Source organism: Cupriavidus sp. YAF13 (genome assembly GCF_052113425.1).
Taxonomy (GTDB): Bacteria; Pseudomonadota; Gammaproteobacteria; order Burkholderiales; family Burkholderiaceae; genus Cupriavidus.
The window spans coordinates 1-56742 of the sequence record NZ_JBFRDD010000050.1; the positions used below are offsets into that span (position 1 = coordinate 1).

The following is a 56742-nucleotide window of genomic DNA, read 5'->3' on the forward strand; positions in this document are numbered from 1 at the left end:
GCCGTACGAAGAAACCAGTATCCCCAGCACCCGCGATTGCTCTGCACCCGGCAGGGTCGGCTTTCTTCTCGTTAGTCTTCTTTGCCGACGCAAAGAAGAGTGACCGGCAGCCCCCGCAGGGGGATGTCGTATGGCTCTTGGGTCCAAAAACCAACGCCGTACAAAGAAACAACGACCAACCCAGTAGGGGTATGTCGTATGGCCCTTGGGTCCAAAAACCAACGCCGTACAAAGAAACAGCGAAAGCCCCAAAACAGCCCCCCCCTTACCCCCCCTTACCCCCTCCCCCCCTCATCTTCCACCGATACGCCAACTGCGGCCGCGTAATCCCCAGCAACCGCGCCGCCTGGCTCATATTGCCATTGGCGCGCTGCATGGCCGCCTCCATCAGCACCGTCTCCACATCGCCCAGGGCAAGTTGCTGCTCAGCCATATGATCGAGCAAGCCATGCACCGCAGCCTCCCGCAGTTCGGGCAAGGTGCCCTTGACGCCAAGGCGCGGCGCGGTGTCCATGGCGGGCGGCGCGCTAGTCGGCAGGAACAGGTGGTCCGCGGAGATCTGGCCGCCGTTGCTGGCCAGGATCACGCCGCGCTCGATCACGTTCTCCAGTTCACGCACATTGCCCGGCCAGTCATAGCGGCGCAGCTCGGCCAGCGCGCGGTCGGTGATGCCGACGATCTTCTTGCCGTGGCGCGCGCCGTAGCGGGCCACGAAGCGTTCGACCAGCAGGCGGATATCGTCGAGCCGCTCGCGCAGCGGCGGAATGGTGACGGGATAGACGTTGAGCCGGTAATACAAGTCCTTGCGGAAGGTACCCTGCTTCACGGCCTCGGCCAGGTCCACGTTGGTGGCGGCCACCAGCCGCACGTCCACCTTGCGCGGCTCGGCGCCGCCCACGCGCTCTACCTCGCCCTCCTGCAGCACGCGCAGCAGCTTGGACTGCGCCGACGCCGACAGCTCGCCCAGCTCATCCAGGAACAGGGTGCCGCCGTGCGCCCGCTCGAAGCGGCCCGGGCGCGACTGGTGCGCGCCCGTGAAGGCGCCCTTGTCCACGCCGAACAGCTCGGCCTCGATCAGCTCATCGGGAATCGCGGCGCAATTGACCGCGATGAAGGGCTTGTCGGCCCGGGCGCTCACGCCGTGCAACGCTTGCGCAAAGCGCTCCTTGCCAACACCGGTCTCGCCCAGCAGCAGCACCGTGACACTGCTCCCGGCGGCGCGCTGCAGCAGGCCCCAGGCAGCGCGGAACTCGGGCGAGCAGCCCACCAGGTCGGCTGGCTTGTCGGTGCTGCGCTGCAGGGCGCGCAGGTGCTCGACCTCGCTTTGCAATTCCAGGATGGTCTCGATCACCGGGTCGGGCTGGTAAAGCGCTAGCACTTCGGCGCCGTCCTCCCACGCCTCCAGCGGCTTGCCGACGATGCGGCAGTGATCAGAGCCGCAGGCAATGCACTCGACCTCGCGGTAGAGGATGGTGCGGCCCATCAGGGCCGAGGTGTAGCCGGTGGCGTAGCCGATCTGCATCCAGCAGGCAGGCGCGTCGACGATGCCGAACAGCTGCCGGTGCACGTCGCCTTCGAAGGAGTCTTCCCACAGGAATTCGCCATCGTAGATGCCTGCCGCGATGTCGATGTCCACCTTGACCGGCGTCACCCGCACCACGCCTTCGATGGTGTGCAGGCAGGGCCCGATCTCGAGCAGGCCAAAGTCGCTGTCGCCCGGGCGCAGCTTCTTGGCCAGCTCCGCGTCGCGCATGCCGGAATGAAAGCCCATGCGCATGAACAAGCCGCGCGCGCGCTCCATGCCTAGGGTATCCACCAATTCCTTGCGCAAGGCGCCCAGCGCCGCGGTATGAATCAGGATCATGCGCTGCTCGTCCAGCCAGATGGAGCCCTCCTCCATGGCAAAGCGCAGGCGCCGCGCGAGATGGGCCAGGCCATCGCGCATGGTGGCCGAAAACTTGTCGGTTGAACTGCTCATTGTCTCCTCTCTTGGCGGCCAGGACACCCTCGGCGCGCGTGCTTTTCCTAGCACTGCATGCACATTATGTGCCATCCGCGCCCGCTGGCCCCACGCGCGCCTGTCATGCCGGCGCAATGTCGCCTATCCTTTCCTTGACAGCGATCTCCGCTTTAATGCACTGCACCAGAGCCCATGGAAAAAACCGCATTTGTCTTTGCAGGCGGCGGCAGCCTCGGCGCCATCGAGGCCGGCATGCTGCGCGAGCTGGTGGCGTGGGGCGTCAAGCCTGATCTGGTGATCGGCGCCTCGGCCGGCGCCATCAACGGCGCCTATTACGCCTGCAACCCGCATGTGGCCGGCACCAACCAGCTCGAGACGCTCTGGCGCGGCTTGCGCCGGGCCGAGGTGATGCCGTGGTCGTGGCGCAGCCTGTTCGGCATGCTGCGCGGGCAGCGCGCCCACCTCGTTGACTCCGCCGCCCTGCAGCGCCTGCTGTCGCGCCACTTTGGCGATATGGCGATGGAGCGCGCCGAGCTGCCGCTGTACGTGGTGGCCACCGACATGGCCACCGGCGCGGAGGTGGTGCTGTCCTCCGGCAGCCTGGTCCAGTCGGTGCTGGCAAGCGCCGCCATCCCCGGCGTGTTTCCGCCGGTGTCGCTGGGCGGGCGGCAACTGATCGATGGCGGCGTGGCCAACAACACGCCGGTGTCCACCGCCATCCGCCTGGGCGCCACGCGCGTGGTAGTGCTGCCGGCAGGTTTTGCCTGCGCGCGGCGGCGCGAGCCGCGCGGCCCCATCGACCATGCCTTCAACGCGCTGTCGCTGCTGGTGGCGCGCCAGCTGGTGCAGGACCTGGAGCGCTGGGCCGATCACGCGCATATCTCGGTCGTCCCGCCACYGTGCCCGCTCGACGTCTCCCCCTACGACTACACCCAGTGCGGCACGCTGATCGACCGCGCCGCCGCGGCCACGCGGGCCTGGCTCAACGCCGACGGGCTCAACAGCCGGCACATCCCCGGCGCGCTGTCGCCGCATTCGCATGACGAAGCCAATCCGAGCTGCGACTTCGATCCGCACCAGGCGCACCCGGCACAAGGGTCCGCCGACCATACGCATCAACCCCACGCTGGCCACACGCACGCTTGCGCCCCGCAGTAAGCCGGCTTTGGCATTGGCGAATTGCGTGGCCGGCCGATCCGGCAAATGATGCGGGATCTCAATCCTCCAGGTGGCAAGCACATGAGCGCAATTCTCGACGGCATCAAGGTACTCGACCTGACGCGGGTGGTAGCCGGCCCATGGGCCACGCAGAACCTGGCCGACATGGGTGCCACCGTCTACAAGATCGAGAAGCCCGGCGACGGTGACGACACCCGCAAGATGGGCCCGTTCCTGACCGATGCGCAGGGCGCGGTCACCAACGACTCCGCCTTCTATCTGGCCTGCAACCGCGGCAAGCAGTCGGTCACGATCGATATCTCCCGGCCCGAGGGCGCCGAGCTGGTACGCCAGCTGGCCGCCCGCTGCGACGTGGTGGTGGAGAACTACAAGGCTGGCAGCCTGAAGAAATACGGCCTCGACTACGAATCCATCCGCGCGGTGCGCCCCGATGTGATCTATTGTTCGGTCACCGGCTTCGGCCCCGATGGCCCCTACGCGGCCCGCCCGGCCTACGACTTCATCCTGCAAGGCATGGCCGGCCTGATGAGCACCTGCGGCCAGCCGGACGGCAGCCCCGGCGGCGAGCCGATGCGCACCGCCATTCCCATCACCGACATCCTCACCGGCCTGTACGCCACCGTCTCCCTGCTGGGCGCGCTCTACCACCGCCAGGCCACAGGCGAAGGCCAGTACATCGACGCCGCCATGCTCGATGCCTCGGTCGCCGTCAATGGCCACCTGGCGCTGGGCTACCAGATGACCGGCAAGCTGCCCCGGCGCGCCGGCAACAGCAACCCCGTGGCCGCGCCCTCCGAAGTCTTTGCCTGCCGCGACGGCCACCTGATCATTGCCTCCGGCAACAACGGCCAGTTCGCCGCGCTGTGCAAGCTGCTCGGCATGCCCGAGCTCGCGGCCGATCCGCGTTACATGCAGAACGCCGACCGGGTTGCCAACCGCGACATGCTGCGCGAGACGATTGCCCAGCGAGTGGCCACCTGGAACGCGGCGGACCTGCTGGCGTCGCTGGAACGCGCCGGCGTGCCAGGCGGCCCGATCAACGAGCTCGACGAAGTGTTCGAGGATGCGCAGGTCAAGCATCGGGGCTTGCTGGTGCAACTGCCGCACGGGCGCGGCGTGGATGCGCCGAGCCTGCGCAGCCCGATGCGGTTCTCGGCCACGCCCGTGGCGATGCGCTGCCCGCCGATGCTGGGCGAGCACACGGATGCGGCCCTGCGGGCGGAACTGGGCTTGAGCGACGGGGATGTCGCGGGCTTGAGGGAGCGGGGAATCCTGTAGTTGGCCGCTCGGCTGGCTGCTCGGCCGGCTGCCTTGCGTGCGGCGCGCAACGCTCGGAATTGACGCGCCCCGGGAACGGGTACATCCTCTGGACATACTCTTCCCATCAGCGGAGCAAGCCATGACCTCAAACGAATTCGCATCGTTCAAGGCACACTTGTCCATGTTGCTGCGCGACCTCCCGGTCGGGACCACGGCGGACCTCGCCGACGTGGCCGTGGCGGCGTACTGGGATGGCACGCGGATCGTCGGCACCTACCTGCGCGACGGCGGGCGGCTGGACGAGGCCTTCGACTTCGACGAAAACGCCTGGGAGAACTGGCACGACGACTTCGTCGGCTGGCTGGCCACGCCGAGTTTCACGCAGCGCGATGAACTGAGGGCTTCACTGGCAGGCGCGCGCTGACGACCGCAGCTTACGACTTCGGCTTACAACCGCGCTGACAACAATGCGCGCCGTCCTCCAGCCGGAGGATCGGCGCCACCATCTCACTGCGAACCCATCCGCCGCCTGCCCCTTACTTCGGCTGCGACACCACCCGCAAATACGGCTTGAGCGTCTTGAAGCCCTGTGGGTATTTCTTCTTGGCGTCGTCGTCGGAGACCGAGGTGGGGATGATCACGTCTTCGCCCGGCTTCCAGTTCACCGGCGTGGCTACCGTGTGCTTTGCATTCAGCTGCAGCGAATCCAGCAGCCGCAGCACTTCGTCAAAATTGCGGCCGGCACTCATCGGATAGACCAGCATCGCCTTGACTTTCTTGTCCGGCCCGATCAGGAACACCGAGCGCACGGTGGCATTGTCCACGGCAGTGCGCGGCCCGCCACTCGCGTTCGGATGGATCATGTCATAGAGCTTTGCGATCGTGAGGTCGACGTCGCCGATCATCGGATAGTTGACGGCGTGGCCCTGCGTTTCCTCGATGTCCTTGACCCACTTCTGGTGGTCCGCCACGGGGTCCACGCTCAGGCCGATGATCTTGGTGTTGCGCCGGTCGAATTCCGGCTTGAGCCGGGCCATATAGCCCAGTTCCGTGGTACAGACCGGGGTGAAGTCCTTCGGATGGGAGAACAGGATGGCCCATTTGTCCCCAATCCATTCGTGGAAACTGATTTTCCCCTCCGTAGTATCGGCAGTAAAATCGGGCGCTTCATCACCGATGCGAATCGACATATTCAACCTCCATGTTGGTGAGTGTGGATGCGAGGCAAGGACCGGCACAGTAGCGGCTGTCGTCCCGACGCGGCCCTGAGCTTCGGCGCGTCTACGTCAGTATAGTGGGCTGTCACGAAGCGCAAAGGTGGATGCGAAAACGCAAACGCTACGTCTCGGTAGCGCATCTCGATAGCGCGCCTTCACGCCCGCAGTACCGTATGGGGCACTTGCAAATGATCGATGAAGGCATCTCCTCTGCCCCCGTCGACGCGGGCGGCCATGCATTGCGCTAACGATCCAGCGCGCCGCGCACAGCTGCCTCGAACCTGGGATCCAGCACCGCGCCCACATTGAAGCGCGACCACGGCGATGTCGCCTCGGAGTCCACGCGAAAGACGCGGCCCGGGGCGATCACGACCTTCTGCGGCAGCAGTTTCTGCGCCAGCACCAGCGAGTCGTCCACGTTCGGCAGCGCGCCCCACAGGTACAAGCTCTGCCCGGTCCGCGCAAAGATGCGCGCATCCAGCCGGTCGAACAGCGCCAGCGCCTTGTCGGTGGCCTCCGCCAGTCGGGAGCGCAGCTTGGTGATGTAGCGCTGGTAGTGCCCCTCGCTCAGGATCACATCGACGGTGCGCTCGCAATACTCCGAGCTGCTCACGTGGATCAGCGCCTTGAGATCGGCGAGATCGCTTGCCAGATCCGCGCCGCAGGCAATGAATCCCACCCGCAACGCGGCGGAGACGGACTTGGAGAAGCTGCCGATGTAGATGGTCCGCTCCAACTGATCCAGCGCCGCGAGCCGGGGCAGCGTGGTGGGCTTGAAATCCGCCAGCGCGTCGTTTTCCACCAGCAGCAGGTCGAACTTCTGCGCCAGCTGCAGCACGCGGTAGGCCTTGGCGGCGGAGAGGTCCGAGCCGGTGGGGTTGTGCGCGACGGACTGGGTGAAGAACAAGCGCGGCCGTTCCTGGATCAGCAGCTGCTCCAGCGCCTCCAGGTCAGGCCCATCGGCAAGGCGCGGCACGCCGACAATCCTGACGCCAGCCAGCTTGAGCTTGCCGAACAGCGGGTAATAGCCGGGATCGTCGACCAGCACCGTCGCGCCGGCCGGCAGGAAATACCGAATCACCAGGTCGATGGCATCGTTGGCGCCGTGCGTCAGCACGATCTGCCGGGGATCGGCGCCGATGCCAAGGTCGCCCAGCTTGCGCACCAGGTGATCGCGCAGAGGCCCGTAGCCGAAGCGGTTGCCGTAGCGAAACAAGGCGCCCAGGCCGGTGCGCACCACCTTGTGGTGGTACTTGTCCAGGCGCGCCTCGGCTAGCCACGCCACCGGCGGAAACCCATCGCCCACCGCCAGCACGTCCGGGCTGCTCTTCAACTGCTCGCGCATCAGCCAGACGATGTCCATCGCGCGCCGCAGCGAGCCGGCATCTTCGTCCCGCGGCGCTTTGGCCGGCCGCTCGAGCACGAAGTAGCCCGCGCCGCGCCGGGGTTCCACCAGCGCGCGCCCCACCAGGATCTCGAACGCGGCGACAACCGTGTTCTTGCTGTACCCGTGCAACTGCGCCAGCTCCCTGAGCGAGGGCAGCTTGTCGCCGGTGCGGTAAGCGCCTTCGACAATCTGCCGCTCGATGGCATCGGCCAGCACGGTGGCAATCGAGGGGGATCTGGGGTTCGTCATCGGCTTGTGCTCCGGAAGGCTGGATCAAACTGTCCTGCCTAACTGTACCTTTTTATGCTGGTACAGTGTACCTAAACTGTCTCCATTCCAAACCCACTCACGGAGACACCGATGGTGACCGATTCCCGCCTGCCCAATTTCCGCGCCATGACGCCGGCCCAGCGCCTGGCCTATGTGGGCGATGCCGCCGCCTTGTCGGCGCAGGACATCCGGCTCCTGGCCGAGCCTGGGGCGCTAGGCGTGGAGCTCGCCAACGGCATGATCGAGAATGTGATCGGCACGTTTGAGCTGCCGTTTGGCGTCGCGGGCAATTTCCAGGTCAATGGCCGGGACGTGCTGGTGCCGATGGTGGTGGAAGAGCCGTCGGTGGTGGCCGCGGCCTCGTTCATGGCCAAGCTGGCGCGCGAATGCGGCGGCTTCGAGGCATCCAGCACAGGCCCGCTGATGCGGGCGCAGGTGCAGGTCCTGGGTGTCACGGACCCTTACGGCGCCCGGCAGGCCTTGCTGAAGCAACGAGCGGCGATCCTGGACGTGGCAAACAGCCGCGACAAGGTGCTGATTGGCCTTGACGGCGGCTGCAAGGACATCGAGGTCCACGTCTTCCCCGATACGCCACGCGGGGCCATGGTTGTGATCCACCTGATCGTGGATGTGCGCGATGCCATGGGCGCCAACACGGTAAACACCATGGCCGAAGCGGTCTCGCCGCTTGTCGAAAACATCACCGGCGGCTCCGTGCGGCTGCGCATCCTCTCCAACCTGGCCGACCTGCGGCTGGCACGTGCCCGCGTGCGGCTCACGCCGGCGGTGCTCGCCACCAAGGAGCGCAGCGGCGCCGAGATCATCGAGGGCGTGATCGACGCGTATACCTTTGCCGCCATCGACCCCTACCGGGCCGCCACGCACAACAAGGGGATCATGAACGGCATCGACCCCGTGATCGTGGCGACCGGCAATGACTGGCGCGCGGTCGAGGCCGGCGCCCATGCCTATGCCTGCCGCGGCGGCCGCTATACGTCGCTGACGCACTGGGAGAAAGACGCCAGCGGCGCCCTGGTCGGCACCATCGAAATGCCGATGCCGGTGGGTCTCGTCGGGGGCGCCACCAAGACGCATCCGCTGGCGCGCCTGGCATTGAAGATCCTCGACGTCAAATCCGCCCAGGAACTCGGCGAGACTGCGGTCGCGGTGGGCCTGGCACAGAATCTTGGCGCGCTGCGGGCGCTGGCTACCGAGGGCATCCAGCGCGGCCACATGGCGCTGCATGCGCGCAACATCGCGCTGGTGGCCGGCGCCACCGGCGACGAGGTCGACAGCATTGCAAAGCGCATGGCCGAGGAGAAAGACGTGCGCACCGACCGGGCGGTGGCATTGCTGGCGGCACTCAGGAGCAGGTGGGCTGGCAAGTAGCTAGGCAGGTAAGCAGGTAAGCAAGAAAACGCGGCACAGCCGCGGCGAAAGACAAGAACCAGAGCTGGCATCGACGCGCGCAAGCACGCAAGCACGCAAGCGCCTGGATGCCAGCCACATCCGGAGACATGTAAATGAACACACAGCAAGCGCCATCGGCGCGGCGTCTCGTCGAGGTTTGGGGCGACACCGCGGATACCCGGCACCTGGCGTGGTCCATCGCCATCGGGGCCGTGGTCAGCCTGACGGGATTCCTGCTCGCCAGCCGCGTGCTCAACGGGCTGGTCAAGACACCGGAGCTGGCGCGTGCCTACGCCATGCTGGCCGGCCTGGCGGGCTGCCTGCTTGCGGGCGTTATCTGCGCCTGCCTGTTCCGGCCTAAACGTGAAGTGATCGAAGGCGAGGCCGCCGATCCGACCTGGCGCGAGGAAGTGCTGGACAAGCTCGCGGAGGAAGCCGGTGGGCTCGGCGCCATCGCAGACCTTCCCGCGTCCGTGGTGCAGGAGCTCAAGGAGCTGCAACTCTTCGCGCTCTTCGCAGCGCGCGAGCGCCGCAATGGCGTGCCGCAGCCGGCAGAGGACGCGGCGCTCTCCACGTCCGTCACGCCCACCGCGCCCGCCAGCCCCCGGTCCAACCTGGCTTGAACGCCTGCCCACGGATATCCAGGATATCGAAGGCTCATCATGATCGAATCTGCACTGCTTACCCACATCCTCATTGCCGCCGGCATGGGGCTGGCCGGCGCCGTCGTCTTTGCGGCGATCGGCCTGATCTCCGGCACCGATGAAACCACCACGCTGGCGCCGCTGACGCTGCTGGTGGTGTTGCTGGGCGTGCCGCCCGAGGGGGTGTTCACGTTCTTCCTCGCCGGCGCCGTCGCCAAGCACATGACCCACGCCATCCCCACCGCGCTGCTCGGCATCCCCGGCGACACGATGGCCACGCCGCTGCTCCAGGATGCCAACCACCTGCGCAACCTGGGCGTGCCGCATATCGCGCTGCGCAAGATGATCTCGGGCGCGCTCATCGCGGCGTTTATCGCCGTGCCGCTGGCGGTGCTCTTCGCCGTCCTGCTCGCGCCGTTCGGCTCGGCGATCACCAAGGCCGCGCCGTGGATCTTCGTGGTGGCCGCCGTGATCATCGCCTACAGCTCCGTCGGCAGGTGGGCTTCGGTGGCCACGCTGGTGCCCTTTGTCGTAGTCATCGTGGCGTTGCAGACGCTGACGGCGAAGTTCGGCGTCAAGCTGAGCATCAGCTACTTCCTGGGCATCGCCATCGGCCCGCTCATTGCGGATCTCTTCTCCTCCATCTCCCCGGTGGATCGCCCGCGCATGCAGCGGGACCGCGTGCGCAAGTTCGCGCTAGCGCCTGACGTCAAAGGCTGGTCGGGGTACTTCCCCAATCCGTTCAAGGTGCTCGATCGCAGCCAGGTGAAATGGACCGTGGCCACCGCCACCGTGTCGAGCGCGACGTTCGTGTTCAGCCCGGTCGCCATGACCGTGGTCCTCGGCGAGATCGTGGGGGCACGGGTCAAGCACGCTTATCACCGCCTCACCACCGTGCTCAGCGCACGCAACGGCATCACGGAAGCCACCTATATTGCCGAGGCCCTGATCCCGCTCATCGCCTTCGGCTTGCCGCTCAGCCCGGTTGCCGCCGGCCCCGCCGCGCCGCTGTTCAATGCGCCGCCCGTCTACACCGTGGATGCCGGCGCCGGCCAGACCCACAACCTGCACAACCTGCTGAACCACTGGGAGTTCCTGGGCTACGGGCTGCTGGCCGTGCTGCTAGCCGCGCTGGTGYCCTACCCGTTTGCCATGAACTACGCGCGCAGCGCCGCCCTGTTCGTGTCGCGCAAGGTCTCTCATGAAGCCATCATCGCCACCTTCGTCGGCCTGATCCTGGTCATCAGCGTCTGGGAGGGCCAGTTCCTTGGCCTGCTGGTGATCCTGACCATGGGCTTGCTGGGCGGGCTGCTTTCCAGGGCGATCGGCTTCAATACCGGCGTGCAGTTCATGGGCTACTACACCGCCGTGCTGACGGTGCCCGCGCTGCTCAAGCTGATTGGCTAGCCCTGAATTCTTCCTTGATGAATGCCTGGAACTGGTCGGGCGTCCCGCCTACCGGATCGATCCCGTACTCGATCAGGCGCGCCTTCACCTCCGGCTGGTGCAGCACCGCATCCATCTCGGCCGGTGGCTTGGCGGCATGAGATTTGGGGGGATGATCCGGGAGGTGTTTTGGTAGTTTTTGGGGTTTTGCGTGGGGCGTCGCTGTTTATTTCGTCGGCGTTGGTTTTTGCACCCAAAAGCCATACGACATCGCTCTGCGGGGTTGGTCGTTGTTTCTTTGTACGGCGTTGGCCTTTGGGTACAAAAGCCAACGCCGTACAAAGAAACAGCGACCAACCCAGCAAACCAATATCCCCTTTCCCTGCCGCAAATAAAAAAAACGCTAAAATCACCAACCCCCGGAATATCGGGCAATTGCACTGCATGCGCGGCCACTGGAAGCCCCCCTTCCCCCGGCCATCATGGGCAGTGCCCCAAAAAAAACAAACAAATAATCAAGCGAAGGGAGAAGTCATTGTGGGAATGATGGGTCATGAGTTGCGTGGCATGCTGGCCAGCCTGGCATGCGGGATGAGCCTCCTTGCTTCCGGCAGCCTGCTGGCGCAAGGCAGCGAGAGCAAGGAAAAGGAGATGGAGGCAGCCTGGCAGGCAGCGCAGTCCAGCGCCCAGGCGGGTCCGGCCACGGTAAAACTGGGGGAACAGGCCACACTGAAGCTGCCGGCCAAGGAAATCTTCATTCCCCAACCGGCCGCCGGCAAGCTCATGCACGCCATGGGCAACCTCACCGACGAGCGGCTGCTCGGCCTGGTGCTGCCCACCGGCGACGACGACTGGATGGTGGTGGCCAAGTACGAGCCCTCGGGCTACATCCGTGACGACGACGCCAAGGACTGGAATGTCGACGATCTCTTCAAATCGCTCAAGGAAGGCACGGAAGCCGCCAACGAGGAGCGGGAGAAGCGCGGCATCCGCGGGCTTGAGATCGTCGGCTGGGTGGAGCGGCCCCACTATGAGGCGGCCAGCCATCGGCTGATCTGGTCGATGTCGGCTCGCGAGAAAGGCCAGCCGGCCGATGCCCCGCAATCCGTCAACTACAACACCTATGCGCTCGGGCGGGAAGGCTACGTCAGCCTGAACCTGATCACCGCGCGCGACCAGGTCGACGCCAACAAACCCGTGGTGCGCACGTTGCTGTCCAACCTCGACTTCTCCGAGGGCAAGGCCTATGCGGATTTCAATTCCAGCACCGACAAGGTGGCGGAATACGGGCTGGCCGCGCTGATCGGCGGGGTGGCGGCGAAGAAGCTGGGCTTGCTGGCCATCCTGGCGGCGTTCTTCGCCAAGTTCGCCAAGGTGATCATGCTGGCAGTGGCGGGCATCGGCTATTCCGCCACCAAGTGGTTCAAGCGCAAGCCGTCCGGTCCCGCAGAGCCGAAGTGAAGGCGCATTCCTCCCTCCCGGCTACGGATTTGCACGAATGACCAAACTGCTGCTCCTGCTCATGGGCGGCCTGAAGATGGGCAAGCTGCTGACCACGGGCGGCACCATGCTGCTGTCGATCGGCGCCTATGCGCTGATCTTCGGCTGGCGCTATGCCGTCGGCTTCGTGCTGCTGATCTTTGTCCACGAGATGGGCCATTTCCTGGCCGCGCGCCGCCGCGGGCTGGCCGTGGGCGCGCCCACCTTCATTCCGTTCGTCGGGGCCTGGGTCGAACTCAAGGACCAGCCGGTCGACGTCGAGACCGAGGCCTATATCGGGCTGGCGGGGCCGGTGGTTGGCACCCTGGGCGCGCTGGCCTGCTATTACATCGGCCGCGGCACCGGCAGCGGCCTGATGCTGGCGCTGGCCTATGCGGGCTTCTTTATCAACCTGTTCAACCTGATCCCGCTCTCGCCGTTCGATGGCGGCCGCGTCACCGCGGTGCTGTCGCCGCGCATCTGGTTCATTGGCGTGCCGGTGCTGGTGGCGATGTTCCTGTGGCGCCCCAGCCCGATCCTGATCCTGGTGGCGCTGCTGGCGGCCCCGCAGTTGCTCAAGGCCTGGCGCTACGATCCGCAGGCCCCGGAGAACCGCGCGTATTACACCATCAGCGCGGAAATGCGCCTGACCTATACGCTGTACTACCTCGGGCTGGTGGCGTTCCTGGCGGTCATGAGCCATGACCTGCACGGCATGCTGGGCAGCCTGCGCGCCAGCGGCATGGGCGCCTGACCGCCCGAATCCAATTCAACCTGAATACCAAGACAATGAGAAGCAAAACGCTTTACCTGAAGGGCGCAGTGCTGTTGGCTGTGGCAACCATTCCCGCCATGACCCAGGCGCGCGACTACCGCCAGCCGGGCACGCTCGGCGAAGGCGCGCAGGTGCACCGGTTCGTGCTGCGCGATCCGGCCACCAACCGGCCCCTGCCCGAGGCCCGTTACCGCTTGTTCCTGCCGGGCCAGCGGATCGCTGGCGTCACGCCGAAGCCGAACGAGCAGGACAGTGTGATCTTTGGCGTCACCGACAAGCAGGGCAATACCGTGTCGGTGCGGCTGCCTAAGCGCTATCCCAAGGGCAAGTGGATCCTCAACCCGATCATCGGCGATGGGGATTTCGGAGAGTCGTTTTTGCTGCGTGGCGAGACCAGCAACCATCCCATGGGCGGCCTGCCCTATGTGCTCGACCTCAAGGACGGTTTCCTGTTCTGCAACAGGACGGATAGCCGCGGCTATACCTACTACGCGCAAAGCCACAAGGCCCAGACGATCAGCCTGGACTATGAGTTTGGCAGTATGGAACCGGCCCAATATGCCTGGTGCAAGCGCCAGTCCGAGACCATCGCCGCCCTGCCCACCAGCGCCGGGCCGGCGGCCGTGTTCCGGCAGATGCTGGCCAGCTACGAGGCCGGCAAGGACGAAATCAGTGCGGATTTCCAGGCACGCGTGCGGCGCAAGCTGATCGACCTGGCGATTGCCGGACGGGACGACAGGCAGCTGGATATCGCGCTTGGCCTGGCACCGCTCGCCAAGGAGAACCTGAACGAGGTTGGCTATTCGCTGGTCGATGCGAACTGGATGGTCGGGCGCGGCATGGCGATGATCGACGAGGCGCTGGCTCACTCGCCCGATGACCCATTTATCCTCGACAGCAAAGGCTGGGCACTGTTCCGCCTGGGCCAGCCGGAGCAGGCGCTCGGCTACATGGAGCAATCGCTGGCCGCCTTTGGCGAGGGCACCGAGAGCAACCTGGGCGCACGCGTGGAAGGCCTGGTGCACAAGGGAGAAGCGCTGTGGCAGCTGAATCGCAAGGACGAGGCGCGCGCCGCGTTTGCGATGGCGACTCACCTGTCGCCCGACGACGAAACGCTGCTGCGCACGCTGGCGCGGCTGGAGGTGGAACTGCCATAGGCACACCGCCCCGCGCTGAGGTCGCGGGGCGCTGCGACAAGGCCTTCAAGCCCATGCCAGCCCGGGCACTCAGCCTTGCTGGTGTTCCTTGAACTTGGCCAGCGCAATGGCCAGCGCGGCGCTCCCGATGGTCTTGACCAGCGTGGGGTGCTGCGCGTAGAAGCCGGCGATCTGGTCGACGATGCCCGGATGGACCTGCTCGGCGTGGGTGGCGATCTCCTGCACCTGCGCCGGGCTCAGCCGGCTGGCCTGCTCGGGCGTGACCTGGGTCGCGCCGGGCTGCAGCAGATTGCCCAGTGCGCCGCCTGCCGCGCCGGACAGCACCGCCGGCCCAAGCGTTGCCAGCAGCTGGTTAAGCATGCCCGCCTGCTGCGCACCGTTGGACTGGCCGAACAACTCCCCTACCATATTGCCGAAGGCCGGCGTCTGATCCGAGTGGAAAGCACCGGCCAGCAACTGGCCAAGCGCGCCCTCCGGGGCGTTCTGCGCGATGTGGTCCACCTGCTGCTCGGGATTGCCGCCAAGGGCGGAGGCTGCGTTCTGCAAAAAATCCATCAGGCTCATGATCGGGTTCCGTGATCTGTGTTGCGGGTGCTGCTGCTTGGTGCTTGGTGCTCGGCTCTTGCTGTTGGCGTATGGCCATCAGCGGCTCGGGGCCTAGCTCTTTTTGCTGATCAGGTGATAGGCCAGCAGCAGGATCACCGCGCCCACCACGGCGCCGATAAAGCCTGCCGACTGCCCCGGGCGATACCAGTGCAGGGCTTGCCCGAGAAAGGTGGCCGCCAACGCGCCGCCAATGCCAAGCGCGGCCGTGAGGAAGAACCCGCTAGGGCCGTTGCCCGGGGTAATGGCGCGCGCGACGAGCCCGGCGACGAAGCCGATAAGTATGGTCCAGATCAGGTGCATGGCGTCAGGAGAAAAGAAAAAGGGGTGCGCCCCCAGCGGAGCGCACCCTGAACCCGCGCATTACTGCGCGGCGGATTTGGCCGGCGTTGCCGCCTTGGTATGCTTGGTGCTGCTGTGTGTCTTGGTCTTGTGCGCGCTCTTTTCGACCTTGGCAGGCGCCTTGGGGGCGTCGGCTGCCGGTGCCTGGGCGAAAGCACCGGCAGCAAAGAGTCCGAGGGTCAGGATGGCGAGTACCTTCTTCATGTCTATCTCCAGGTGAGGCGCGCAACTTGCGCGTTGCCTGTAAAAACGGCCCGGTGGCAGCGCGTGTTGACAGCGGGAACACAGCGCTATGTAACAGTTCGTATCCGGATGATGGGAAGACTAGCGCAACGCATCCGCCAGCAACACGCCAGTCACAATCGTTTGCAATTCACGCCTGCGGCATAATGCCGGCGGAAAACAAGACAAACAAAACAACAAGAATACGAACAGGACGACAACCCTCCGATGACCACTTCCGCCGCCGGCCGCGCCCGGCTCGACTGGGGCACGCTTGGCCTGCTGACCTTCCCGCCGCTGAGCTGGGCCGGCAACGCCATCGTCGGCCACTACGCCGCCGGCGCCATCCCGCCGATCACGCTGAACTTTGCCCGGTGGGCGCTGGCCGGGCTGCTGCTCGCGCCCTATGTCTGGCGGGGCGTGCGCGAGCATGCCGCCACGCTGCGCCAGCATGCCGGGGTGATCGCCGCCATGGGCATGCTCTCCGTCTCGGTGTACAACGCCATGCAGTACCTGGCGCTGACCACGTCGTCGCCGATCAACGTGACGCTGATCGGCGCTTCCGCCCCGATCTTCCTGCTGATCATCGGCGCGCTGTTCTTCCGCGAGCGGGTGCGCGGCTGGCATGTGGTGGGCGCCCTGCTCTGCCTGGCCGGCGTGGGCGTGGTGATGCTGCGCGGGGATCCCGGGCGGCTGGCCCAGCTGGATTTTGTGGCGGGTGATTTGTTCATGCTGGCGGGCACCATCACCTGGAGCGCTTACACCTGGCTGCTGCGCAAGAAGCGCCCGGACTTGCCGCTGGCCGTGCTGCTGTTTGCGCAGATCGTGGCGGGCGTGGCGGCCTGCGTGCCGTTCGTTGCGTGGGAGCTGCTATCGGGGAGCGTGCCGATTCACTGGAACGGCAAGACGCTCGGCATCCTGGTGTATGTGGCCACGATCCCTTCGCTGCTGGCCTACTTTGCCTGGGACCGTGCGATTGCCCGCGCCGGGGCGCAGCTGCCGGTGTTCTTCTTCACGCTCACGCCCGTCTTTGCCGCACTGATGTCTTCCGCGCTGCTGGGCGACTGGCCGCGCTGGTATCACGCGGCCGGGCTGGGCGCCATCGTGGCCGGCATCTGGATCGCCAACCGGCGCTGAGCGCGCCGCCGTACTCCGCCTGAGAGGCTGTTTCAACATGAAGCGAAGCGGTTCTGGCTAGGCGCGCGGCCGCGGACAGTCAAGTGGTACGGCCAAGGCCGCGCAACGACGCCAGCATCTTTTTGAAATAGCCGCTAAGCGGCGACCGCCGGATCCAGCCGGAAGACCGCCACCGAACGCTCCATGCGCTGCGCTTGCTCCTTGAGCGCATCGGCCGCTGCGGCGGCCTGCTCGACCAGCGCCGCGTTCTGCTGCGTGACCTGATCCATCTGCGTCACGGCCTGGTTGACCTGGGCAATGCCGCTGCTCTGCTCCTGCGACGCGCGGCTGATCTCGTCCATCATGACAGTCACGCGCTTGACCGCGGCAACGATGCTGTCCATGGTGGCGGTGGCATCCCCCGCCAGCGCCGAGCCGGCCTCGACCCGCTGCACCGACTGCGAGATCAGCGTGCGGATCTCCTTGGCGGAGCTGCCGGCGCGCTGCGCCAGGCTGCGCACCTCGGTGGCCACCACGGCGAAGCCGCGCCCGTACTCGCCGGCGCGCGCCGCTTCCACCGCGGCATTGAGCGCCAGGATGTTGGTCTGGAACGCGATGCCGTCGATCACCGCGATGATGTCGACGATGCGTCTGGAATCGGCTTCGATCTCGCCCATGGTCCGCAGCACGCGGCCCACCGAGGTCCCGCCGGCCACGGCGATGTCGCAGGCCTCGCCCGCCAGCGCGCTGGCCTGGTCCGCGCTGCTGGCGTTCTGCCGCACGATCGCGGTGAGCTGCTCCATGCTGGCGGCCGTCTGCTGCAGCGACGAGGCCTGCTCCTCCGTGCGCTGCGACAGGTCCAGGTTGCCTTGCGCGATCTCGCCGGCGGCCGCCAGCACGTTCTGCGCGCCGACCTTGGTATCGCCGATCAGCGCGCGCCAGGTATCCACCAGCGACAGCAGGTGCCGCTTGACGTGGCTCAGCTCGTCGCTGCCGCGCACCTCCAGCGTGATGGCCAGGTCGCCGGCGTTGATCCGTCCCACCATGCTGGCCACTTGCTGCACGTCGGCGCGCATGCCGTGGCTGAAGCCGGCAAACAGGTAGAGCGCCGCGCCCACGGCCAGCAGGGCGACGCCGGCCAGCACCTCGAGCTGCAGCATCTCGGCAGCGATGCGCTGCTCCAGCATGTCGCGGGCAATCCCTGAAAACGCCTTGTTGACCGAGGAGACCGCGTTGATGGCCGCCGTCGCCTCGTCAAAATAGGGCTTGGCCTCGATGGCGATGCCGCCGCTGCCGAGCATCTTTTCCTGCAGCGTGCGGTAGAAGGTATCCATCACTGCCAGTTGCGCGAGCGCACCTTGCACCCGCGGGCGATACGCCGGGGCGCCGCGCATCACGCGATCGATGTCGCGCCGCACGGATTCCAGCCCGTCCTGGATCTGCTCGCCCAGCGCGGCCAGCTCGGCTTGCTGCGCCGCATCAGCGTATCCGCCCTGGCTGATGATGGCCGCGCCCCTGCCGCGCGCCAGCGCGCTCAGCTCGGCCAGTTTGGGCATCTGCCCCACCATCAGCGTCACCACGTAGTACGAGCCGCTGTCGGGATCGAGCGCGAGCGAAGAGCGGTCCGCCACATCGCCGATAAACAGCCGCGTCTGCTTGACCAGCGCGCTGTGCATGCCGAACAGCGCGCCGGCGGTGGCGTTCAGGCCCGTTTCATGCATGCGTTGCCACGACTGCTCCAGCTTGCGTGCGTCAGGCATGACATCGAAGCGCGCGGCCTCGCCGGCTTGCTTCTCCAGCTCGCCAAGGTGTGCGGCTGCCTTCGCATCGGCACCGTCAAACGTCGCGCGAAACGCAGCGTTGCCAGCGAGCACGGCATTGGCCGCGCCGCGACGGACCTGCGTCTCGCGCATGAAATCGAGAGCACGGTCGACGATGGCGAGGCCGCTCAGTTCGTCCTGCGAAGCGCGGATCGTCTGCACCGACAGGCTCAGCACCGCGTAGAGCGCGCCGCCAAGCGGGATCAGGAACAGGATGGCCAGCAACAGCAGCTTGCGGGTGATGGTGAGGCGCGCCATCAGGCGCACGGCGGGGGAGAGAAAAGTGGCCACGAAGATCCCAGAGAATCGCTTGCATGCGTCTTGTATCGGCTGGCTAAACGTTGACTGAAGCGCGTTTTCACGGCTTTTTTCGCATGCACAAGGGCGGGGCCGAAAAGGCACAATGCGGGTGCAGAATGCCCGCTAAACGGGCGTAGAACCAGCGCGTGCAGCAAGGAACGGAGATCAGGCTGACACAAAACAGACGCAAAACCGACGTACAACGAAGGGATCGCGAACGCAGCGCGGCGGGCAGGCAAAGCGCAGAAGAAACACCTGAACCAATGCCACCTGGCGCTGTCTTTCCGTAGGCGGTTCTGCCCCTGCCGGGCCGCGCGATCAGGATGTTCAACCCCAGGAGATGGCGATGTTAAGCCCCCACGAATTTGCCACCTTGCTGCTGGTCCACGATGTACAGGATCGACTGGAACTCGATCCCGTGGACCTGGAAGCACTGCTCGAACGCGGCCTCGTGTCGCTGCAAGAATGCGCGGCCGACCGCTGGTGCCCGCGCATTACCGAGCACGGCTATGCGCTGCTGCGCGCGGTCGGCTGGCAGGGGGAGATGAACCGGGCACGGCGTGGCGAAGCGCTCGGGCACGAGGCGCCCGCGCAGTAGCGCGGTCACGCAGTCACGCCCCGACTGCACCCCAATCGCGCCCTAGTGAAAATCGCGGCTGGACACCGTCAGGCGGCCCAGCAGCGGGCTCAGGTCCACCAATTCCTGCGCCACGAGGTGCCTGACCTCTCCCTGGCGCTGCCACGTGCCGATCACCCCCAGCAGCTTCGCGCCCAGCACTTCCTTGCGCTGGCGCTCGATCAGATCCGGCCACAGGATCACGTTGATGGCGCCGGTCTCGTCCTCGATCGACGTAAAGATGGTGCCGCCGGCCGTGGACGGCCGCTGCCGCACCGTGACGATGCCGCAGGCACGCACCTGCCGGTTGTTGCCGCAGCGGGACAAATCCTGCGCCGTGGCGTAGTGCATCGCGGCCAGCCGCGGCCGCAGCAGCGCCAGCGGATGCGACTTGAGCGACAGGCCCGTGCTGGCGTAATCGGCCGCCACCTCCTCGCCCAGGCGCGGCGCGGGCAGYGATAGCTCGCCCTCGGGCGGCGGCGCCTGGGCGAGCAGGTCGTGATGCGCGGCCTGTAGCGCAGCGGCGCGGGCCTGCCAGCGCGCCTGGCGGCGATGCCCGGCGAGGCTGGCCAGCGCGTCGGCCGCGGCCAGCGCATCGATGTCGTGCCGGTCCAGCCGCGCGCGCAGCACCAGGTCTTCCACGCTGGCGAACGGCGCCTCGGCGCGGGCCAGCGCGATCCGCCCGGCCGCCGCCTCGCGCATGCCGTTCACGCGGTTCAGGCCAAGCCGCACCGCCGGCTGGGCGCGCTGGCGCGCGCGCGCTGGCACACCGCTGGCCGCATGCTCCAGCGTGCTTTCCCAGCCGCTCACCGTCACATCCACCGGATGCGTGCGCACGTGGTGCCGGCGCGCATCCTGCACCAGTTGCGACGCCGAGTAGAACCCCATCGGCTGGCTGTTGAGCAGCGCGCACAGGAAGACCGCCGGATGGTGGCACTTGATCCACGCGCTGATATAGACCAGCTTGGCGAAGCTGGCGGCATGGCTTTCCGGGAAGCCGTATTCGCCAAAGCCCTCGATCTGCTTGCAGATGGCTAGCGCAAAAGCCTCCGGGTACTTATTGCGGGTGAGCGCCTTGACCAGCGCATCCTGGTGCTGTTTCAGGTCGCCCTTGCGCCGCCACGCCGCCATGGAGCGGCGTAGCTGGTCGGCCTGCCCCGGCGTAAAACCGGCGGCGTCGATGGCCAGTTGCATCACCTGCTCCTGGAAGATCGGCACGCCCAGCGTGCGGCCCAGCACCTTCTCGATGACGTCGTTGTGGTACGCCGGCGGCTTGCCGGTGCGCCGCTCCTGCTCGCGCCGCTTCAGGTAGGGATGCACCATGCCGCCCTGGATSGGGCCGGGCCGCACGATSGCCACTTCCACCACCAGGTCGTAATACTTGCGTGGCAAGAGGCGCGGCAGCATCGACTGCTGCGCACGCGACTCCACCTGGAACACGCCGATGGTGTCTGCCGCGCAGATCATGTCGTAGGTTTTCGGATCTTCCTTGGGCACGTCTTCCATCCGGTACGGCGCGCCCGAGCGCGTGGGGATCATCGCCAGCGCGCGGCGGATGGCCGAGAGCATGCCGAGCGCCAGCACGTCCACCTTCAGCAGGCCCAGCGATTCAAGATCGTCCTTGTCCCACTGGATCACGCTGCGGTTTTCCATGGCCGCGTTCTCTATCGGCACCAGCCGCGACAGCTTGTGCCGCGCAATCACAAAGCCGCCCACGTGCTGCGACAAATGGCGCGGAAAGCCGCGCAGTTGCGCGGTCAGGCTGGCCCACTGCCGCACCGCCGGCGCGTCCGGGTCCAGCCCGTACTGCGAAATGCGCTCCAGAAAGGTCTTGCCGCCATCCCACCATGCCTGCCCCTTGACCACCTGCTCGATCACGCTGGCATCGATGCCCAGCGCCCGGCCCACGTCGCGCAGCGCGCTGCGCGAGCGATAGGTGATCAGCGACGCCGCCAGCGCGGCGCGATGGCGGCCGTATTTCTCGTAGATGTACTGGATGACTTCTTCGCGCCGCTGGTGCTCGAAGTCCACATCGATGTCCGGCGGCTCGTCGCGCTCGCGCGAGAGAAAACGGCCGAACAGCAGGTTGGCATCAGCGGGATCGACCTCGGTGATGAACAGGCAATAGCAGACCAGCGAATTGGCTGCCGAGCCGCGGCCCTGGCACAGGATGCCGCGGCCGCGGGCAAAGCGCACGATGTCGTGCAYGGTGAGAAAGAACGGCTCGTACTGCTTCTCGCGGATCAGCGCGAGCTCCTCCGCCAGTTGCTTGCGCCATTCGGGCTTGAGCCCTTTGGGGAAGCGCCGCAGCACGCCTTTCATGGCCTCGCGGCGCAGGTAGCTGAATGGCGTCTCGCCCGGGGGCACCAGCTCCTCCGGATACTCGTAGCGCAGCGACGCCAGCGAGAAGTCGCACATGGCGGCAACCCGCAACGTCTGCGCCAGCGCCTCGCGCGGGTACAGGCGCGACAAGCGCTGGCGCATGCGCAGGTGCTGCTCGGCATTGGGCGCCAGCGCCATGCCGCATTCGGCCAGGGGCTGGCCCACGCGGATCGCGCTCAGCACGTCCGACAGCGGCTTGCGCGAGCGCACATGCATGGTCACCGCGCCGGATGCCGCCAGGGGCACGCCGGTCAGCGCCGCGGCTTGCTCCAGCCGCAGCCGGTGCGTGGCATCGGCATAGCCCTGCAATTGCTCGAGCGCGATCCAGCCGCGCTCGCCAAACGTCTGCCGCATCCATTGGGCCTGCCGCAGCAGCTCGGCGGGGTCCGGGCAATACGAAGGCAGCAGCAGCGCCAGGCAATCGGGCATGCCGCGCAGGTGGGCCTGGTCCGGCTGCGGCGCGGCGATGTCGTCGGGATGCAGCGCGTAGGTGCCCTTTTGCACGCGCGTGCGGCCCAGCGTGATCAACTCGCTCAGGTTGCCGAAGCCTTCGCGGTCCTGCGCCAGCAGCACCAGCCGCAGCACGGGCCGGCCCGCGTGGTCGGTGAGCGTAAAGCGGCTGCCGATCAGCAGGCGGAAATCCTGCGCGGCACGGGCCAGGTCAAGCAGGCGATCATGCCGGCGCAGGCGGGCCTGCAAGGCTTCATCGGCGCTCCCGGTGGCGGTGGCGTCCGGCGCGGCGGGGAATTCGCCATCCCCTTGATGCTCGCCGTCTTCGTGGTCGCCCTCCTCCGGCGCCTCCGCTGCCTCGTCCTCATCCTCCCCCAGCCCGGCGGCCAACCGCGCCGCGCTGCGCTCGGCCGCATCGCGGGTGCGTTCGCGCAGGTCCTTCAGCGCATGGTGCGCTCGGGCCGTGCCCGCCACCGAGCATTCGTCGGTCAGCGCCAGGCCGCGGTAGCCAAGCGCAAACGCGCGCTCGATCAGCTCGACCGGATGCGACGCCCCGTCCAGGAAGGTGAAATTGGAGATGCAATGCAGCTCCACATAGTCGGGCAACGCCGGCAGCAGCGCGGAAAGCGCCGGCGGCAAAGCGGAGAATGAAGGGTTGGCGGGCTGGCTCGACATGGCAAAGATTCAGGCAAACGCTCAGGCAAACAAGCCATGCAGGAACCAGCGGTACTCGCCGCTTTCCTCACGCCCGGGGCGCTGGCGATAGACCCAGCAGCGCAGCCCGTCCGCCCGTTGCGCAACGAAGTAATCGCGCGTGGCCAGCGCGCCGTCCCACCAGCCGGATTCGATGCGCTCCGGCCGCGAGAGCAGCGTCAATGGCCCGCCGTAGCAAGGCCGATGGCGCTGCACAGTCAGCGCCACGGGTTGCGCCATCAGCCACAGCGGACGCTCCGGCATGCCCGCTGGAGCACGCTCCGGCTCGCGCGGCGCGCGCGCAGGCATCTCGTCCACCGGGCACCAGCGGTTGGCGCGCTCGGGCCGGTGGTCGGCCAGCGGCTGCGGTTGCAGCACGTTCTCCCGGCCCAGGCGCGCCATCAGCGTATCGAGCACGCGGCCCAGCTCCGCCGGCGTGCCGCCTGGCTCGGGAAACAGCGCATCGCTCTGCGGCACGCAGGCCTGGACCGATTCCACCACCAGCAGCAGGCTCACCGCCGGCACGTGGAACTGCACCTTGTCCAGCCGCTCCTGCAACAGCTTGGACAAATGCATCGGATCGCGGCTGGGCTGCGCCAGGCTGATCGTCACCGGCGTTGCCTGCGTCTGGGCACCCAGCCGGTAGCGCTCATGCTCCAGCCGCAGCACAAGATGCGTCACGCCCGCCTGCTGCACGGCCAGCCAGCCGGCCAGYGCCAGCAGCAAGCGCTGCGCGCCCGCCATCACGCCCTGCACGGATTCGGTCCGGCCTGGCAGCTCCATGCGCTGCGAGAAGGTGGCAGGCGCGCTGAACCACGTAAAGCGCACCGGCACCTCGCCATAGGCCTGGTCCAGCCGCGCCAGCAGGTCCGGCCCCAGCCGGCGCCGCAGGCCGGCACGCGGCAGGCCCCGCACCTCGCCCACGGTCCGGCAGCCGATGCCATCGAGCCAGCCATCGTCCGCCAGCCCTTGCAACATGCCCACCGGCAGCCGGTCCAGCAGCCGCGCCATGCGCTGCGGCCCCACCGCGCGCCGCGCCGGACGCACCAGCCCGCCCCGGCGATCCCGCCGCAGCGGCTGCGCCGCCAGCCACGCCGCCCCGAAGGCCGTCGGCCCGCAGCCCAGCTGCAGGAACACCCCCAGCCGCCGCACCCGCGCATACACCGCCCGGCACAACGCTAGATGGCCGCCAAACAACCGCAGGCTGGCCCCTGCATCGATCATCACGGTAGCCACCCCGGCATCGGGATGCACCGTGACATGCGGCGTGAAATGCAGCAGCGCCAGCGCCAGCGCCGTCATCACCTGCGCCTCGGCCGCCGGCTCGCGCTGCAGTTGCACCACCTGCGCCGACAACGCCTGCACGCCGCCCCGCCGCATCCCCGCCTGCACGCCCAGCGCCACCGCCGGGCCGTTGGCCAGCACCACCCGCTCGCGCTCCATCACGGCCACCGGCACGCTGTGGTGCAGCAGTCCGGCGCAGGCGTGGAGCGCGGCGGGCTCAGGCCAGTTCGGCTGCAGCGCGTCCAGCGACAGGCGCGGCAGATGCACCGCGATCCAGTACGACATGGGCTTGCTCTCCCGCAACGGCTTGGAAAACCGGGGCATTCAGGGGGACCGGCATCGACGGGGCCTGCAGCGCCGCAGGCGGCGTGGCCATGGCGGGGACCGCCATCATCTCGCCCAGCGACAGCACCAGCGGTGTATCGCGCACCGGGCCGCGCCGCTTGTGGAACGTGACCGACACGGCATTGCCCGGCGCCGGCGACAACAGCAGCCGCAGCACCGCCGGCGACGACTCGCGCAGCACGCTGGCCGGCCGGCACGCCCACACCACGGCGTCTCCCGCCTGCGCCAGCACCTGCAAGCGCCGCAGCGCCTCGGGACGCGCCGTGGGCAGCCACACCATCACCCCGCCAAAGGCCTGGCTGCGCAGCACCTGCTCCGCCGCCCACAGCACATCCGCCTGCGCCGCGGCCCGGCTCGCGCCAGCGGGCGGGCGCACCCAGTACAACTGGCGCGCCGGCAAACCCCATTCGGCCAGGCACGTTGCATTGGGCAGGTGCGGCGGCCCGATCAGCGCCACCCGGCGCTGCGCCGCGGCCAGCGCCAGCAACGCCGGGCGCAGCAGCCGCAACTCGCCCGCGCCGGGGTCGGCCAGCAGCTCTGTGAGCGCGCCCACCGGCCAGCCACCGCCCGGCAACTCGGCCGAGAGCGCGTCATGGCCGGTCGGCAAGGCCGGCACGCTGCCCGCCCGGCCCAGATGGCCAAGCTGCCCCGCCCGCCACAGGCCGGGATAGCGTTGCTCCAGCGCGTCCAGCGCCCCCTGCCGGTCGGCCACGGGCGGCTGCGCCAAAGGCGAATCGCCCGACGTATCGGGCGATATGGGGAAGAGTTCGGCGGTCATGTGATGCGTGCGGCTCAGCCGGGGGGACTGACACGAAATTTCCTGATACTGTATGTTTATACAGTACCACGGATGCGCGCAAGGGTGAAGCGGTGGGGACGCCGAGCTATGGAACCTGACAAGAGTTAGCGGCGCCGTGCTGCATCGGTGGCATGAGAATATGCTGCCATCGCAATGACTTCCTGCCATGATGACGATCGCTCGCCTGCCCTTCTTTCTCTGCTTCCCTCTGATTGCATTGCTCGCCGTCAACGCAAACGCTACCGCCCCCGACGAAGCATCCCTGGGCAAGGCCGAGGGCTATCCACCGGCTCGCAGCCTGAAGCAAGCCTACACGGAGCCCTATCTCGTCGGTTCGTTCAGCGCAATGGACAGCTTCAATCCGTCCTGTGCGCTCGCTCCGGCAAACGATCCGCTTGCGCTGAAGAAGGCCGCCATCGAGACACCGTTTCATTACCGCTTTCATGGCCGCGAGCTGACACTGGACGACTACATGCAGCGACAGCGCGCGACCGGACTTCTGGTTGTGAAGGACGGCGAGATTGTCGCGGAACGCTACAACTACATGCGCAGCGCCGACATGCGGATGCTCTCCAACTCGATGGCCAAGACGATTACCGCGCTGGCGATCGTCAAGGCGCAGGAAGAGGGCTTTATCCGCTCGCTCGATGACACCGCCGAGACCTACGCGCCCCAACTCAAGGACACGCTGTACGGACAGACCCGAATCGTGAATCTGATGCGCATGTCCTCGGGCGCCCGGTTTGTCGAGGACTACTCGGAGCACGACGACCGGGCCAGGTTCAACAATGCCGTGCGCCGGGCTGGCGTTGCCCAGGCCGCCCGGCTGATCACGGCGCGCAGCGATCCCGAAGGACAGCGCTTCAACTATGCCGGGGCCCAGACTCAAATCCTGGGGCTGGTGTTGCGCGGCGCCACGCGCCGCACGCTCTGTGATTACGTCGATGAGAAGCTGTGGAAGCCGATCGGCGCCCAAGCGCAGGCGACCTGGCTGGTGAATCCGGCCGACCAGGACGTGTTCGCGCAAGGTGCCTTCAATGCCACGCTGCACGACTACGCCCGCCTGGGCCTGATGATGGCAGCCGACGGACTGGTGAGGGGCACCGCCGTGGTATCACGCGACCACCTGCTCGCGATGACGGATGCAACACGGCAACCCGAAGCATTTCGGCCGGGCCACATGCAGTACCACGGCAGCACCTACTACGGTTATGGCCTGCAGACCTGGATCCTGCCCGGCAGCCACCGCCGCTTTGCCCTTCTGGGCGTCTACGGGCAGGCCATCTTCGTAGATCCCGCATTGAACCTGGTGGTGGTGCATACCGCTGTCGGCAAGGATGCCGCGGGCGACGCGAGCGGCGCCCACCTTGGCGCAGAACGCGACGCGCTGCTGCGTGGCATCGTATCGGCCTATGGAGACTGGTAGAAACGTGGATTGCCCCGGGTGTGCGCCTTGGGTCGACCGTCGTCGCGGACCCGGTCGATTCGGAGGGCGCCCCGGATCGTTGGCGAGGCCGGCCTCAGGAGGCAGACGGCCTGGCGGGCATATCAACCCAACCAACCCAGTCAACCCGCTATTGCCAGTCTCCAGTCAATGCAGCAGGGCATCCTCGAAAGCCATCTGCTCCGCCACATCAAACAGCGCCCTCAGGCTCGCCGCCCCCGCTGCCGCCGTCCCGTCATCGCTGCCCGCCCCGCGCACGGCATCCAGGCTGCGCCGCATCCCGGCTACCGCCGCGCCCGGCAACAACGTGGTCAGGCTAACCCGGCGAACCCCCAGTTCGCGCAGCCGCTCCAGCGGCACATTCGCGGCCGACGGGCTTGGCGCCAGCCCGGTCCCGGCGCTCAGCGTCACCGGGATATCCAGCGCGCGCACCAGCCGGGCGATATCGTCCTCGGTGCGCGGCGCAATGGGCAGCAGCATATCGGCGCCCGCCGCCTGATACGCCCTTGCCCGGAGGATGACCTGCTCGGTGGTTTCGCAGGCAAATGCGTCCGTGCGGGCAATGATCATGAAGTTGCTGTCGCGCCTGGCGCGCTGCGCGGCGTCGATCTTGGCGAGCATCTCGCCAAGCGGCACCACGTCCTTGGCCGCCGCCGAGCCCCAGCGCCTTGGTACCACCTGGTCCTCGATGTTCAGGCCGGCAGCGCCGGCTTCCTCGAACAGTTCCACGGCGTAGTGGACGCCGCGCGGGTTGCCATAGCCGGCGTCCGCATCGGCGGTGATGGGAATGGATGAGGCGCGGGTCAGCCGCCGGCAGTGCTCCACGCATTCCGTCAGCGTGAGCAGGCCGATGTCCGGCACACCCAGCAGGCTGTACGACAGCATGGCGCCGCTGATGCAGGCGCTCTGGTAGCCCGCCTGCTCCACCAGGCGCAGGCTGAAGATATCGTGGACGGCAGGCGCCACGACGAACGATTCCCGTTGCAGCAGGGTGCGCAGGGATGCGGTCTTTTGAGGCGGGGCAATGCGTGGCATGGACTTAGGATCGCGAGGATGGGTGGGAAGTCATGGGGCTGGTCACTCCTTGGGCATGCTGTCGGCCAGCTTGCGCATCATGGGCTTGCGCGCGGCGATTTCCCGGGCCCAGTCGTCTCCCGGCAGGTAGGCCAGCACCGGCGCATCGTTGCCGGCCTTTTTCAGGTATTCCGGATCCTTGAGGGTCGCTCGGATGGCCGCGCGCAGCTTCTCCACGATGGCTGGCGGCACGCCCGCGGGCACCGCAATCCCCCGCTCGGCCGGCATCACGTCGTCAAAGCCTTGCTCCCGGGCCGTGGGCACATCGGGCAGCGAAGCGGCTCGCTTCTCCCCCATCTGCGCGATGATCTTCAGCGGCACGGCCTCCTTGCTCGCATCCTGCAGTTCGCCCGTGGTGACCGCCGCAAAATCGATATGCCCGCCAAACAGAGCCGTCTTGGATTGCGCCGTCCCGTTATAGGGGACGTCGGTGACCTTGACGCCCGCCACGTTCTGCAATTGCAGTAGCGCCAGGTGCCCGTTCGTCCCGACCCCGTTGTGGCCGAACGACAGCGACGCCGGCGTCTTCTTCAACGCCGCCACCACGTCCTTCAGGTTGTTGTACGGGCTATCCTTGCGCGTCACCAGGATGGTCGGGTCGCTCAGCACCCGGGCGACCAGCCGCAGCGCGGCCGGATCGAAGCTGGTCTTGCGGTACAGCGGCGAGAACGCCATGGCCGGCAGGTTGACCACGCCAATGGTGTAGCCGTCCGGCGCCGAGCGCATCAGGCTGAGGTTGGAGATCTCGCTGGCGGCGCCAGGCTTGTTCTGCACCACCAGGCTGGCGTTTGCGCCAAGGTAGCGCTGGATGAACGGCGCCATCGTGCGCGCCATGGTATCGGTGCCGCCGCCGGCGGCAAACCCGACATAGACCTGGATGGGATGATCGCTGGGCCATTGCGCCCTGGCCGGAGTCGCCGCCATGCCCGTTGCGAACAAAAGCATCGCGCCCAGCGTGTGGATTGCGTAATCCGCCTTGCATGCCTTGCATGCCTTGAGCCCGTGCCGCATGATCTTTCCCTCTCCCAGCCGATATTGACAATGGCCAGACGATACGTACCTCCCGCGCGGGAAGAAAGCGACAAATCCTCACGTCCCCCGGTGAGATTTTGGAATGACCGCACGCGGGCCGGGCAGCAAAGGCAGCGCCAGGCCAAGGCATCGCCATGACACTCAAGCAACTCGAAGCGTTCTACTGGGCCGCGAAACTCGGCAGCTTTTCCGTCGCCGCCGCGCGCCTGCATGTCACGCAGTCATCGCTGTCAAAGCGCATCGCCGAGCTGGAAGACGATCTGGGAAAGGCCTTGTTCGACCGCACCGGGCAACGCTCGGTGATCACCGACGCGGGCGAGCGCCTGCTTGAGCATGCCGCCCAGATCCTCGACATCGAAAGCCGCATCCGCGCGGACCTGGACATGGCAAGCGCGCTGCGCGGGAGCTGCCGCTTCGGCATCAGCGAGCTGGTGGCGTCCACGTGGTTTCCCAGCCTGGTCGCGCGGGTGCGCCAGCTGCACCCGAACCTGGTGCTGGAGCCGCAGGTGGACCTGACGCTCAAGCTGGAGCGCAAGCTGGAGCGCGGCGAGCTGGATTTCGCGATCATCCCCGGCCCCTGCACCTCGCCCAACCTGTCACAGGAGAAGGTCGGCGAGCTGGCGTACAAGTGGATGGCGGCGCCGCAGCGGCTGGCTTGCGGCACTGTCCTCACGCCCCGGCACTTCACCGAGCACCCTGTGATCATGCTCAGCGCGCAAGCGGGCCTGACGCAGGCCTTCGAGAAATGGGCGGCGGCGCAGAGGCTGGAGATTCCCAGGGCGCTGGTCTGCAACAGCCTGTCGGCCCTGATTGCCATGGTGATGGCGGGCGTGGGGATCAGCCTGTTCCCGCAGTCCTATGTGGAGCCGTTTGTGCGCGCCGGCAAGCTGGCGGAGCTGACGAGCACGCCGGCGCCGCACAACCTGTCCTACTATTTCCAGTGGCGCACGGGGGACACGCGTGCCGTGGTCCGGTCGCTGAAGGCGATCACGATGGACGAGGCGGATTTCTCGGTGAGCTCGCCGTTGTGGCCGCAGGCTGGCGACGTGAAAAGGCCAGGGCAAGGCGCACGGAAAAAGTAGCGCAATCGCTGGCGACGGGGGCGCGCCCCCGCCCGCTTGCGTCAATCCAGCGGCCGTCCGGGCCGGAACCCGTCCCGCAGTTCCCGCTTGAGCACCTTCCCGATCGCACTGCGCGGCAGCACATCCACCAGTTCCAGCACGGCGAGCCGCTGCGTCTTGCCAACCTGCTCGTTGGTCCAGGCCATCAAGGCGTCATCAGACACCGTGGCACCATCGCGCCGAACCACAAATGCCACCGGCGTTTCGCCCCATCGCTGCGAGGGCACGCCAACCACCGCGCAATCCAGCACGTCCGGATGCTGCTGCAGGATCCCTTCGAGATCGCTGGGATAGATGTTGAATCCGCCGCTGATGATCATGTCCTTCTTGCGGTCCATCAGCGTGAGGAAGCCGTCTTCGTCGAAGCGGCCAACGTCGCCGGTGCGGATAAAGAGCTTGCCGGTGGCGTCGCGCCATTCGGCCGCGCTCGTCTTCTCCGGTTGCTTGTGGTAGCCGGCCATGATGGCGTTGGAATGGCCGACGACTTCGCCGATCTCGCCCACGGGCACTTCATGGCCGTCGTCGTCGATCAGGCGGATGTCATGGCCTTCCATGGGCTTGCCCACGGTGTGGAGCTTGTTGGGGAACTCGTGCGCGGCCAGCACGCAGCTGCCGCCGCCTTCGGTCATGCCGTAGTACTCGACCAGGCCGCCGGGCCAGCGCTTGAGGATCTCTGCCTTCAGCGCGGCGGAAAGCGGCGCGCTGGTGGAGAACTTCATCCGGTACGACGACAGGTCGTAGTCACCGAAGTCCGCGCGCGCCATCAGGCGCTGGTATTGCACCGGCACCAGCATGCTGTGCGTGACGCGGTGCTGCGCGGCCAGTTGCAGATAGCGCTGCGCGTCGAACTTAGGCATCAGCACGGCGGTGCCGCCGAGCGCCAGCGTGGGGATGAAGCTCACCAGCGTGGTGTTGGAGTACAGCGGCGTGGAGATCAGCGTGACGGCGTCGGGGCCGTAGCCGCCGGATTCCTGGACACGGCGGATCTGGTTCCAGCGCAGGGCGTGGGCGTGCACGATGCCCTTGGGCGTGCCGGTCGTGCCCGAGGAGTAGATGATGTTGAACACCTGTTGCGGCGCGATGGAATGCGCTTGCGGGCGGCTGCCGTGCGGGGCCAGCCAGGCTTCGAACGCGAGGCCGGCGGGGGCGTCGGCCAAACCGATGAGGCGGGCCTGGATGTTGTCCTTCACCGGCGCGATCTCGCGCAGGACGTCCGCGTCGACAAAGAGCACCCGGGCGTCGGAGTCTTCGACCATGCCAGCCAGGCTTGCCGGCGTGGAGGACGGGGCGAGCGGCACCAGGGCAACGCCGGCGCGCAGGCCGCCGATCAGGATAGCGGCGTATTCGATGGACGCTGCCGCGCAGATGGCGAGCGAGGCGCCGGGCTGCAGGCCGTCGCGTTGCAAGGCGCTGGCAACGCGGTCGGCCAGCGCGTCGAATTCGGCATAGGTAAGCGAGCCGCGGCTGTCGACGACCGCGACATGTCCGGGCCGCTCGGCGGCGTGCAGGCGGACGCAGTCCGCGAGGTTGCCGATCGGCTGCGCCAGAAGTTCTGTGATGCCCATAGGAATGTCCTGTCTCCACTTGGCGTCGCGAGAGACGGGTCCGGGGAGAACTGTCTGGCGCGCGCGAATTATCGTTTTGAACGGCCGGGCATCCGGCGTTCATCCCATCGGCCTGCCGGTATCGGCGCAGGCCGGGGTAGATTTTCGCATGGACGCGGCAAAGCTGCCCGCAGCCGCCGGACATTCACGCCGACGGCTCGTAGTCCACCTGGTGCCGTGCAATGCGCAAGTCACCCAGTTCCTCCTTCACCCGCAGGTGCTCCGGGTGGGTGGCGTACCCCTCCAGCGCCTTTTGCGATTCGAACTCGGAGTACAGGACCACGTCGCAGGCGTAGTTGACCTTGCTCGAGTCCACGCCGACTTCCAGGTGGCGCATTCCGGGGATACGGCCCCGAAGCCCTTCGAACGCAAGCTTGAGCCGCGCCACGGCGTCCTGCTTGTCGACGTCGGTTTCTCCGCGCAGGTTCCACATCACGATGTGTTTGACGATGGACACGATTTCTCCCTTTGCCGATCTTGGCGGATCTTGGCTGATGTTCCTGATGTTCTTGATGCGCAGCCAACGTCAGGCCGGCGGGAAACCAACCTTCTGCGGCCACAGGTTGCTAAAGCCATGCACGGTCGATTGCCCATAGACGCCGGCCTGCGTAAAGGGCTCGCCCGCCAGCCACGCCTTGGCCTCGGCAAGCGACGGAAAATCGATCACCAGCAGGCTGCCGGCCATGGTGGTGCCGTCCTGCGCCAGCAGCGGGCCCGCGAAGGCGATGCTGTCGGCCTTGGCGCCGAGATAGATCTTGTGCTCCGGGCGCACGCGGGCGCGCAGTTCGCCGGTGCCGGGCTTGTCGAGAAGATGGAATACGAACAGCATGAGGCCTACCTCCGGGATGGCGCCGGCACTGCCGGTGCCGGGTTGAGAATGAAATCGAAATCCAGCGTGTAAAACGGCGTGGCCGATGACGTGCCGTCCGGGGCGGGGCCGGCTTCGTTGCGCACCCAGTCCCCGATCAGCGAGCTGCGCACGCCGAAGACCGCGTCGGAATCCAGGTATTCGCCGCCCTCGCGGAACACATGGGTGATGAGCGTCTCGAACCCCGGCGCCGAGATCATGAAGTGCAGGTGCGCGGGACGCCACGGATGGCGCCCCATGGCCTCGAGCATGCGGCCCACCGGGCCATCGTGCGGAATCGGGTAGCACTCGGCAACGATCGACTTGAAGTGAAAGCCGCCATTCTCGTCGGCTTTCAGCGTGCCGCGGCCTTGGTGGCCATCAAGGCCCGCCTGCTGCACATCGTAGAAGCCCTCCGAATCCGCCTGCCAAACTTCCAGCCGCGCGTTCGGCACCGCCTCGCCCGTCACGCTCTTGACCTTGCCGCTGACATAGCAGGGCTCGCCGGTCATGCCGTTGGCTACGTCGGCGCCCAGTTCGTACTCTGGCGCGTCGTCCACGTAAAACGGCCCGAACACCGTGGCCTCGGTGCAGCCGCGCGGCTTCTTGTGGTTCTGCGCGGTGACCAGCGTGGACAGGCCGAGCGTGTCGGACAGCAGGATGAACTCCTGCCGGCTGCCGGTGCAGGTGTGGCCGACCTCGGTCAGGAACTTGATGCCTTCGGCCCATTCGGCCTCGGTGAGATGCACTTCGCGGGCAAAGGCGTGGAGATGCTGGACCAGGCTGGTCATGATCTCCTTCAGCCGCCCGTTGGGCATGTCGGCATGCCGCGCCAGCACGGCCTGTGTGATGGTCTCTTCGTCTAGGTTGCGCATGATGGGTGTTCTCTTGTGGTTGTTCCCGCGGGCGGTATTGTGGATGCTCTTGCGGACGCTCTTGCGGACATCAGGATCAGGCCTTGGTGGCATCTTCCCAACGCGGGCAGGCACGCTTGCTCACCGGGATGTCGATCGACTGGTAGTTGGTCTTGTCCACCACCGTGGCCGGCAGCACGATGCTCTGCGTGACCGGCATGCCGCGCAGCTTGCGGATGGCGGCGGTCATGCCCAGGCAACCCTGGGCAAATCCATTGTAGTCACCGGTGGCGAGCATGGTGCCGGCCTTGATCGCGTCGATGGCCTCCTGCGTGCCGTTGATGCCGGACACCAGCGCCTTGCGGTTGGCGCCCTGCAGCGCCTCGATCGCGCCGATGGCCATGGCGTCGTTGGCGGCAAAGATACCGTCGATCTGCGGGTACGACTGCATCAGGTTTTCCATCACCTGCAGGGCCTGCAGGCGCTGGTAGTTGGCCGGCTGCGAGGCCACCAGCTTGATGCCGGGGAAGGCCTTGAGCGCGTCGTGCATGCCTTTGACGCGGTCGATATTGGTCAGCGAGCCCTTGATGCCTTCCAGCAACACCACATTGCCCTTGCCGCCCATGGCCTTGAACAGGTGCGTGGCGGTCTTCAGCCCCAGGTCGTAGTCGCTGGCGCCGACGAAGGAGACAAAGTTGCCCACGTCGCTCTTGTCGGTCACGTTGACCACCGGGATGTTGGCCGCGTTGATCTTCTTCACGCCCGGCCCCATGGCCTTGTAGTCCACCGGGACGAAGACGATGGCGTCGGCCTTCTTGACGATCACGTCCTCGATCTGGCTCATCTGCTCCGGGATGCTGTCCGGCTTGGTGGGGATGTAGTGGGTGACGCGCGCGTTCATGCTCTTGGCCGCGGCGTCCGCGCCCTGGCGCACGACCTGGAAAAACGGGTTGGTCTGGTTCTTGGTGAACACCGCGATGCGTTCACCGTCCGCGTGGGCCGGTGCGGCCAGGATGCCGAGGGCCAGCAGGCCGGCCAAATTCTTCAGGTTACGTACGTTCATGTTGTCTCCTTTGTCTTTGATGAAAAGCTGCCACCTCGATTGACGACCTTGTTTGACGGCCTTGTTTGACGACGTCGAGCTAAGACCTCACGCCCAGCCGCTTGCGCGACAGCGTATCCAGGAATACCGCCAGCACCACGATCACGCCCGTCACCAGCGGTTGCCAGTTGGCGCTGACGGTGAGCAGGTTCATGCCGTTGAGCACCAGCGTGAGGATGATGGCGCCGACCAGCGTGCCGGATACCCGGCCCACGCCGCCGAACAGCGAGGTGCCGCCGATCAGCACCGCGGCGATGGCGGGCAGCGTCAGCGCCTCGCCAATGTCGCCCTCGGCCGAGTTGAGCCGCGCCAGGAACACCAGGCTGGCGATGCCGGCCATGGCGCCGCTCACCAGGTACACCAGCACCAGCCGCCGCTTGACGGGCACGCCGGAGAGCCGGGCCGCGACGGGATTGGCGCCGATGGCGTAGATCTCCTGGCCATAGGTGGTCTTCTGCGACATGGCGGTGCCCGCCACCAGGAACGCCAGCATCAGGTAGACAGGAATGGGCACGCCCCACAGGTAGCCGCTGCCGATCGCCCGAAACGCTGGTGGAAAGCCGTGGATGGTCTCGCCCGCCATGAACCAGTAGGTGACGCCGTGCAGCACCCACAACATGCCGTAGGTGGCAATGAATGGCGGGATGCGCAGCATGGCCACCAGCAGGCCGTTGGCCAGCCCGATCAGGGCGCCGGTGCCCAGCCCCGCCCCCACGCCGAGCATGGTGGAGCCGGTGGCCTTCATCACGGTGGCCGCCACGCAAGCCGACATGGCCACGTTGGCGCCCACCGACAAGTCCAGCCCGCCGGTCAGGATCACCAGCGTCACGCCTGACGCCAGCAGGAACAGCAGGCTGGCCTGGCGCAGCACGTTGAGGATGTTGCCCAGCGTCAGGAACGCATCGGATGCCACCGCCAGCAGCAGGCACAGCAGGCCGAGCGCGAACAGCCGGTAGGCAAACGAGCGGGCATCCGCCGAGAGTGGCGGGAACAGAGTCGCCGTGTTCATGCTTTCCCCTTGAACGATTCGATCAGCAGCACCACCAGCACCAGCAGCCCGATGGCCGCCACCTGCACCGACGACTGCACGCCCACCAGGTTGAGCCCGTTGCGCAGCACGCCCACCGCCAGCACCCCCAGCACCGTGCCGGGCAGCCAGCCGTTGCCGCGGTCGAAGGTGGTGCCGCCCACCGCCACCGCGGCGATGGCGTCGAACTCCAGCCCGATGGCCGCCGTGGGGTGCCCGGCATTCATGCGCGCCGTGAGCAGCAGCGCGGCCACGCCCGCCATCAGCCCGCCCAGCGCATAGACGGCGATCAGATAGACATTGATGCGCACGCCGGAGAACTTGAGCGCCTCGCGGTTGCCGCCCAGCGCGAACACATAGGCGCCAAAGCGGGTGTGGTAGAGCAGCCAGTGGAACAGGCCGTAGAACACCACCGCGATCCAGACCGGGAGCGGCACGCCCAGCAGTTGCCCGGCGTAGATCAGCGGAATCGTGTCGCCGATGCCGGTCACGCTCTGGCCATCGGTGGCCACCAGCGCCAGCCCCTGCGCGGCGCCCAGCGTGCCGAGCGTGGCCACGAACGGCGGGATCTCCAGCCACGACACCAGCGCACCGTTGAGCAGGCCGAACGCCAGCCCGGTAAGCAGCGCCGCGCCCAAGGCCAGGGGCAGCGATTCCGTGGCCACCATCACCATCGCCAGCACCACGCCGCACAGCGTCAGCACGGCGCCCATCGACAGGTCCAGCCCTTCGGTCATGATGATCAGCGTCATCGGCAAGGCGATCAGCAGCAGGATGGTGGATTGCGTGCCGATGTTCAGCAGGTTCTCCACGCTCAGGAAGCCCGAGCCCGTCACACTGAAGCCCAGCGAAAGCAGCAGCAGCACCCAGACCGATCCGGGCACCTTGCCGATGGACAGGCCGAGCGGCCGCGGTAGTGCGTTGGTATCAAGCATCATTCATCCCCAGTTGCAGAATGCGTTCTTCGGTCATCTCGCCATGGGCGACTTCGCCGGCGATGCGCCCGCCGCGCATGACATAGGTGCGGTCGCAGACATTGATGATCTCCGGCAGTTCGGAGCTGATCAGCAGCACGCCGGCGCCCTGCTTCACCAGGCTGTCGATCAGGGCAAAGATCTCGGCCTTGGCGCCTACGTCGATGCCGCGCGTGGGCTCGTCGAAGATAAACAGCTTCGCTTCGGCGACCAGCCATTTGCCGATCACGATCTTTTGCTGGTTGCCGCCGGAGAGGAACTGCGCCAGCTGGTTGCCGTCGGGCGTGGCAATGCGCAGCCGCGCGATCTCGCGCTCGGCCAGCGCCTCGGCCTTGTCCGCGCGATACCAGCGCGCGGGAAAGGCACGCTGCAAGCCGGCCAGCAGCAGGTTGTCGCGCACCGTGCGGATCAGCGCCAGCCCCTCCGATTTGCGGCTTTCCGGAATCAGCGCGGCACCCAGTTCACGAGCGCGGTCCGGGCCGCCGGTGAGACGCTTGCCAGAGATGTGGATTTCGCCCTGCCGGATCGGGTCCGCGCCAAACACGGCGCGCGCCACCTCGCTGCGGCCCGAGCCCACCAGCCCGGCCAGCCCCACGATCTCGCCGGCGCGCACCTGCAGGTTGATATCCGCGATGCCGCTGTCCGCGCTGACGTTGCGCACATCCAGCGCCACTTCGCCCAGTTGCGCGCTGCGCTCGCGGCTGTAGCTCATGTCGACCTTGCGCCCGACCATGCGCGCCACCAGCTCGTCCGGGGTCGCGTCGCCGGGCAGGCAGGCGCCTACCTTGCGGCCGTCGCGCAAGATGGTGATGCGGTCGCCCAGCGCGAAGACCTCCGCCATGCGGTGCGAGATATAGATCATCGACACGCCATCGGCCTTGAGCCGCGCGATCACGGCGAACAGCTTCTCCGTCTCGCGGTCGGACAGCGCCGCGGTGGGCTCATCCAGCACCAGGATGCGCGCGTTCTGCGACAGCGCCTTGGCGATCTCCACCATCTGCTGCTGGGCCACGCCCAGCGCATGCACCGGCGTGCGGGTGCTCACCTCCATGCCCAGGATATCGAGGATGCGGCGCGCTTCGGCGTGCATCCTGGCGGCATCGACGGAGCCGGGAATGCGCCCGCGCGGCTCGCGGCCCAGGAAGATGTTCTGCGCGATGTCCAGGTAGGGCACCAGCGAGAACTCCTGGAAAATCACCGCGATGCCCAGGCGCATGGTGTCGGCCGGGCTGGTGATCGCCACCGGGCTGCCGTCGTGATAGAACTCGCCGGCATCGGCCACGTAGACGCCGCACAGCACCTTCATCAGCGACGATTTGCCGGCGCCGTTCTCGCCCAGCAGCATGTGCACCTCGCCGGGGTAGATGGCGAACGACACATCGTCCAGCGCCTTCACCCCGGGGAAGTTCTTGCAGATGCCGCGCATCTCGAACAGCGGCGCGATTTCGGTGATTGCATTCATGATGCGAGCCTGAAGATCTTGCCGGCGCCGATGCCGTGCGGGGCGGGTTGTCGATGCATGTGGTCTCCTCCTTATCGTTGGTATCGTTCGGTTCGTGGTCTTCTAGCGCTGGCGGCACGTTGATGCGCCTGCCCTTCCTTTTTGCCTGCGGGGCATCGCTTGCGCTCACCGCCCCGCCGCCAGGCGTTCGCCCGACGCGCGCAGCGCCTCAAGCTTGCCCGGCAGCCCGTCCACCAGCAGCCGGCCGTGGCGCTTGCGCGCCTTGCCTGCCACGAACACGCTGTCGATATTGGCCAGGCTGGCCTGCATCACGATGGCGCTCACCGGATCGTGCAGCGGCATCATGTTGAGCTTGCGGGCGTCGATCATCACCAGGTCGGCCTGCTTGCCCACGGCCAGCGAGCCGATGCGGTCTTGCATGCCGAGCATCCGCGCGCCGGCCAGCGTGATCCAGTCCAGCGCATCGCGGCAGCTCACCGCGTGCGCGGGAGCGATCCCACCGTACTGCTGGCGGTACTCGGCATGGTCCAGCGCGCGCTGGATGCCCAGCGCCATGCGCGCGGCGATAAACATCTCGCCGGACAAACCCGATTCCAGGTCCACGCCGAGCGACGGCGCGGCGCCCAGGCGCGTCAGCCGGCCCGTGATCGGGAAACCGTGGCCCTGCGTCAGTTCGTTCTCCGGCGTGACAGAGAAACTCATGCCCAGCCCGACGAAGCGCGCCAGCTGCGCGTGCGTGAGGTTGTTGCCGTGCACGATGTTGATATGGGGACCAAGCAGCCCGGCCTGCTCAAGCCGGTCCCACCCCTGCGGCGTGCGGGCGCTGCCGCCGCCCTGGTGCATGCTGGCCAGCAGGCCAAATTCCCGCGCCAGCGCAAAATCGTGCAGCGCGACTTCCAGCGTCGAGTAATGCGGGCCGAGGATGGCCAGGCCGAGGCTTAGCAAGGACGAGCCTTGCAGCCGCCGGGACAAACGCTCCACCTCGCTGCGCGGGTGCGGCGTTTCCCAGAACGGCAGCGCGCCGGGCTTGGGGTCCGGCTTGGGCGAGCCGTGCAGGAACGCGGCGCGGATGCCGGCATGATCCAGCGCGTCCAGCGCGGCATCGCTGTGCGCCGGCGTGGGGTTGTTGTGGCACCAGTCCACCAGCGTGGTGGTGCCGCAATCGAGCTGGTTCCAGGCGCCGACAAGCGTGGCAATGCCGATGTCATCGGGCGTGAAGCGCGTGGCCAGCCCGGCGTGCATCTGCCGGAAGTACTCGGTCAGCGTCCAGCCCGAGGCAACGCCGCGCAGCGCGGTCTGCCAGGTGTGCATATGCGCGTTGACAAAGCCGGGGGCGACGATGAAGCCGCGAGCGTCGATCAACTCGGCGCCGTCCGCTTCAAGATGCGGCGCGATGGCGGCGATGCGCTCGCCGTCGATCAGCAGGTCGCCGGTGAACTCGCCGAGGGCGGGTTCCATGGTGACCAGGGTGGCCCCGCGTACCAGGATCATGGGTGTGTCTCCGTTGCCTGGCGGCGCTGCCTGTGGCCGGCGCGCCGCTCTGGGTTTTGCAGGCGTCCTGTCATGCCTGACAAGCGCTGGAACAAACTCTATACTGCCGGCAAATGGAAAAAAACGACGGATAAGGAAATCTTCTTTCCGCCAGGCGAGAGAATCAAAATGGCTCGCGCGGCGGACCAAGAAGCACGCGGGGAGACAAGGCATGGACCGTTGGACCGAGTTCGAACTCTTCGTCCAGATCGCGGAGCTGGGCAGCATCAGCAAGGCCGCCGAGAGCCTGGACATTTCCAACGCGGCGGCAAGCCGCTACCTCACCTCGCTGGAGCAGCGGCTATCGGCGCGGCTGATCGAGCGCAACACGCGCCGGCTTTACCTGACCGATGTGGGGCACGAGTTTTTCCGGCGTTGCAAGGGCGTGCTGACGGAAATGAAGGAGGCGGAAGCCGCGGTCAACGCCAATGTGCTGGAGCCGGGCGGCACGCTCACGGTCACCGCGTCGCTGTCGTTTTCCATGAAGCACCTCGCGCCGCTGCTGCCGGATTTCACCAGCCTCTACCCCAAGGTGGACGTGAACATCCTTGCGGCCAACCGCTACTACGACATCATGGACAGCGGCATCGACCTGGCCATCCGCACGCGGGAGTTCGAGCCGGATTCCGGCCTGACCGTGCGCCGGCTGGCCGAGACGCGCCGCATCCTGGCCGCCTCGCCGCGCTACCTGGACCGCATGGGCACGCCGCGCGAAGTCGACGACCTGCTACGCCACCACATGCTGATCTACTCGTACGCCAACCGGCCACACGAGCTGGCCTTCACCCGCAATGCAGAGGAGAAGACGGTCACGGTGCGCAGCAAGCTGGAGTCCAACGACGGCCAGGTGATCCGTGCGGCCGCGCTGGAGGGCCTAGGCATCCTGGTGCAGCCCAAGTACATCGTCTACGACGATATCGTGGCGGGCCGGCTGATCCCGGTGCTGGACGACTGGGACCTGCCCCGGCTCACCATCAACATCGCCTTCCAGAGCCGGCGCTACCTGGCCGCCAAGGTGCGCCTGTTCATCGACTATCTGGTGGCGCACTTCGAGCGCATGGACTACGAGCGCAAGTGGACGTCGTGACGGTGCGCTTAAGCGCCCTGCCTAGCCATTGATGCTGGGCAGCCCGGCGGCGAGCCGCGCGGACTTGATCACCGCGGCATAGTCGTCGCCGGCCATGCCCTGCGCGGCGGCGCCCTGCAGCATCTGGCCCAGCAGCGCGGTGAGCGACAGCGGCACGCGCAGGTCGGCGCCCGCATCCAGGATCAATCCCACGTCCTTGAGCATCTGGTCCACGGTGAAGGTGGGCGTGTAGTCGTTCTCCACCAGCTGCGCGGACTTGGCCTTGACGATGGGCGCGGCCACCGCGCTGGTGGTGATCACGGACCACATGTCCTGCCATTTGAGGCCACCCTTGGCGCCGAGTGCCAGCGCCTCGGCCAGCATGCCGGAGGTCAGGCCGATCATCAGGTTCACCACCAGCTTCATCAGGCGCGCCTGCTCGGCTTCGCCCAGGTAGAACTGGGCCGGCCCGAGCGCGGCCAGCAGCGGCTTTGCCACCGCATAGGCGGCCGCCGGGCCGGACACCAGCGCGGTCAGCTGCGCCGCCTCGGCCATCTTGTTGTTGCCGGATACCGTCACGCGCAGGTACGGGATGTTGCGCTGCGCCAGCACGGCGGCCACGCGGGCAGACGCTTGCGGCGACACCGTGCTGGTATCGATATACAGCGTGCCCGGCGCGGCCAGCTCCGCCACTTGCGCGCCCACGGCCTCGAAGGCCGCGTCGTGCGGCAGCGAGCTGAACACAACGTCCTTGCCGGCGGTTGCCTGCGCGAGCGAGCCGGTCGTCTTCAGCCCGGCCTGGCGCCCGGCTTCCAGCACGGCGGGCGACAGGTCGAAGCCTTCGACAGCGTGCCCGGCGGCGGCCAGGTGACGCCCCATGGGCAAGCCCATCTTGCCGATTCCGATAAAGCCGATTTGCATTGTTCGTCTCCGATGCGTTGCGCGTTTTGTGTTGTGCGTTGTGTGTTGTGCGTTGTGTGTTTGCGGGCCCGCTCAGTCCGGGCGCACGCCTTCAAATGCGGCCTGCAGCAATTCGCGAATCGGCGCGCGCTCGATCGGGCGCGGATTCCAGTACGGGTTGGCCATGGCGACATCCGCGGCGCGGTCCAGGTCCTCGGCTTTCATGCCGATATCGCGCAGCGCCGTGGCCGCGCCATGGCGGGCGGCCAGGTCGTAAAGCGCGGCGGCGGCGGAGACGCCCTCGCCGCCCATGGCCCGGCGGATCCGCGCCATGGCATCCGGCGCGGCCATGGCGTTATAGGCCATGGCGTGCGGCAGCACCGCCGTGTGCGTCTCGGCATGGGGCAGGTTGAAACTGCCGCCCAGCGTATGGCACAGCTTGTGGTGCAGCGCCATGCCGACGCTGCCCAGCACCGTTGCGCACAGCCAAGCGCCGTAGAGGCAATCGGCGCGGGCATCCAGGTCGGTGGGCGCAGCAAACACGCGGGGAATGCCGCTGGCCAGCGCCCGGATGCCCTCCTCCGCCATCAGCGACGTCACCGGGTTGGCATCCTCGGCGTACAGCCCCTCGGCGGCGTGGGCGATGGCGTTCAGGCCGCTGGTCACGCTCAAGGCCACCGGCAGGCCCACGGTCAGCGCGGGATCGTAGATCACGGTGCGCGGCAGCACGCGCGGGTCGCGGCCGGTTTTCTTCAGGCCCGCGTCGGTGAGGCCATAGATCGGCGTCATCTCGGACCCGGCGTAGGTGGTGGGAATCGCCAGGATCGGCAGGCCGGAGGTCAGCGCGATGGCTTTGCCCAGCCCGGTGGTCGACCCACCGCCAAGGGCGATCATGCAATCCGCGCCCACTTCCTGCGCATGCGCAATCGCCGCGCGGGCGGATTCCACCGGCACGTGCATTACCGCGCCAGGGTAAATGCCGGCGGACAACGGCCCGAGCGCATCGGACAGCCGCGTTGCGTCTTCGGCCTGGTTGGGTGTGCACAGCACCAGCGCCCGCCTGGCGCCCAGCCGTTCCAGTTCTTGCCCCACCTGGCTCAGGGTGCCCGCGCCAAATAGCACGCGCGTGGGCTGGGCCACGTATAAAAATGACGTTGGCATGGTTTTGTCTTCCTCCGCAAGGATCGGGATCTGTGCCCGCTTGTCGTGTGTCTTGTCCAGCGCTTGTGGCGTTGAGCAGCCAGAGACCACAGCCAGCGGACGCGCCAATGCACGTTAGCCTTCCGCCGGGCGGAAAGAAATGCCGCGATGGGAAAACACTCTTGACGCATGTGGAAGAATTCACGCCCTCCACCAACGGATGTCGCGCGGTGGCGGATTCGGTGCTAGCTTCCTGGCTGGACTAGCGCACTTTTCGATTCTGTCCCGACAGCGCGGTCCCTTCTGCAATCCACCCCTTGCGCAAAGCGAATACCGTGAAACTTCGAACCGCCACGCTCGCCGTCTCCGCCATACTTTCCGTGATGCTCGTGGCCCTTGCCGCAGCGCTGGCCGCAGGCGGCCCGACCCGGCCAAAACCGATGCTAAGCATCAGCGATCCGTTCAAGGACGTGGATTTCTCTGCGCTTGCGGCCCCGGCACATTACGCGGCACGCGACGGCGCGCAGCTCACCTACCGCCGCTATCCCCCTGCCGGCGGCCTGCCCAGCCGAGGCAGCGTGGTATTGGTGCATGGCTCCTCGGCCAACAGCCAGAGCATGCATCCGCTTGCACAGAGCTTCGCGCAGGCCGGCTTCACGGCCTACGCCCTGGATATGCGCGGCCACGGGGCCTCCGGCCCGCGTGGCGACATTGCCTACATCGGGCAGCTCGATGACGACCTGGAGGACTTTGTGAGCGCCGTTCAGCCCGCCGGCCCGAAGACGCTGGTGGGATTCTCATCAGGCGGCGGCTTTGCGCTGCGCGTGGCGGGCGGCGCGCGCCAGGCGCTGTTTGACAACTACTTGTTCATGGCGCCCTTTACGAACCGCCGCGCGCCCACGTTCCGCCCCGACGCCGGCGGCTGGGTCTCGGTCGGCGTGCCGCGCGTGATCGCGCTCACGCTGCTGAACCGGATCGGCATCACCGCCTTCAACCACTTGCCCGTTCTGGCCTTTGCCATCAACGACGCACCGCGCGCCGAACTGACGCCGTCCTATTCCTACGCGCTGGCGACGAATTTCCAGCCCGATGAGGACTACCAGCGCGATATTCGCGAGATCCACAAGCCGGCGGCGGTACTGGCCGGGCAGGACGATGAAGTGTTTGTCGCCGCCAGGTTTGCGCAGGTGTTCACCGATGCGGGCCGCCCGGATATTCCGGTCACGCTGGTGCCCGGCACCGGCCACATCATGCTCACGGTGTCACCGGCCGCCCGCGCGGCAGCGGTGCAGGCCGTGGAGCGGCTGGATGGCGTGGCCGGGAAATGACTGGCATGGCAGCGCCGGGCTGCGGGGAAGAATAGCGACTGGCGGCGATGGGCGCGCTCTCGCTCATTTGAGTTATTTGAGTTGATAGGGAATCCGCACACCAGGCTCGCTGATTGAGAAGTCTTTGGTATTGCGTGTGACCAGCAACATGGAATGCGCTTGCGCGGACGCCCAGATAATCGCATCAGGCAGCTTGATTCGCGCGGTCTTTCGAATCTGGACGGCGCGAGAGGAAACCGCATCATCGACTGCAATCAGCCGGAACGTATTGAGCCACGCGCGCAATGTCTGCTCTTCTTCAGCCGTTGCGCCGGCCATCACCTCCATCCAGGTGATGACATTGATCGCCTTTGACTCGTAGCGGCGCATCTCGATCATTGCCTCTTCGATTCCGTTCAGGTGGTCGATCAGGATGTTGGTATCGAAGAGCGCGTTCACCACTCCTCCCGCAGCTTTTCCTGATACGCAAGGCCATCCACCTCGCGGTGCTTCCAAAGCCCGAAGGTGTCAGAGGCCAGGCCGGGCTTGCGCTGCGCTATGTACGCTTGAATTGCCTCGCGAATGACTACCGCCCGAGGGCGCCTTTCTGCCTCGACAATGGCGGCCAGCGCTTGCAGCTGGTCCTCCGCAAGGTCGATCAGGATGCGACTCATGATGAACCCATAAATGATATGTGATATACGCATCGTATATCATTCAATTTGAAACAACAAGGCACCGGCAAGGCATCTGCTCCGGCCCGAACAGGCCCCTTCTGCTCCTGTTCGGCACGGGCAAGGGGCGCTAGCCTCATGGCTACCCACAAGCCCCTCGCCGGCGGGGGTGAACTCCCCCCTTCCCCGCACGGCACACCTGGAAGTGCTTCATGTATGTGTATGACACCGTCGACCAGCAACTGGTCGACCAGCGCGTTGCGCAGTTCAGCGGCCAGACCGAACGGTTTCTCACCGGCCAGCTCACCGAGGACGAGTTCCGCGTGCTGCGGCTACAGAACGGCCTCTACATCCAGCGGCATGCGCCCATGCTGCGCGTGGCGATTCCGTACGGCATGCTGGTGTCGCGGCAACTGCGCAAGCTGGCCGAGATAGCGCGCCGCTTTGACCGCGGCTACGGGCACTTCAGCACGCGGCAGAACATGCAGTTCAACTGGCCGCGCCTGGAGGACGCCCCCGCTATCCTGGCGGAACTGGCGACCGTGCAGATGCACGCCATCCAGACCAGCGGCAATTGCATCCGCAACACCACCACCGACCACTTCGCCGGGCTGGCGCCGGATGAGATCGTGAACCCCCTGGTGTGGTGCGAGATCATCCGCCAGTGGTCGATGCTGCATCCCGAGTTTGCCTTCCTGCCGCGCAAGTTCAAGATCGCGGTGAGCGGTGCCACCACGGACCGCGCAGCGGTGGGCGTGCACGATATCGGCCTGCAAGCCGTGGAGCGCGATAGCGAGCTTGGCTTCCGCGTGTGGGTGGGCGGCGGCATGGGCCGCACGCCCATGGTCGGCAAGCTGATCAACGCCTTCGTGCACTGGTCCGACCTGCTCACCTACCTGCAGGCCACGCTGCGGGTCTACAACCTGCACGGCCGGCGCGACAACAAGTACAAGGCGCGCATCAAGATCCTGGTCAAGGACCTGACGCCGGGCGTGTTCGCGCAACAGGTGGACGAGCAATGGCAGCGGATCCGCGGCGGCCCGGACACGGTCAGCGCGGACTTCGTGGCCGGCGTGGCGGGCCGCTTCACCCTGCCGGACTATGATCCCGCGGCGGCGCACGAGGCCGGCCCGGATCCCGAGCTGGCGGCGGCGCATCCGCGCTTTGCCCGCTGGCTGCGCAGCAATGTGCACGCGCATCGCGTGCCCGGCTACGCCGCCGTGACGGTCTCGCTGAAGGCCACCGGCATGCCGCCCGGCGACATCACCGCCGACCAGATGGATGCGGTGGCGGACCTGGCGGAGCGCTTCGGCTTTGGCGAGCTGCGGGTCTCGCACGAGCAGAACCTGATCCTGGCCGACGTGCGCCGGGGCGCGCTGTTTGCGCTCTGGCAAGCGCTGGACGCGCTGAACCTGGCCACCGCCAACATCGGCCTGCTCACCAATATCATTGCCTGCCCGGGCGGGGATTTCTGCTCGCTGGCCAACGCGGTGTCGATTCCACTGGCCGAGGCCATCCAGCGCCGCTTCGACGACCTGGACTACCTGTTCGAGATCGGCGAGCTGGACCTGAACATCTCCGGCTGCATCAACTCCTGCGGGCACCACCACGTGGGCCATATCGGCATCCTCGGCGTGGACAAGGCCGGCGAGGAGTGGTACCAGGTGACCATCGGCGGGCGCCAGAACGGCGCGGCCGGCCATGCGCTGCTGGACCCGCACAAGGGCGGCGGCGCGGCGATCGGCCGCATCATCGGCCCGTCGTTCGCGCGCGATGAAATCCCGGATGTGGTGGCGCTGCTGATCGATACCTACCTGTCCCTGCGCGACAGCGAGGCGGAGCGGTTTATCGACGTGGTGGAGCGGGTTGGCCCGGACCCCTTCAAGCAGGCGGTCTACCAGGACCCGAGGATCGTCGCGCGGCGGCAGCAAGCGGAGGAAGCCCGTGCCTGATCTCCAATCATTGCCACCGCCAAACAATGTGATTCGCAACGGCCAGCTGGAAGCAGACATCTGGCGCGCCTTCGTGCCGGACGAGAACGCGCCGGTTTCGGCATCGACATCGACATCGGCAACACACGCGCTGCCGCCGGATGAAAACGGCTGGCTGGTCACCCTTGCCACATGGCGCGCAGCCCACGACGCCCTGCGCCGGCGCCGCCACCCGGTGGCCGTGTACCTCGGCCCGGATGCGGACCCTGAAGACCTGCTCGAGGCGGGCGCCGCCACCATCGATGCCACCGGCATCGCGCACCTGGCGATCGACTTCCCGGTCTATACCGACGGGCGCGGCTATTCGCTGGCGCAGCTGCTGCGCACGCAATATGGCTGGGGCGGCGAGCTGCGCGCGGTGGGCGACGTGATGATCGATACCGTGCACTACATGGCGCGTTGCGGCTTTGATGCCTTCGCCGTCAAGCCGAGCCACGACCCGCAGGCCGCGCTGGCGGCGCTAGGGACGTTCACGGTGCATTACCAGAAGACGTACCCGGCCGCCACCGCGCCGGCTATTTCGGCAACCACTCGTCCAGCAACGCGTTGACTGGCTCGTGGGCCTCGTACTGGACCCAGTGGCCCGCATTGGCAATGACGCGGCCTTCGCGGCGCGGGCTGCCCCGGGTCATTGCCGCGATGGCCGGGACGGCATCCGCCGTGACGTCGTGCTCGCCCCAGGCCAGCAGCACCTCGCCGCCGAAGCGGTCCAGCGCGCCGCGCAGGTCGCCGGAGCGGGAGATGTTCTTGCTGCGAAAGCGCGTGAGGCGGCATGACTCGGTATGCGCGTACATGGCCATGGCGTCGATCTTGGCCGGGTCGGCCATCATGAACGCCGCCAGGTTGTAGCGCATCGCCACCGCCAGGGCCTCGGCGTCCGCGGCCTTGCGCCAGTCCACCAGCGCACGCTGCTGGCGGCGGATGCCGCCATGGCCGCCGGAGCCCATCAGCGCCAGCCGGCGCACCGTGCCGAGCGACGCGGCCACGTTGGCGGCCACCAGCCCGCCGAAGGAGAAGCCAACCAGGCTGAGCGCCTTGTCGCAGCCGGGCAGTTGCCTGATGCCCTCGACAAGCGTGCCGGTCATCACGGAAAGATCGCTGGCGATATCGTCCGACTCGCCAAACCCCGGCATGTCCGGCGCCCACACCGTGCGGTGCGCGGCCAGCGCCTCGATATTACGCACCCAGTGCAGCCAGCTCCCATGCCCGCCATGCAACAGGACCACGGGTTGCCCCTGGCCAAAGCGGCGCCAGACCATGCGGCAGCCATCGGCATCGGTGACGATCCGTTCGGATTGTTGCAACAGGGCGGCCGCCTGCGCTTCGGGTTGGGCTGAAGCGACAGGCGTTTTGCTGATCATCTGGGTCATTGGCATGGGCGCGCGCCGCCTGGCCTCCGGGCGCGGCTATCTGCCTCGGCGCACCTGGGGAAGCCGGCCGCGCGAAAGACGGTTCCGATCCCGGATCATAGCGAATTCCGGATGTACCGGCCCTGGCCTCAGCTGCGTGCGAGGACCGCGTCACCGCTGGCCGGCGCACGCGCCAGCTTCGGGATATGCCCCTTGACCGCGAGCAGCGCCACCAGCACGGCGGCCATCGCCGCGCCGAGCATGCCGAGGTAGGACGACGCGCCGCCCGCAGTGATCACCGCCGCGCCCGCGAAGGCGCTGAGGATTGCCCCGAGGCGGCCAAAGGCCAGCGCCGACGCCGTGCCGGTGGCCCGCACTGCCGTGGGGTACACGAAGGCACACAGCGCGTACATGGTCGACTGCACCGCATTGACGAACATGCCGTGCACGCCCAGGCCAACGATCAGCAACCCCGTACTGTGGCGGACATCCACGCCTTGCAGCAACAGCGCGCTGGCCGCCCCGCCGGCGCAGCAGATCGCCAGCGGCCAGCGCGAGCCGAAGCGCGCGATGGCAACCGCGCAGCACAGCGCGCCGATGACGCCGCCAAGGTTGTAGGCGGTCAGGCCGGAACCCGCGACCGCCACGTTCAACCCCTCCGACGCCAGCATGGTCGGCAGCCAGCTAAAGGCGCTGTAGACGGCCAGCAGGCACATGAAGAACGCGCACCAGATCGCCAGCGTGTCGCGCGCCTGCCCGGGTGCGAACAGCGCGCCGAAGCCCTTGCGGCTTTCCGCGCCGCGCTCGGCCAGGTCGGTGAAGACGGCGTTCGCGGGCAGCGGCCTGGACATGCGGCCGAGCAGCCGGCGCAGTTCGTCCCACCGGTGCGCTCGGCGCACCAGGAAGCGCGGCGACTCGGGCAGGACCAGCATCAGCAGCACGCCCAGGCCCAGCGGCAGGGCGCCGCCGATAAAGAACAAGCCGCGCCAGCCGTAGGCCGGCAGGACCACGCTGGCAAACAGGCCGGCCAGCATGCCGCCCAGCGGCACGCAGACGATCGTGGCCGTCACCGCCAGCGTGCGGCTGCGTGCCGGGGTGAACTCGGCCGTCATGGTGGTGGAGCTTGGCAAAGCGCCGCCGATGCCCAGCCCGGCGATCAGGCGCAGCACGGCGATCGTGGTCGTGTCCGGGGCGAAGCCGATGGCGCAGGTGGCCGCGCCGAACAGGAAGACGCTGCCGATCACGGCCCACCTGCGCCCGAAGCGATCCGCCAACAGGCCCGCGCACGCGCTGCCGATGCCCATGCCCACCAGCCCGGCCGCCACCGCGGGCGCGAAGGCGCTGCGGGTGATGCCCCACTCCTTGATCAGCACGGGAATCGCGAAGCCGATCAACTGGCCATCGAAGCCGTCCATCACGATGGACAGCGCGGCCAGCATCACGACGATCTTCTGCATGGTCGTGTAAGGGCCGTCGTCGAGCACGCTGCCCACGTCGACGGGCGTGCCGGCTTGCTGCAGGTTCGCGCTCATGCCGCCGCTCCATGGCGATGCGCGCCGGGCGCTTGCGCCGCAATGGCGCGGAACAGATGCGTACTCATAGGCGTACTCATAGGCGTGTTCATGCGTGTCTCCTGTCGATGGGCGCTTTGGCCGGGGCCAGCGCTTTTTTGTATTGCGTCTTGCGTATCGCGTACTACGTATTACGTCTTGAGGCCGCGGCGTGCCGTGGCTCAGTGCTGCCGGAGCGGGCTGGCGCCCTGCCCGCCATTTGCCGCCCGGGCTTCGATCAGCCGGACGAGTTGCAGCAGGCTCTCGGTGCACGGCACCGGCACCCCGCTGCGGCGCGCCGCGGCCACCACGGCGCCGTTGATCGCATCGATCTCGGTGCGCCGGGCGGCAAGGATGTCCTGCAGCATGGAAGGCTTGTGGCCGATGTGGTGGCCGATGGCGTGCAACACATTGGCGCCGACCTTGTCCGCATCGACAGCCACGCCATGACTCCTGGCCACGGCCAGCACCTCGGCCGCCACGGACAAGGCGAGCGCCGTGCCATCCGGGATGTTGCCCAGCTGGTCCACGGTGCTGCCAGTGACCGCGCAAAGGGGGTTCAGCGCGGCGTTGAATGCCACCTTCTCCCAGATCGCGGCCCACACGTCCGCATCGGCGTGGCAGCGCAGCCCGGCGCGCTCCAGCGCCGCTACCGTCCCCGCCACGGCGGGCCGGTCCACGCCATCGGCGCTCATCATCCGGATCCCGCCCTCGCCGTGCGAATGCACGTGCCCGGGGCCGACCAGGTCGGCAGGCCATGTGGTGACGCCAATCAGAAGCCGCTGCGCCGGCACGAAGTCGGAAATCGCATCGACGCTGCCCAGGCCGTTCTGCAACGTCAGCACAACCGTGTCGGGCCCCAGCAGGTGGTGCACGCCCGTCAGCGCGGCGCGCGTGTGCATGGATTTGGTGAAGACGATCAGCAGATCGGGGATGGCATCCGCCTGTTCCGGGCGCACCGCCCGCATGCCGTGGACCCGCCGGTCCGCCTCATCTGTCTGCAGGCGCAGGCCGAAGCGGCGGATCGCGTCGAGATGCGCGTCGTTGACATCGATCAAGGTGACGATATGGCCCGCTTGGGCAAGGCGTGCGCCAAACAGCGAGCCCATGGCCCCGGCCCCGAGAATTGCGATTCTGATCATAGCGTCGCCGCGATCCGGCGCTGGTTGGATGGCGTTGTCTGGGTGTGGCGGCACGGCCTAGAAGGGGTAGTGGCGCGGCGTCGTCTGCACGGTGACCCAGCGCAGGTCAGTGAACTCGGCAATGCCGGCCTGCCCGCCAAAGTGGCCAAAGCCGCTGCTCTTCACGCCGCCGAAGGGCATCTGCGCCTCGTCGTGCACCGTCGGGCCATTGATATGGCAGATGCCGGATTGAATGCGCCTGGCCACGTTCATGGCCCGCGCCACGTCGCGGCTGAACACTGCCGACGACAGCCCGTACTCGTTGTCGTTGGCGCAGGCGATGGCCTCGGCGTCGCCGCTGACGCGCACGATGGGCTTGACCGGGCCGAACGACTCTTGCGCATAGATCCGCATCCGCGGCGTGACGTAGTCGAGCAGCGTGGCCGGCATCAGGGTGCTGTCCGCCTTGCCGCCGCACAACAGCTTCGCGCCCTTGGCCAAGGCATCGTCGATCAGCGAGTTGCAGCGCGCAACGGTGCTCATGTCGACCACGGAGCCCAGCACCACCGGCCCCTTGCGCGGATCGCCCAGCGGCAGCGCGCTGGCCTTGGCCGCCAGTTGCGCGACAAAAGCATCGGCGATCTTGTTATCGACGATGATGCGCTCGGTCGACATGCAGATCTGGCCGGAATTGGCAAACGCGCCAAAGGCGGCACCGGCGACGGCGGCATCGATATCGGCATCGTCCAGCACCAGCAACGGGGCCTTGCCGCCCAGCTCAAGCACCACCGGTTTCAAGTGCCTGGCACAGCTAGCGGCGATGACCTTGCCCACGCGCGTGGAGCCAGTGAAGTTCACGCGTCGTACCGCCGGATGGGCGATCATGGCTTCCACGAGTTCGCCCGCATCGGCCGGCGCATTGGTGACGAAGTTCACCACGCCCCTGGGCAGGCCGGCTTCCTGCAAGGCTTCGACGATCAGCCCGTGCGTGGCCGGACAGATCTCCGAACCCTTCAGCACGACGGTATTGCCGCAGGCCAGCGGCAAGGCGATGGCGCGCACGGCCAGGATGACCGGGGCGTTCCAGGGCGCCATGCCAAGGACCACGCCGGCCGGCTGGCGCACGCCCATGGCCAGGCTGCCCGGCACGTCCGACGGAATGACCTCGCCATGGATCTGCGTGGTCAGGCAGGCCGCTTCAAGCAGGCCGGCCGCGGCCAGGTGCACGTTGAAGCCGGCCCACATGGCGGAGGCACCGGTCTCGGCGGCCATGGCGGCAGCAAAGGCTTCGCTGCGGGCTTCCAGCGCATGCGCGGCCTTGGTCAGCAGCGCGCGGCGCTCGCTCGGGCCGATGGCGGCCCAGGCGTCGAAGGCCGCCGCGGCGGCGTCCACCGCCGACAGCGCATCGGCCACCGTCGCGGCCGGGGCGATCGTGGCTACCTCGCCGTCCAGGGGATTGCGGCGCTCGAAGGTGGCGCCATTGCCTGCCTGGCGTTGTTGGCCGTCGATCAGCAACGAAATCTTCTGCATCCTTGTCTCCTTTGTTTTGCTTGCCTGCGGTTTGCTTCGCTCTGCGCTTGCGGGCGCTCGTTACGTCGTCGCGCTGGAAAAAACCACGGGCTTCGCTTCCAGTGGCTCCTAGCCAAACCGCCCCTCTCCCCAACCCTCTCCCCATGAGGGGAGAGGGAGAGACAGCCGTCGTCATGGCACGCGGCTTTGGCCTGTTCGGCGGCTTCGGCCTTTGCCTCGGTGCTCATGCCACCTCAACCTCCACCAGCATCGTCGTTGGCGAGCGCAACGCGTCGGCCAGGGCATCGCGCAATCGCTTGGCGTCACGCACCCGCACGCCTTCGCAACCCATCCCCTTGGCCAGCGCCACGAAATCAATCCCCGGCAGGTCCGTGCCCTGCACCGGATCGGCCGGGGCAAAGCCAAACTCCGGCGCGAAATCCTGCAGCGCGGCGTAGCGCGCGTTGTTGAGGATCACGAAGGTGATCGGCAGCTTGAGCTGGACCGCGCTCCAGATGGCCTGGATCGAGTACATGCTGGAGCCGTCGCCGATCAGCGCGATGACGCGTGCCCCCGGCCGCGCCAGCGCCACGCCAACGGCAGCGGGCATGCCGTAGCCCAGGCCGCCGCTGTCCATGGTGTAGAAGGTGCCGCTTTGCGTGAACGGCAGGTAGCCCTGCATGACGGGACGCGCGCTGGGCGCTTCTTCCACCACGATGTCGGCGGCGTCGCGCACCTCGGCCAGGGTCTGGAGCACATAGGCGGTGGACATCAGCCGCGTCGGTTCGGCATGCGCACGCGGCTGGCGCGGGGCAGGCAACGGGCGTGCCCTGGGCGCGGGACGCGCCAGCAGGTCAAGCACGCCGAGCCGGATATTGCCCACCACCGATGCGCCCACCGGCGTCCAGGCCGCGATGGCGGGATCGTCGATCAGCTGATACAGCGTGGCGCCCTCCGGCACATGGGGGCCAGCGCCTTCCACATGGTAGGTAAAGGCCGGCGCGCCCAGCACCAGGATCAGGTCGTGCCCGCCCAGCAGGCCGACGATCTTCTCGCGCATGGCGGGCAGGAAACCGGCGAACAGGCGATGGTCCTCCGGAAAGCCGCAGCGACCGGACATTGGCGCCACATAGACACGCGCGTTGTGCGCCTCGGCCAGGCGCACCACTTCGTCCCATGCGCCGGCGCGATCGACCGCGCCGCCGATGACGAAGGCGGGCCGCTCACAGGCATCCAGCGCGGCGCCAACGCGCGCAATCGCCACCGGATCGGGCCGCACCTCGGTGCTGACGGCGCGCGCAGCCACCCGTTCGGCCGGCTGGTCCCAGTCGTCCACCGGGATCGAGACCAGCACGGGGCCGCGCGGCTCCTGCATCGCCACGTAATAGGCACGTGCGATGGCCAGCGGCACATCCGCGGCGCGCGCCGGCTCGATGCTCCACTTGACGTAGGGCTTGGCCAGCTCGGTGGCCTGGGCAGACGACAGGAAGGGATCGAACGGCAGGATCGAGCGCGCCTGCTGGCCCGCCGTGATGATCATCGGCGTGCGGTTCTTGAACGCGGTAAAGATGTTGCCCATGGCGTTGCCGACGCCAGCCGCCGAATGCAGGTTGACCAGCGACGCATTGCGGCTGGCCTGCGCAAAGCCATCGGCCATGCCCACCACCACCGCCTCCTGCAGCCCGAGCACGTAGCGGAAGTCGGCGGGGAAATCCCGGAACATCGGCAACTCGGTCGAACCGGGATTGGCGAACACCGAAGTGATGCCAAGCTGGCGCAGCAGGTCGATCACGGCGTCGCGCACGGTGCTGCTTGCGTTGCGCGCGGCGCCCGCCACGGTTGTCGTGCTACCGGTCATGCAAATCTCTCCCGTCGATGCATTTGGTGGAACGCCTGGCCCAAGGCCGGCGCGTGCTTGGTGTGCAAAGTATGCGAGCCCAACCCTTAATTGAATATTGCCTTCTTGATCAAAAGGCATTACTTTTGCGCATGACTTTCGATCTGCGCCAGCTCAAGGCCTTCACCACCATCGTCGCCAGCGGCAGCCTGGGCCGGGCGGCGGACGCGTTGCACGTGACCCAGCCCGCACTAAGCCGCACCATCAAGCGGCTGGAGGACGAGCTTGGCGCGCCGCTGTTCGAGCGCCACGCCAAGGGCATGCTGCTCACCGCGGTGGGCAGCGCCCTGCTCCCCCATGCCACGCTGCTGCAGCGCGAGGCCGAGCACGCGCGCGAGGAGATCGATGCCATGCGCGGCCTGGCCAAGGGCACCATCAAGGTGGGCGCGGTGGGCAGCATCGCCAGCATGGTGCTGCCGCTGGCGGTTGGCCGGGTCACCAAGGCGTGGCCGAACCTGCGCGTGGAGATTACGGAGGGCGTGTGGGACCGGCTGGCGCAAAGCCTGATCCGGCATGAGATCGACCTGGCGCTCAGCATCTGCGCGCCGGACACCGACGAGATCGAGGCCATTGCCGACTGCCGATGGGAGGACAGCAGCTACGTGGTGGCGGCGCCGGGCCACCCGCTGCGGCGCAAGCCGGCGCTGACCCTGGCCGATACCCTTGACCAGCAATGGGCCATCCCGCCYCGGGGCACCGGGCCGTTCGAGCACATGCGGCAGGTGTTCGCGGCGCAGGGGCTGGGCCTGCCGAACATCGTCGTGGAGACGCGTTCGGTGACCGCGCTGAAGAGCCTGGTCGCGCAATCCGGCTTTCTGAGCTGGATGGCCGAGCCGATGGTCGAGGCCGAGCGCAAGGCCGGCGTGATCGACATTCTGGACATTCCCGGTGGGGTCGGCACGCGTACGCTGACGGCCTTCCGGCGGCGCCAGGGCATCCTGCCTGGCCCCGCGGTCAAGCTGCTGGAAGCACTGCGCCAGCTGACCGCGGCTTGATGCGGCTTGATGGGGCTTGATGAGGATCGAGAAGGTTGCCGGCATGAGAGCCGGCAACCGGTCGCCAGCTAGATCGACGCCAGGGAAATCACCTCGGCAAGGTGCTTTCTTTCGCAAGCCATCTCATCGGCCACGATCTCCGCCATCGCCGCCAGGCTGGCCTGGACGATGGCCGCGGCATCGACCTCGAAATAGCGCCGCAGCGCAGCCCGCGAATCGCTGCGTCCGAAGCCGTCGGTGCCCAGCGTCACGTAGCGCCGCCCCGGCGGAACGAAGGCACGCACCAGCTCCGGCAGCGCGCGCACATAGTCGGTGGCCGCGACAATCGGGCCGCTGCCCGCCCCGAGCTGCCGCCCGAACCAGCTATCGATGGCCGCAACCTCGCCATGGCGCCACAGGCGTTCGCGCGCCACCCCTTCACGCGCCAGCTCGATGTAGCTGGTCACGCTCCAGACATCGGCGGCAATGCCGTGCACCTGCTCGAGCTGGCGCGCCGCCTTCAGGACTTCGCCCATGATGGCCCCGCTGCCAAACAACTGCACGCGGTGCTCGAACGCCGCGCCGCTGCGCAGCAGGTACATGCCCCGCACCACGCCTTCGTGCGCGTCGGCCGGCAGGCTCGGATTCTCGACGCTTTCATTGGTCACGGTGACGTAGTAGAACTCGTCGGCCTGTTCGCTGACCATGCGCCGCATGCCGTGGTCGACGATGACCGCCAGCTCCCCGGCGAACGCCGGATCGTAGGCGCGGCAATTGGGAATGGTCGAAGCCGCCAGGTGGCTCGTGCCGTCCTGGTGCTGCAGGCCCTCGCCCCCCAGGGTGGTGCGTCCCGAGGTGGCGCCGATCAGGAACCCGCGTGCGCGCTGGTCGGCCGCCGCCCAGATCAGGTCGCCCACGCGCTGGAAGCCGAACATGCTGTAGTAGATATAGAACGGCAGCATGGTGGTGCCGTGCGTGGAGTAACTGGTGGCCGCCGCGGTCCACGAGGACAGCGCGCCGGCCTCGGTGATGCCCTCCTCCAGGATCTGGCCATCCTTGACTTCCCGGTACGACAGCATCGATGCCGAATCCTCCGGCTGGTAAAGCTGGCCGAACGGCGCGTAGATGCCGACCTGGCGGAACAGGTTCGCCATGCCGAACGTGCGCGCCTCGTCGGCGACGATCGGGACGATCCGCGGGCCCAGCACAGGATCCTTGAGCAAGGCGCCCAGGTACCGCACCAGCGCCATGGTGGAGCTCATGGCCTTGCCATCGGCATGCAGGGCGAACGCGGCGGTCTTGTCCAGCCCGGGCACCGGCAACGGCCCGGCGCCGGGATGGCGCGCGGGAAGATAGCCGCCGAGGGCGGCGCGCCTGGCTTGCAGGTAGCAAATCTCGGGGCTGTCCTGCGCCGGGCGGTAGAACGCGGCGCGGGCCACTTGGTCGTCGGTCAGCGGCAACTGGAAGCGGTCCCTGAACGCGAGCAGATCCTCCGGGCCGAGCTTCTTTTGCTGGTGCGTGGTCATCCGGCCTTGCGCGATGGCGCCCATGCCGTAGCCTTTCATGGTCTTGGCCAGCACCACGCAGGGACGCCCGTTGCACCTGGCGGCTTCGGCAAATGCCGCGTAGATCTTCGCCGGGTCGTGCCCGCCCCGGCGCAGGCGGTCGATCTCGTCGTTGGAGAGATGCGCCACCAGCGCGCGCAGCGCCGGCGTCTTGCTGAAGAAGTTCTCGCGGTTGAACGCGCCATCGTTGGCCGAGAGCGTCTGGAATTCTCCGTCCACGGTCTGCGCGAACGCGCGGCTGATGGCGTGATCGTGGTCACGCGCCAGCAGCGCGTCCCACTCCGACCCCCACAAGCACTTGACGACATGCCACCCCGCCCCCGCGAACAAGGCCTCGAGCTCATCGACAATGCGCCCGTTGCCGCGCACCGGCCCGTCCAGCCGCTGGAGATTGCAGTTGATGACGAACGTGCAGTTGTCCAGCTTTTCCCGGGCGGCTAGCGTCAGTGCTGCGATCGACTCCGGCTCGTCCATTTCGCCATCGCCGAAGAAGCCCCAGACCCGGCGCTCGCTGGTCGCTTTCAAGCCCCGG

General features: G+C 67.2%; 50 protein-coding genes (1 of these 50 only partly in view). 18 read left to right on the top strand and 32 right to left on the bottom strand.

Translation table 11 applies throughout. From position 1 onward, the window contains the following. Positions 1 to 265: 265 nt before the first annotated feature. Positions 266 to 1978, bottom strand: a complete 1713-nt coding sequence (poxR, locus tag AB4061_RS31075) for a phenol degradation transcriptional regulator PoxR (RefSeq protein WP_441640057.1) — start codon at positions 1976 to 1978, stop codon at positions 266 to 268. Between the two features lie 174 nt (positions 1979 to 2152). Here poxR and AB4061_RS31080 point away from each other — a divergent pair, with 174 nt between their 5' ends. From AB4061_RS31080 to AB4061_RS31090, 3 genes are all read left to right on the top strand, one after another. After that, the gene (locus tag AB4061_RS31080; RefSeq protein WP_441640058.1) at positions 2153 to 3118 is read left to right on the top strand and encodes a patatin-like phospholipase family protein; all 966 of its coding nucleotides are present in this window, start codon (positions 2153 to 2155) and stop codon (positions 3116 to 3118) included. 81 nt (positions 3119 to 3199) lie between these two features. Continuing rightward, positions 3200 to 4417: a CaiB/BaiF CoA transferase family protein gene (locus tag AB4061_RS31085; protein ID WP_441640059.1), complete on the top strand. Its 1218-nt coding sequence runs from the start codon at positions 3200 to 3202 to the stop codon at positions 4415 to 4417. 121 nt (positions 4418 to 4538) lie between these two features. Beyond that, entirely contained in the window at positions 4539 to 4823 is a 285-nt protein-coding gene (locus AB4061_RS31090) for a hypothetical protein (protein ID WP_441640060.1), read from the top strand. A gap of 112 nt (positions 4824 to 4935) precedes the next feature. On the opposite strand, the gene AB4061_RS31095 is transcribed toward AB4061_RS31090, so the two are convergent. Then, positions 4936 to 5589 carry a peroxiredoxin gene (locus tag AB4061_RS31095; RefSeq protein ID WP_441640061.1) on the bottom strand — a complete coding sequence of 218 codons (654 nt, stop codon included), beginning with the start codon at positions 5587 to 5589 and terminating at the stop codon, positions 4936 to 4938. A 271-nt stretch (positions 5590 to 5860) separates the two neighbouring features. Further along, a complete protein-coding gene (locus AB4061_RS31100) occupies positions 5861 to 7252 on the bottom strand; it encodes an aminotransferase-like domain-containing protein (RefSeq protein WP_441640062.1) in 1392 nt (463 codons plus the stop codon). A gap of 111 nt (positions 7253 to 7363) precedes the next feature. Here AB4061_RS31100 and AB4061_RS31105 point away from each other — a divergent pair, with 111 nt between their 5' ends. From AB4061_RS31105 to AB4061_RS31115, 3 genes are all read left to right on the top strand, one after another. Continuing rightward, on the top strand, positions 7364 to 8662 hold the full coding sequence (locus tag AB4061_RS31105) for a hydroxymethylglutaryl-CoA reductase, degradative (RefSeq protein ID WP_441640063.1): 1299 nt from the start codon (positions 7364 to 7366) through the stop codon (positions 8660 to 8662). Positions 8663 to 8796: 134 nt separating this feature from the next. Then, positions 8797 to 9306, top strand: coding sequence for a hypothetical protein (locus AB4061_RS31110; protein ID WP_441640064.1), 510 nt, complete (start codon positions 8797 to 8799; stop codon positions 9304 to 9306). A 39-nt stretch (positions 9307 to 9345) separates the two neighbouring features. Continuing rightward, positions 9346 to 10734, top strand: a complete 1389-nt coding sequence (locus tag AB4061_RS31115) for a tripartite tricarboxylate transporter permease (RefSeq protein ID WP_441640065.1) — start codon at positions 9346 to 9348, stop codon at positions 10732 to 10734. Here AB4061_RS31115 and AB4061_RS31120 read toward each other — a convergent pair. After that, the gene (locus AB4061_RS31120; RefSeq protein WP_441640066.1) at positions 10718 to 10849 is read right to left on the bottom strand and encodes a hypothetical protein; all 132 of its coding nucleotides are present in this window, start codon (positions 10847 to 10849) and stop codon (positions 10718 to 10720) included. The two genes, AB4061_RS31115 and AB4061_RS31120, sit on opposite strands and share 17 nt — an antisense overlap. A 455-nt stretch (positions 10850 to 11304) precedes the next feature. On the opposite strand from AB4061_RS31120, the gene AB4061_RS31125 reads away from it, so the two are divergent. The 3 genes from AB4061_RS31125 to AB4061_RS31135 are packed head-to-tail and all read left to right on the top strand — an operon-like array spanning position 11305 to position 14124. Further along, on the top strand, positions 11305 to 12174 hold the full coding sequence (locus tag AB4061_RS31125) for a DUF2167 domain-containing protein (protein WP_441640067.1): 870 nt from the start codon (positions 11305 to 11307) through the stop codon (positions 12172 to 12174). 37 nt (positions 12175 to 12211) lie between these two features. Beyond that, a complete protein-coding gene (locus AB4061_RS31130) occupies positions 12212 to 12946 on the top strand; it encodes a site-2 protease family protein (RefSeq protein ID WP_441640068.1) in 735 nt (244 codons plus the stop codon). Between the two features lie 35 nt (positions 12947 to 12981). Continuing rightward, positions 12982 to 14124 carry a tetratricopeptide repeat protein gene (locus AB4061_RS31135; RefSeq protein WP_441640069.1) on the top strand — a complete coding sequence of 381 codons (1143 nt, stop codon included), beginning with the start codon at positions 12982 to 12984 and terminating at the stop codon, positions 14122 to 14124. A 69-nt stretch (positions 14125 to 14193) separates the two neighbouring features. Here the strand turns inward: AB4061_RS31135 and AB4061_RS31140 are convergent, their stop codons facing one another. From AB4061_RS31140 to AB4061_RS31150, 3 genes are all read right to left on the bottom strand, one after another. After that, positions 14194 to 14688 (bottom strand): hypothetical protein, encoded by a 495-nt coding sequence (locus tag AB4061_RS31140; RefSeq protein WP_441640070.1) that lies wholly within the window; start codon positions 14686 to 14688, stop codon positions 14194 to 14196. A 93-nt stretch (positions 14689 to 14781) separates the two neighbouring features. Next, on the bottom strand, positions 14782 to 15030 hold the full coding sequence (locus AB4061_RS31145; protein ID WP_017230370.1) for a GlsB/YeaQ/YmgE family stress response membrane protein: 249 nt from the start codon (positions 15028 to 15030) through the stop codon (positions 14782 to 14784). A gap of 60 nt (positions 15031 to 15090) precedes the next feature. After that, positions 15091 to 15273 carry a hypothetical protein gene (locus AB4061_RS31150; protein WP_441640071.1) on the bottom strand — a complete coding sequence of 61 codons (183 nt, stop codon included), beginning with the start codon at positions 15271 to 15273 and terminating at the stop codon, positions 15091 to 15093. Positions 15274 to 15519: 246 nt separating this feature from the next. Between AB4061_RS31150 and AB4061_RS31155 the strand changes: the two genes are divergently transcribed. Beyond that, complete coding sequence (locus AB4061_RS31155; RefSeq protein ID WP_441640072.1) at positions 15520 to 16428, top strand: DMT family transporter; 909 nt, start codon at positions 15520 to 15522, stop codon at positions 16426 to 16428. 134 nt (positions 16429 to 16562) lie between these two features. Here AB4061_RS31155 and AB4061_RS31160 read toward each other — a convergent pair whose 3' ends face one another. Next, positions 16563 to 18518: a methyl-accepting chemotaxis protein gene (locus AB4061_RS31160; RefSeq protein ID WP_441640073.1), complete on the bottom strand. Its 1956-nt coding sequence runs from the start codon at positions 18516 to 18518 to the stop codon at positions 16563 to 16565. 355 nt (positions 18519 to 18873) lie between these two features. Here AB4061_RS31160 and AB4061_RS31165 point away from each other — a divergent pair, with 355 nt between their 5' ends. After that, positions 18874 to 19125, top strand: a complete 252-nt coding sequence (locus tag AB4061_RS31165) for a hypothetical protein (protein WP_441640074.1) — start codon at positions 18874 to 18876, stop codon at positions 19123 to 19125. A gap of 42 nt (positions 19126 to 19167) precedes the next feature. On the opposite strand, the gene AB4061_RS31170 is transcribed toward AB4061_RS31165, so the two are convergent. Genes AB4061_RS31170 through imuA form a run of 3 tightly spaced genes read right to left on the bottom strand, consistent with a single transcriptional unit; the run spans position 19168 to position 25075 of the window. Continuing rightward, complete coding sequence (locus tag AB4061_RS31170; RefSeq protein WP_441640075.1) at positions 19168 to 22650, bottom strand: error-prone DNA polymerase; 3483 nt, start codon at positions 22648 to 22650, stop codon at positions 19168 to 19170. A 21-nt stretch (positions 22651 to 22671) separates the two neighbouring features. Beyond that, positions 22672 to 24237 carry a Y-family DNA polymerase gene (locus AB4061_RS31175; RefSeq protein ID WP_441640076.1) on the bottom strand — a complete coding sequence of 522 codons (1566 nt, stop codon included), beginning with the start codon at positions 24235 to 24237 and terminating at the stop codon, positions 22672 to 22674. Next, positions 24170 to 25075 carry a translesion DNA synthesis-associated protein ImuA gene (gene imuA, locus AB4061_RS31180; protein ID WP_441640077.1) on the bottom strand — a complete coding sequence of 302 codons (906 nt, stop codon included), beginning with the start codon at positions 25073 to 25075 and terminating at the stop codon, positions 24170 to 24172. The genes AB4061_RS31175 and imuA overlap by 68 nt, the downstream gene beginning before the upstream one ends. Positions 25076 to 25262: 187 nt before the next feature. Between imuA and AB4061_RS31185 the strand changes: the two genes are divergently transcribed. Then, positions 25263 to 26522, top strand: a complete 1260-nt coding sequence (locus AB4061_RS31185) for a serine hydrolase domain-containing protein (RefSeq protein WP_441640078.1) — start codon at positions 25263 to 25265, stop codon at positions 26520 to 26522. A 165-nt stretch (positions 26523 to 26687) separates the two neighbouring features. Here AB4061_RS31185 and AB4061_RS31190 read toward each other — a convergent pair whose 3' ends face one another. Together AB4061_RS31190 and AB4061_RS31195 are read right to left on the bottom strand one after the other, a co-directional pair. Beyond that, positions 26688 to 27575 carry an isocitrate lyase/PEP mutase family protein gene (locus AB4061_RS31190; protein ID WP_441640079.1) on the bottom strand — a complete coding sequence of 296 codons (888 nt, stop codon included), beginning with the start codon at positions 27573 to 27575 and terminating at the stop codon, positions 26688 to 26690. Positions 27576 to 27617: 42 nt separating this feature from the next. Then, positions 27618 to 28538 carry a tripartite tricarboxylate transporter substrate binding protein gene (locus AB4061_RS31195; protein ID WP_441640080.1) on the bottom strand — a complete coding sequence of 307 codons (921 nt, stop codon included), beginning with the start codon at positions 28536 to 28538 and terminating at the stop codon, positions 27618 to 27620. A gap of 242 nt (positions 28539 to 28780) precedes the next feature. Here AB4061_RS31195 and AB4061_RS31200 point away from each other — a divergent pair, with 242 nt between their 5' ends. Next, positions 28781 to 29728, top strand: coding sequence for a LysR family transcriptional regulator (locus AB4061_RS31200; RefSeq protein ID WP_441640081.1), 948 nt, complete (start codon positions 28781 to 28783; stop codon positions 29726 to 29728). A 41-nt stretch (positions 29729 to 29769) separates the two neighbouring features. Here AB4061_RS31200 and AB4061_RS31205 read toward each other — a convergent pair whose 3' ends face one another. The 9 genes from AB4061_RS31205 to AB4061_RS31245 form a co-directional block, all read right to left on the bottom strand. Further along, the gene (locus tag AB4061_RS31205) at positions 29770 to 31332 is read right to left on the bottom strand and encodes a class I adenylate-forming enzyme family protein (protein WP_441640082.1); all 1563 of its coding nucleotides are present in this window, start codon (positions 31330 to 31332) and stop codon (positions 29770 to 29772) included. Positions 31333 to 31516: 184 nt separating this feature from the next. Next, positions 31517 to 31828 (bottom strand): Dabb family protein, encoded by a 312-nt coding sequence (locus AB4061_RS31210; protein WP_441640083.1) that lies wholly within the window; start codon positions 31826 to 31828, stop codon positions 31517 to 31519. Positions 31829 to 31897: 69 nt separating this feature from the next. Continuing rightward, a complete protein-coding gene (locus AB4061_RS31215) occupies positions 31898 to 32200 on the bottom strand; it encodes a YciI family protein (RefSeq protein WP_441640084.1) in 303 nt (100 codons plus the stop codon). 5 nt (positions 32201 to 32205) lie between these two features. Continuing rightward, complete coding sequence (locus tag AB4061_RS31220; RefSeq protein ID WP_441640085.1) at positions 32206 to 33093, bottom strand: intradiol ring-cleavage dioxygenase; 888 nt, start codon at positions 33091 to 33093, stop codon at positions 32206 to 32208. A gap of 76 nt (positions 33094 to 33169) precedes the next feature. Then, entirely contained in the window at positions 33170 to 34135 is a 966-nt protein-coding gene (locus tag AB4061_RS31225; protein WP_441640086.1) for a sugar ABC transporter substrate-binding protein, read from the bottom strand. Positions 34136 to 34214: 79 nt separating this feature from the next. Continuing rightward, positions 34215 to 35183, bottom strand: coding sequence for an ABC transporter permease (locus AB4061_RS31230; RefSeq protein ID WP_174423924.1), 969 nt, complete (start codon positions 35181 to 35183; stop codon positions 34215 to 34217). Beyond that, entirely contained in the window at positions 35180 to 36139 is a 960-nt protein-coding gene (locus AB4061_RS31235) for an ABC transporter permease (RefSeq protein ID WP_441640087.1), read from the bottom strand. The genes AB4061_RS31230 and AB4061_RS31235 overlap by 4 nt, the downstream gene beginning before the upstream one ends. Continuing rightward, positions 36129 to 37637, bottom strand: coding sequence for a sugar ABC transporter ATP-binding protein (locus AB4061_RS31240; protein ID WP_441640088.1), 1509 nt, complete (start codon positions 37635 to 37637; stop codon positions 36129 to 36131). The genes AB4061_RS31235 and AB4061_RS31240 overlap by 11 nt, the downstream gene beginning before the upstream one ends. Positions 37638 to 37802: 165 nt before the next feature. Beyond that, the gene (locus AB4061_RS31245; RefSeq protein ID WP_441640089.1) at positions 37803 to 39128 is read right to left on the bottom strand and encodes an amidohydrolase family protein; all 1326 of its coding nucleotides are present in this window, start codon (positions 39126 to 39128) and stop codon (positions 37803 to 37805) included. 211 nt (positions 39129 to 39339) lie between these two features. Here AB4061_RS31245 and AB4061_RS31250 point away from each other — a divergent pair, with 211 nt between their 5' ends. Continuing rightward, positions 39340 to 40254, top strand: coding sequence for a LysR family transcriptional regulator (locus AB4061_RS31250; RefSeq protein ID WP_174423920.1), 915 nt, complete (start codon positions 39340 to 39342; stop codon positions 40252 to 40254). Positions 40255 to 40275: 21 nt separating this feature from the next. Here the strand turns inward: AB4061_RS31250 and AB4061_RS31255 are convergent, their stop codons facing one another. Then, a complete protein-coding gene (locus tag AB4061_RS31255; protein ID WP_441640090.1) occupies positions 40276 to 41154 on the bottom strand; it encodes an NAD(P)-dependent oxidoreductase in 879 nt (292 codons plus the stop codon). Between the two features lie 72 nt (positions 41155 to 41226). Continuing rightward, positions 41227 to 42294, bottom strand: a complete 1068-nt coding sequence (locus AB4061_RS31260; RefSeq protein ID WP_441640091.1) for a maleylacetate reductase — start codon at positions 42292 to 42294, stop codon at positions 41227 to 41229. A gap of 314 nt (positions 42295 to 42608) precedes the next feature. Between AB4061_RS31260 and AB4061_RS31265 the strand changes: the two genes are divergently transcribed. Next, positions 42609 to 43601 carry an alpha/beta hydrolase gene (locus AB4061_RS31265; RefSeq protein ID WP_441640092.1) on the top strand — a complete coding sequence of 331 codons (993 nt, stop codon included), beginning with the start codon at positions 42609 to 42611 and terminating at the stop codon, positions 43599 to 43601. 72 nt (positions 43602 to 43673) lie between these two features. Here AB4061_RS31265 and AB4061_RS31270 read toward each other — a convergent pair whose 3' ends face one another. Beyond that, positions 43674 to 44042, bottom strand: coding sequence for a type II toxin-antitoxin system VapC family toxin (locus AB4061_RS31270; protein ID WP_441640093.1), 369 nt, complete (start codon positions 44040 to 44042; stop codon positions 43674 to 43676). Then, positions 44036 to 44254, bottom strand: coding sequence for a ribbon-helix-helix protein, CopG family (locus AB4061_RS31275; protein WP_441640094.1), 219 nt, complete (start codon positions 44252 to 44254; stop codon positions 44036 to 44038). Before AB4061_RS31275 ends, AB4061_RS31270 begins: the two co-directional genes overlap by 7 nt. A 212-nt stretch (positions 44255 to 44466) precedes the next feature. On the opposite strand from AB4061_RS31275, the gene AB4061_RS31280 reads away from it, so the two are divergent. Continuing rightward, on the top strand, positions 44467 to 46206 hold the full coding sequence (locus AB4061_RS31280; protein WP_441640095.1) for a nitrite/sulfite reductase: 1740 nt from the start codon (positions 44467 to 44469) through the stop codon (positions 46204 to 46206). Continuing rightward, complete coding sequence (locus tag AB4061_RS31285) at positions 46199 to 46795, top strand: DUF934 domain-containing protein (protein ID WP_441640096.1); 597 nt, start codon at positions 46199 to 46201, stop codon at positions 46793 to 46795. Before AB4061_RS31280 ends, AB4061_RS31285 begins: the two co-directional genes overlap by 8 nt. Here the strand turns inward: AB4061_RS31285 and AB4061_RS31290 are convergent. From AB4061_RS31290 to mdlC, 5 genes are all read right to left on the bottom strand, one after another. Then, a complete protein-coding gene (locus AB4061_RS31290; RefSeq protein WP_441640097.1) occupies positions 46761 to 47621 on the bottom strand; it encodes an alpha/beta fold hydrolase in 861 nt (286 codons plus the stop codon). The genes AB4061_RS31285 and AB4061_RS31290 overlap by 35 nt on opposite strands. A 122-nt stretch (positions 47622 to 47743) precedes the next feature. Next, a complete protein-coding gene (locus AB4061_RS31295; protein ID WP_441640098.1) occupies positions 47744 to 49126 on the bottom strand; it encodes an MFS transporter in 1383 nt (460 codons plus the stop codon). Between the two features lie 200 nt (positions 49127 to 49326). Next, complete coding sequence (locus AB4061_RS31300) at positions 49327 to 50283, bottom strand: ketopantoate reductase family protein (protein WP_441640107.1); 957 nt, start codon at positions 50281 to 50283, stop codon at positions 49327 to 49329. Between the two features lie 60 nt (positions 50284 to 50343). Then, on the bottom strand, positions 50344 to 51795 hold the full coding sequence (locus AB4061_RS31305) for an aldehyde dehydrogenase (protein WP_441640099.1): 1452 nt from the start codon (positions 51793 to 51795) through the stop codon (positions 50344 to 50346). Between the two features lie 223 nt (positions 51796 to 52018). Beyond that, positions 52019 to 53632, bottom strand: a complete 1614-nt coding sequence (gene mdlC / locus AB4061_RS31310) for a benzoylformate decarboxylase (RefSeq protein ID WP_441640100.1) — start codon at positions 53630 to 53632, stop codon at positions 52019 to 52021. 131 nt (positions 53633 to 53763) lie between these two features. Here mdlC and AB4061_RS31315 point away from each other — a divergent pair, with 131 nt between their 5' ends. After that, a complete protein-coding gene (locus tag AB4061_RS31315; RefSeq protein ID WP_441640101.1) occupies positions 53764 to 54666 on the top strand; it encodes a LysR family transcriptional regulator in 903 nt (300 codons plus the stop codon). A 68-nt stretch (positions 54667 to 54734) separates the two neighbouring features. On the opposite strand, the gene mdeB is transcribed toward AB4061_RS31315, so the two are convergent. Then, positions 54735 to 56742, bottom strand: partial view of an alpha-ketoglutarate dehydrogenase gene (mdeB, locus tag AB4061_RS31320; RefSeq protein WP_441640102.1) — the 3' portion only. The gene runs 695 nt beyond the window's last position; 2008 of the gene's 2703 nt are visible here — the last part of the coding sequence; the start codon falls outside the window, past its right edge; it ends in the stop codon at positions 54735 to 54737.

What these genes read in the sequence shown, in the direction of transcription:
- AB4061_RS31155 (WP_441640072.1), top strand. Translation starts at nt 15,520, where the DNA reads ATGACCACTTCCGCCGCCGGCCGCGCCCGGCTCGACTGGGGCACGCTT.
- AB4061_RS31185 (WP_441640078.1), top strand. Translation starts at nt 25,263, where the DNA reads ATGATGACGATCGCTCGCCTGCCCTTCTTTCTCTGCTTCCCTCTGATT.
- AB4061_RS31190 (WP_441640079.1), bottom strand. Translation starts at nt 27,575, where the DNA reads ATGCCACGCATTGCCCCGCCTCAAAAGACCGCATCCCTGCGCACCCTG.
- AB4061_RS31275 (WP_441640094.1), bottom strand. Translation starts at nt 44,254, where the DNA reads ATGAGTCGCATCCTGATCGACCTTGCGGAGGACCAGCTGCAAGCGCTG.
- AB4061_RS31165 (WP_441640074.1), top strand. Translation starts at nt 18,874, where the DNA reads ATGTTAAGCCCCCACGAATTTGCCACCTTGCTGCTGGTCCACGATGTA.
- AB4061_RS31195 (WP_441640080.1), bottom strand. Translation starts at nt 28,538, where the DNA reads ATGGCGGCGACTCCGGCCAGGGCGCAATGGCCCAGCGATCATCCCATC.
- AB4061_RS31145 (WP_017230370.1), bottom strand. Translation starts at nt 15,030, where the DNA reads ATGCACCTGATCTGGACCATACTTATCGGCTTCGTCGCCGGGCTCGTC.
- AB4061_RS31225 (WP_441640086.1), bottom strand. Translation starts at nt 34,135, where the DNA reads ATGAACGTACGTAACCTGAAGAATTTGGCCGGCCTGCTGGCCCTCGGC.
- AB4061_RS31105 (WP_441640063.1), top strand. Translation starts at nt 7,364, where the DNA reads ATGGTGACCGATTCCCGCCTGCCCAATTTCCGCGCCATGACGCCGGCC.
- AB4061_RS31120 (WP_441640066.1), bottom strand. Translation starts at nt 10,849, where the DNA reads ATGGATGCGGTGCTGCACCAGCCGGAGGTGAAGGCGCGCCTGATCGAG.
- AB4061_RS31250 (WP_174423920.1), top strand. Translation starts at nt 39,340, where the DNA reads ATGGACCGTTGGACCGAGTTCGAACTCTTCGTCCAGATCGCGGAGCTG.
- AB4061_RS31205 (WP_441640082.1), bottom strand. Translation starts at nt 31,332, where the DNA reads ATGGGCATCACAGAACTTCTGGCGCAGCCGATCGGCAACCTCGCGGAC.
- AB4061_RS31255 (WP_441640090.1), bottom strand. Translation starts at nt 41,154, where the DNA reads ATGCAAATCGGCTTTATCGGAATCGGCAAGATGGGCTTGCCCATGGGG.
- AB4061_RS31085 (WP_441640059.1), top strand. Translation starts at nt 3,200, where the DNA reads ATGAGCGCAATTCTCGACGGCATCAAGGTACTCGACCTGACGCGGGTG.
- AB4061_RS31125 (WP_441640067.1), top strand. Translation starts at nt 11,305, where the DNA reads ATGAGCCTCCTTGCTTCCGGCAGCCTGCTGGCGCAAGGCAGCGAGAGC.
- AB4061_RS31220 (WP_441640085.1), bottom strand. Translation starts at nt 33,093, where the DNA reads ATGCGCAACCTAGACGAAGAGACCATCACACAGGCCGTGCTGGCGCGG.
- AB4061_RS31200 (WP_441640081.1), top strand. Translation starts at nt 28,781, where the DNA reads ATGACACTCAAGCAACTCGAAGCGTTCTACTGGGCCGCGAAACTCGGC.
- AB4061_RS31100 (WP_441640062.1), bottom strand. Translation starts at nt 7,252, where the DNA reads ATGACGAACCCCAGATCCCCCTCGATTGCCACCGTGCTGGCCGATGCC.
- AB4061_RS31245 (WP_441640089.1), bottom strand. Translation starts at nt 39,128, where the DNA reads ATGATCCTGGTACGCGGGGCCACCCTGGTCACCATGGAACCCGCCCTC.
- AB4061_RS31150 (WP_441640071.1), bottom strand. Translation starts at nt 15,273, where the DNA reads ATGAAGAAGGTACTCGCCATCCTGACCCTCGGACTCTTTGCTGCCGGT.
- AB4061_RS31280 (WP_441640095.1), top strand. Translation starts at nt 44,467, where the DNA reads ATGTATGTGTATGACACCGTCGACCAGCAACTGGTCGACCAGCGCGTT.
- poxR (WP_441640057.1), bottom strand. Translation starts at nt 1,978, where the DNA reads ATGAGCAGTTCAACCGACAAGTTTTCGGCCACCATGCGCGATGGCCTG.
- AB4061_RS31260 (WP_441640091.1), bottom strand. Translation starts at nt 42,294, where the DNA reads ATGCCAACGTCATTTTTATACGTGGCCCAGCCCACGCGCGTGCTATTT.
- AB4061_RS31235 (WP_441640087.1), bottom strand. Translation starts at nt 36,139, where the DNA reads ATGATGCTTGATACCAACGCACTACCGCGGCCGCTCGGCCTGTCCATC.
- AB4061_RS31230 (WP_174423924.1), bottom strand. Translation starts at nt 35,183, where the DNA reads ATGAACACGGCGACTCTGTTCCCGCCACTCTCGGCGGATGCCCGCTCG.
- AB4061_RS31305 (WP_441640099.1), bottom strand. Translation starts at nt 51,795, where the DNA reads ATGCAGAAGATTTCGTTGCTGATCGACGGCCAACAACGCCAGGCAGGC.
- AB4061_RS31130 (WP_441640068.1), top strand. Translation starts at nt 12,212, where the DNA reads ATGACCAAACTGCTGCTCCTGCTCATGGGCGGCCTGAAGATGGGCAAG.
- AB4061_RS31290 (WP_441640097.1), bottom strand. Translation starts at nt 47,621, where the DNA reads ATGCCAATGACCCAGATGATCAGCAAAACGCCTGTCGCTTCAGCCCAA.
- mdlC (WP_441640100.1), bottom strand. Translation starts at nt 53,632, where the DNA reads ATGACCGGTAGCACGACAACCGTGGCGGGCGCCGCGCGCAACGCAAGC.
- imuA (WP_441640077.1), bottom strand. Translation starts at nt 25,075, where the DNA reads ATGACCGCCGAACTCTTCCCCATATCGCCCGATACGTCGGGCGATTCG.
- AB4061_RS31295 (WP_441640098.1), bottom strand. Translation starts at nt 49,126, where the DNA reads ATGAGCGCGAACCTGCAGCAAGCCGGCACGCCCGTCGACGTGGGCAGC.
- AB4061_RS31090 (WP_441640060.1), top strand. Translation starts at nt 4,539, where the DNA reads ATGACCTCAAACGAATTCGCATCGTTCAAGGCACACTTGTCCATGTTG.
- AB4061_RS31140 (WP_441640070.1), bottom strand. Translation starts at nt 14,688, where the DNA reads ATGAGCCTGATGGATTTTTTGCAGAACGCAGCCTCCGCCCTTGGCGGC.
- AB4061_RS31110 (WP_441640064.1), top strand. Translation starts at nt 8,797, where the DNA reads ATGAACACACAGCAAGCGCCATCGGCGCGGCGTCTCGTCGAGGTTTGG.
- AB4061_RS31095 (WP_441640061.1), bottom strand. Translation starts at nt 5,589, where the DNA reads ATGTCGATTCGCATCGGTGATGAAGCGCCCGATTTTACTGCCGATACT.
- AB4061_RS31240 (WP_441640088.1), bottom strand. Translation starts at nt 37,637, where the DNA reads ATGAATGCAATCACCGAAATCGCGCCGCTGTTCGAGATGCGCGGCATC.
- AB4061_RS31135 (WP_441640069.1), top strand. Translation starts at nt 12,982, where the DNA reads ATGAGAAGCAAAACGCTTTACCTGAAGGGCGCAGTGCTGTTGGCTGTG.
- AB4061_RS31215 (WP_441640084.1), bottom strand. Translation starts at nt 32,200, where the DNA reads ATGCTGTTCGTATTCCATCTTCTCGACAAGCCCGGCACCGGCGAACTG.